This is a genomic window from Chryseobacterium sp. CP-77 (assembly GCF_036362765.1).
Lineage (GTDB): Bacteria > Bacteroidota > Bacteroidia > Flavobacteriales > Weeksellaceae > Chryseobacterium > Chryseobacterium cupriresistens.
On the sequence record NZ_CP143637.1, the window covers coordinates 4,383,358 to 4,441,028 of the forward strand.

Annotated in this window: 52 protein-coding genes and 1 pseudogene (2 of these 53 only partly in view); 38 read left to right on the plus strand and 15 right to left on the minus strand. The window is 36.1% G+C overall.

Going from position 1 to position 57,671, the window contains the following annotated elements:
* The 3 genes from V0410_RS19685 to V0410_RS19695 form a co-directional block, all read left to right on the plus strand.
* A protein-coding gene (locus V0410_RS19685; RefSeq protein WP_442879156.1) for a TerC/Alx family metal homeostasis membrane protein crosses the window boundary here: on the plus strand, positions 1 to 860 show its 3' portion. The gene continues 181 nt to the left of window position 1, outside the view; 860 of the gene's 1,041 nt are visible here — the last part of the coding sequence; its start codon lies beyond the left edge, outside the window; it ends in the stop codon at positions 858 to 860.
* 266 nt (positions 861 to 1,126) lie between these two features.
* The gene (locus V0410_RS19690) at positions 1,127 to 1,654 is read left to right on the plus strand and encodes a TetR/AcrR family transcriptional regulator (RefSeq protein ID WP_330745326.1); all 528 of its coding nucleotides are present in this window, start codon (positions 1,127 to 1,129) and stop codon (positions 1,652 to 1,654) included.
* 3 nt (positions 1,655 to 1,657) lie between these two features.
* Positions 1,658 to 2,071, plus strand: a complete 414-nt coding sequence (locus V0410_RS19695) for a nuclear transport factor 2 family protein (RefSeq protein WP_330745327.1) — start codon at positions 1,658 to 1,660, stop codon at positions 2,069 to 2,071.
* Positions 2,072 to 2,176: 105 nt separating this feature from the next.
* Here V0410_RS19695 and V0410_RS19700 read toward each other — a convergent pair whose 3' ends face one another.
* Positions 2,177 to 3,184 (minus strand): catalase, encoded by a 1,008-nt coding sequence (locus V0410_RS19700; RefSeq protein WP_330745328.1) that lies wholly within the window; start codon positions 3,182 to 3,184, stop codon positions 2,177 to 2,179.
* Positions 3,185 to 3,480: 296 nt separating this feature from the next.
* Between V0410_RS19700 and V0410_RS19705 the strand changes: the two genes are divergently transcribed.
* From V0410_RS19705 to V0410_RS19725, 5 genes are all read left to right on the plus strand, one after another.
* Positions 3,481 to 3,915: an FKBP-type peptidyl-prolyl cis-trans isomerase gene (locus V0410_RS19705; protein ID WP_126358771.1), complete on the plus strand. Its 435-nt coding sequence runs from the start codon at positions 3,481 to 3,483 to the stop codon at positions 3,913 to 3,915.
* A gap of 134 nt (positions 3,916 to 4,049) precedes the next feature.
* Positions 4,050 to 5,000 (plus strand): hypothetical protein, encoded by a 951-nt coding sequence (locus V0410_RS19710; protein ID WP_330745329.1) that lies wholly within the window; start codon positions 4,050 to 4,052, stop codon positions 4,998 to 5,000.
* Positions 5,001 to 5,065: 65 nt separating this feature from the next.
* Positions 5,066 to 5,476 (plus strand): Rrf2 family transcriptional regulator, encoded by a 411-nt coding sequence (locus V0410_RS19715; RefSeq protein ID WP_227942312.1) that lies wholly within the window; start codon positions 5,066 to 5,068, stop codon positions 5,474 to 5,476.
* Between the two features lie 59 nt (positions 5,477 to 5,535).
* Entirely contained in the window at positions 5,536 to 6,189 is a 654-nt protein-coding gene (locus tag V0410_RS19720) for an NAD(P)-dependent oxidoreductase (protein WP_227942311.1), read from the plus strand.
* 17 nt (positions 6,190 to 6,206) lie between these two features.
* A complete protein-coding gene (locus V0410_RS19725) occupies positions 6,207 to 7,379 on the plus strand; it encodes an MBL fold metallo-hydrolase (protein ID WP_330745330.1) in 1,173 nt (390 codons plus the stop codon).
* Positions 7,380 to 7,674: 295 nt separating this feature from the next.
* Here the strand turns inward: V0410_RS19725 and V0410_RS19730 are convergent, their stop codons facing one another.
* Positions 7,675 to 8,700, minus strand: a complete 1,026-nt coding sequence (locus tag V0410_RS19730) for a M23 family metallopeptidase (RefSeq protein ID WP_330745331.1) — start codon at positions 8,698 to 8,700, stop codon at positions 7,675 to 7,677.
* A gap of 225 nt (positions 8,701 to 8,925) precedes the next feature.
* Between V0410_RS19730 and V0410_RS19735 the strand changes: the two genes are divergently transcribed.
* The 11 genes and pseudogenes from V0410_RS19735 (at position 8,926) to V0410_RS19785 (ending at position 20,662) form a co-directional block, all read left to right on the plus strand.
* The gene (locus V0410_RS19735; protein ID WP_110009564.1) at positions 8,926 to 9,966 is read left to right on the plus strand and encodes an NAD(P)H-dependent glycerol-3-phosphate dehydrogenase; all 1,041 of its coding nucleotides are present in this window, start codon (positions 8,926 to 8,928) and stop codon (positions 9,964 to 9,966) included.
* A gap of 257 nt (positions 9,967 to 10,223) precedes the next feature.
* Complete coding sequence (gene mqo, locus V0410_RS19740) at positions 10,224 to 11,729, plus strand: malate dehydrogenase (quinone) (protein ID WP_330745332.1); 1,506 nt, start codon at positions 10,224 to 10,226, stop codon at positions 11,727 to 11,729.
* Between the two features lie 63 nt (positions 11,730 to 11,792).
* Positions 11,793 to 12,194 (plus strand): hypothetical protein, encoded by a 402-nt coding sequence (locus V0410_RS19745; RefSeq protein ID WP_114820683.1) that lies wholly within the window; start codon positions 11,793 to 11,795, stop codon positions 12,192 to 12,194.
* Between the two features lies 1 nt (position 12,195).
* A pseudogene (locus V0410_RS19750) lies at positions 12,196 to 12,327 on the plus strand (aminoglycoside 6-adenylyltransferase); the annotation flags it as partial.
* Between the two features lie 256 nt (positions 12,328 to 12,583).
* Positions 12,584 to 13,144, plus strand: coding sequence for a recombinase family protein (locus V0410_RS19755; protein WP_330745333.1), 561 nt, complete (start codon positions 12,584 to 12,586; stop codon positions 13,142 to 13,144).
* A gap of 3 nt (positions 13,145 to 13,147) precedes the next feature.
* Complete coding sequence (locus tag V0410_RS19760) at positions 13,148 to 13,381, plus strand: hypothetical protein (protein WP_330745334.1); 234 nt, start codon at positions 13,148 to 13,150, stop codon at positions 13,379 to 13,381.
* A 19-nt stretch (positions 13,382 to 13,400) separates the two neighbouring features.
* The gene (locus V0410_RS19765; protein WP_330745335.1) at positions 13,401 to 13,715 is read left to right on the plus strand and encodes a hypothetical protein; all 315 of its coding nucleotides are present in this window, start codon (positions 13,401 to 13,403) and stop codon (positions 13,713 to 13,715) included.
* Between the two features lie 12 nt (positions 13,716 to 13,727).
* Positions 13,728 to 15,623 carry an SIR2 family protein gene (locus tag V0410_RS19770; RefSeq protein WP_330745336.1) on the plus strand — a complete coding sequence of 632 codons (1,896 nt, stop codon included), beginning with the start codon at positions 13,728 to 13,730 and terminating at the stop codon, positions 15,621 to 15,623.
* 158 nt (positions 15,624 to 15,781) lie between these two features.
* Positions 15,782 to 17,062 carry a hypothetical protein gene (locus tag V0410_RS19775; RefSeq protein WP_330745337.1) on the plus strand — a complete coding sequence of 427 codons (1,281 nt, stop codon included), beginning with the start codon at positions 15,782 to 15,784 and terminating at the stop codon, positions 17,060 to 17,062.
* Between the two features lie 87 nt (positions 17,063 to 17,149).
* Positions 17,150 to 17,881, plus strand: a complete 732-nt coding sequence (locus V0410_RS19780) for an SDR family oxidoreductase (RefSeq protein ID WP_330745338.1) — start codon at positions 17,150 to 17,152, stop codon at positions 17,879 to 17,881.
* Between the two features lie 120 nt (positions 17,882 to 18,001).
* Positions 18,002 to 20,662: an MGH1-like glycoside hydrolase domain-containing protein gene (locus V0410_RS19785; RefSeq protein WP_330745339.1), complete on the plus strand. Its 2,661-nt coding sequence runs from the start codon at positions 18,002 to 18,004 to the stop codon at positions 20,660 to 20,662.
* Positions 20,663 to 20,668: 6 nt separating this feature from the next.
* On the opposite strand, the gene recO is transcribed toward V0410_RS19785, so the two are convergent.
* The 4 genes from recO to V0410_RS19805 are packed head-to-tail and all read right to left on the minus strand — an operon-like array spanning position 20,669 to position 25,329.
* The gene (gene recO / locus V0410_RS19790) at positions 20,669 to 21,355 is read right to left on the minus strand and encodes a DNA repair protein RecO (protein WP_330745340.1); all 687 of its coding nucleotides are present in this window, start codon (positions 21,353 to 21,355) and stop codon (positions 20,669 to 20,671) included.
* A complete protein-coding gene (gene porZ, locus V0410_RS19795) occupies positions 21,355 to 23,619 on the minus strand; it encodes a type IX secretion system anionic LPS delivery protein PorZ (protein WP_330745341.1) in 2,265 nt (754 codons plus the stop codon). Before porZ ends, recO begins: the two co-directional genes overlap by 1 nt.
* Position 23,620: 1 nt before the next feature.
* On the minus strand, positions 23,621 to 24,571 hold the full coding sequence (locus V0410_RS19800; RefSeq protein WP_330745342.1) for a bifunctional metallophosphatase/5'-nucleotidase: 951 nt from the start codon (positions 24,569 to 24,571) through the stop codon (positions 23,621 to 23,623).
* A gap of 2 nt (positions 24,572 to 24,573) precedes the next feature.
* Complete coding sequence (locus tag V0410_RS19805; RefSeq protein WP_330745343.1) at positions 24,574 to 25,329, minus strand: 5'-nucleotidase C-terminal domain-containing protein; 756 nt, start codon at positions 25,327 to 25,329, stop codon at positions 24,574 to 24,576.
* Positions 25,330 to 25,436: 107 nt separating this feature from the next.
* Here V0410_RS19805 and dapA point away from each other — a divergent pair, with 107 nt between their 5' ends.
* From dapA to V0410_RS19825, 4 genes are all read left to right on the plus strand, one after another.
* Positions 25,437 to 26,309 carry a 4-hydroxy-tetrahydrodipicolinate synthase gene (gene dapA / locus V0410_RS19810; RefSeq protein WP_227942296.1) on the plus strand — a complete coding sequence of 291 codons (873 nt, stop codon included), beginning with the start codon at positions 25,437 to 25,439 and terminating at the stop codon, positions 26,307 to 26,309.
* A gap of 188 nt (positions 26,310 to 26,497) precedes the next feature.
* On the plus strand, positions 26,498 to 27,001 hold the full coding sequence (locus V0410_RS19815) for a GNAT family N-acetyltransferase (protein WP_330745344.1): 504 nt from the start codon (positions 26,498 to 26,500) through the stop codon (positions 26,999 to 27,001).
* Positions 27,002 to 27,293: 292 nt separating this feature from the next.
* A complete protein-coding gene (locus V0410_RS19820; RefSeq protein WP_110009546.1) occupies positions 27,294 to 27,875 on the plus strand; it encodes a helix-turn-helix domain-containing protein in 582 nt (193 codons plus the stop codon).
* Positions 27,868 to 28,314, plus strand: a complete 447-nt coding sequence (locus V0410_RS19825; protein ID WP_330745345.1) for a response regulator — start codon at positions 27,868 to 27,870, stop codon at positions 28,312 to 28,314. The genes V0410_RS19820 and V0410_RS19825 overlap by 8 nt, the downstream gene beginning before the upstream one ends.
* A 612-nt stretch (positions 28,315 to 28,926) precedes the next feature.
* Here the strand turns inward: V0410_RS19825 and recG are convergent.
* The 6 genes from recG to V0410_RS19855 all read right to left on the minus strand — a co-directional run bounded on the left by recG (position 28,927) and on the right by V0410_RS19855 (position 37,884).
* Positions 28,927 to 31,014: an ATP-dependent DNA helicase RecG gene (recG, locus tag V0410_RS19830; protein WP_330745346.1), complete on the minus strand. Its 2,088-nt coding sequence runs from the start codon at positions 31,012 to 31,014 to the stop codon at positions 28,927 to 28,929.
* A gap of 165 nt (positions 31,015 to 31,179) precedes the next feature.
* Positions 31,180 to 31,713, minus strand: coding sequence for a thioredoxin family protein (locus tag V0410_RS19835; protein ID WP_330745347.1), 534 nt, complete (start codon positions 31,711 to 31,713; stop codon positions 31,180 to 31,182).
* Between the two features lie 41 nt (positions 31,714 to 31,754).
* Positions 31,755 to 33,266, minus strand: coding sequence for a peptide MFS transporter (locus tag V0410_RS19840; RefSeq protein ID WP_330745348.1), 1,512 nt, complete (start codon positions 33,264 to 33,266; stop codon positions 31,755 to 31,757).
* Between the two features lie 23 nt (positions 33,267 to 33,289).
* On the minus strand, positions 33,290 to 34,282 hold the full coding sequence (locus V0410_RS19845; protein ID WP_330745349.1) for a PDDEXK nuclease domain-containing protein: 993 nt from the start codon (positions 34,280 to 34,282) through the stop codon (positions 33,290 to 33,292).
* Between the two features lie 57 nt (positions 34,283 to 34,339).
* The gene (locus tag V0410_RS19850; RefSeq protein ID WP_227942289.1) at positions 34,340 to 36,094 is read right to left on the minus strand and encodes a peptide MFS transporter; all 1,755 of its coding nucleotides are present in this window, start codon (positions 36,092 to 36,094) and stop codon (positions 34,340 to 34,342) included.
* Positions 36,095 to 36,228: 134 nt separating this feature from the next.
* Positions 36,229 to 37,884: a peptide MFS transporter gene (locus V0410_RS19855; RefSeq protein WP_110009539.1), complete on the minus strand. Its 1,656-nt coding sequence runs from the start codon at positions 37,882 to 37,884 to the stop codon at positions 36,229 to 36,231.
* Positions 37,885 to 38,149: 265 nt separating this feature from the next.
* Between V0410_RS19855 and V0410_RS19860 the strand changes: the two genes are divergently transcribed.
* The 3 genes from V0410_RS19860 to V0410_RS19870 all read left to right on the plus strand — a co-directional run bounded on the left by V0410_RS19860 (position 38,150) and on the right by V0410_RS19870 (position 40,245).
* Complete coding sequence (locus V0410_RS19860) at positions 38,150 to 38,323, plus strand: bacteriocin-like protein (RefSeq protein WP_330745350.1); 174 nt, start codon at positions 38,150 to 38,152, stop codon at positions 38,321 to 38,323.
* Between the two features lie 171 nt (positions 38,324 to 38,494).
* Positions 38,495 to 39,292 carry a GLPGLI family protein gene (locus tag V0410_RS19865; RefSeq protein ID WP_330745351.1) on the plus strand — a complete coding sequence of 266 codons (798 nt, stop codon included), beginning with the start codon at positions 38,495 to 38,497 and terminating at the stop codon, positions 39,290 to 39,292.
* Positions 39,293 to 39,417: 125 nt separating this feature from the next.
* Positions 39,418 to 40,245 (plus strand): GLPGLI family protein, encoded by an 828-nt coding sequence (locus tag V0410_RS19870; RefSeq protein WP_330745352.1) that lies wholly within the window; start codon positions 39,418 to 39,420, stop codon positions 40,243 to 40,245.
* A gap of 55 nt (positions 40,246 to 40,300) precedes the next feature.
* On the opposite strand, the gene V0410_RS19875 is transcribed toward V0410_RS19870, so the two are convergent.
* Positions 40,301 to 42,430, minus strand: a complete 2,130-nt coding sequence (locus V0410_RS19875) for a S9 family peptidase (RefSeq protein ID WP_330745353.1) — start codon at positions 42,428 to 42,430, stop codon at positions 40,301 to 40,303.
* Between the two features lie 120 nt (positions 42,431 to 42,550).
* Between V0410_RS19875 and V0410_RS19880 the strand changes: the two genes are divergently transcribed.
* The 6 genes from V0410_RS19880 to V0410_RS19905 all read left to right on the plus strand — a co-directional run bounded on the left by V0410_RS19880 (position 42,551) and on the right by V0410_RS19905 (position 48,000).
* On the plus strand, positions 42,551 to 43,024 hold the full coding sequence (locus V0410_RS19880; RefSeq protein WP_062675487.1) for a hypothetical protein: 474 nt from the start codon (positions 42,551 to 42,553) through the stop codon (positions 43,022 to 43,024).
* A gap of 12 nt (positions 43,025 to 43,036) precedes the next feature.
* Positions 43,037 to 43,222: a DUF6496 domain-containing protein gene (locus V0410_RS19885; RefSeq protein ID WP_330745354.1), complete on the plus strand. Its 186-nt coding sequence runs from the start codon at positions 43,037 to 43,039 to the stop codon at positions 43,220 to 43,222.
* A 428-nt stretch (positions 43,223 to 43,650) separates the two neighbouring features.
* Positions 43,651 to 44,244, plus strand: a complete 594-nt coding sequence (locus tag V0410_RS19890) for a sulfatase-like hydrolase/transferase (protein WP_330745355.1) — start codon at positions 43,651 to 43,653, stop codon at positions 44,242 to 44,244.
* A gap of 26 nt (positions 44,245 to 44,270) precedes the next feature.
* Positions 44,271 to 45,239, plus strand: a complete 969-nt coding sequence (locus tag V0410_RS19895) for a sulfatase (RefSeq protein WP_330745356.1) — start codon at positions 44,271 to 44,273, stop codon at positions 45,237 to 45,239.
* An 18-nt stretch (positions 45,240 to 45,257) separates the two neighbouring features.
* Complete coding sequence (locus V0410_RS19900) at positions 45,258 to 46,859, plus strand: sulfatase (RefSeq protein ID WP_330745357.1); 1,602 nt, start codon at positions 45,258 to 45,260, stop codon at positions 46,857 to 46,859.
* Positions 46,860 to 46,902: 43 nt separating this feature from the next.
* Entirely contained in the window at positions 46,903 to 48,000 is a 1,098-nt protein-coding gene (locus V0410_RS19905) for a formylglycine-generating enzyme family protein (protein WP_330745358.1), read from the plus strand.
* A 2-nt stretch (positions 48,001 to 48,002) separates the two neighbouring features.
* On the opposite strand, the gene glgP is transcribed toward V0410_RS19905, so the two are convergent.
* Complete coding sequence (gene glgP, locus V0410_RS19910; protein WP_330745359.1) at positions 48,003 to 49,667, minus strand: alpha-glucan family phosphorylase; 1,665 nt, start codon at positions 49,665 to 49,667, stop codon at positions 48,003 to 48,005.
* Between the two features lie 203 nt (positions 49,668 to 49,870).
* On the opposite strand from glgP, the gene V0410_RS19915 reads away from it, so the two are divergent.
* The 5 genes from V0410_RS19915 to V0410_RS19935 all read left to right on the plus strand — a co-directional run bounded on the left by V0410_RS19915 (position 49,871) and on the right by V0410_RS19935 (position 56,624).
* Positions 49,871 to 50,668 carry a hypothetical protein gene (locus V0410_RS19915; RefSeq protein ID WP_330745360.1) on the plus strand — a complete coding sequence of 266 codons (798 nt, stop codon included), beginning with the start codon at positions 49,871 to 49,873 and terminating at the stop codon, positions 50,666 to 50,668.
* Between the two features lie 193 nt (positions 50,669 to 50,861).
* Positions 50,862 to 52,964: a T9SS type B sorting domain-containing protein gene (locus tag V0410_RS19920; RefSeq protein WP_330745361.1), complete on the plus strand. Its 2,103-nt coding sequence runs from the start codon at positions 50,862 to 50,864 to the stop codon at positions 52,962 to 52,964.
* Between the two features lie 84 nt (positions 52,965 to 53,048).
* Positions 53,049 to 53,639 carry a DUF1572 family protein gene (locus V0410_RS19925; protein ID WP_330745362.1) on the plus strand — a complete coding sequence of 197 codons (591 nt, stop codon included), beginning with the start codon at positions 53,049 to 53,051 and terminating at the stop codon, positions 53,637 to 53,639.
* A gap of 66 nt (positions 53,640 to 53,705) precedes the next feature.
* Entirely contained in the window at positions 53,706 to 55,052 is a 1,347-nt protein-coding gene (gene mtaB / locus V0410_RS19930) for a tRNA (N(6)-L-threonylcarbamoyladenosine(37)-C(2))-methylthiotransferase MtaB (protein ID WP_110009519.1), read from the plus strand.
* 54 nt (positions 55,053 to 55,106) lie between these two features.
* Entirely contained in the window at positions 55,107 to 56,624 is a 1,518-nt protein-coding gene (locus tag V0410_RS19935; protein ID WP_330745363.1) for an FMN-binding glutamate synthase family protein, read from the plus strand.
* 67 nt (positions 56,625 to 56,691) lie between these two features.
* On the opposite strand, the gene V0410_RS19940 is transcribed toward V0410_RS19935, so the two are convergent.
* Positions 56,692 to 57,462 (minus strand): hypothetical protein, encoded by a 771-nt coding sequence (locus V0410_RS19940; RefSeq protein WP_330745364.1) that lies wholly within the window; start codon positions 57,460 to 57,462, stop codon positions 56,692 to 56,694.
* 55 nt (positions 57,463 to 57,517) lie between these two features.
* On the opposite strand from V0410_RS19940, the gene V0410_RS19945 reads away from it, so the two are divergent.
* Positions 57,518 to 57,671, plus strand: the 5' end (the start) of a protein-coding gene (locus tag V0410_RS19945; protein ID WP_202843448.1) for an RNA-binding S4 domain-containing protein. 284 nt of this gene lie beyond the right edge of the window; the window shows 154 of its 438 coding nt (coding positions 1-154); its start codon is at positions 57,518 to 57,520; the stop codon falls past the right edge of the window.

The following is a 57,671-nucleotide window of genomic DNA, read 5'->3' on the forward strand; positions in this document are numbered from 1 at the left end:
TGGTATATTGGGTATTCAATACCGACGGAAGCCCTGAAAGCCATGCTTTGGCAGTAGAGAAATTTACACAGTATCAGGCTGCCTATTGGATTGAAAAAGCCTTGTCTGTGGATAATTTATTTGTATTTATCCTCGTTTTCGGGTTCTTTAAAGTTCCGAAATATCTTCATCACAAAGTCCTTTTCTGGGGGATTATCGGAGCGCTGATCTTCAGAGCTATATTCATCTTTGCAGGAGTAGGACTGATTAATCTTACCTATCTTCCTGAAATGAATATCTTCGGTGAAGCAGTGAAAATCAACGTAGTCATGACCTTATTCGGATTATTCCTTGTCTATGCAGGAATCAAATCCTGGGGTGACGGTGACGATGATGACGATGAAGATTACAGCAATACGGCAGGAGCAAAGCTGATCAAAAGTTTCTGGAAAGTTTCAGACAATTACGATGGAGATAAGTTCTTCACCATCCAGAACGGAATCAAAATGGCAACTCCTCTTTTAGTGGTAGTAGGAGTTATTGAATTTACGGACGTTCTTTTCGCTGTAGATTCCATCCCGGCGATCTTTGCAATCTCAAATGACCCTTTTATCCTTTATACATCAAATATCTTTGCAATTTTAGGATTAAGATCATTATACTTCCTGCTGGCAAACTTTATTCATATGTTCAGCAAACTTCCATACGGATTGGCGATTATCCTGTCCTTCATTGGAGTTAAGATGCTTATTGCGCCATGGATTCATATTCCGTCTCCGGTTTCATTAGGAATCGTAGGAGGTGTATTGGTGATCTCTGTTCTTTTATCCGTTATCTTCCCTGAAAAAGAAGAAGAGAAGAAAGAAGAACTGGAAGAGTAATCCTATTTAAAATATACTATCAAGCCTCTGGAATCTATTTCTGGAGGCTTTTTCTATTCATATTCTTAGTTGGACAACGCAAAGGCGTAAAGAAGATAAAAATTATGCTGCTTTTTAAGACGCAAGAAAATCAAGGATTTTCAGCAAGATTACTTCGCAATTACGCTTTCCAAAATTCTCAAGGAAAAATTTTTAAAAATAAAACAGACAGACCGGTCTGTTTTATTTGTTTTTTTTCATACATTTGTTCCAGAAAAGAAAAACATATGAAATCTCCGAGAGAAAGAATCATAGAGACTACATTTCAATTGTTTGCCAGACAGGGTTATAACTCAACCGGAATCAATCAGATTATTTCCGAAGCTGAAGTTGCCAAGGCAAGCTTTTATCAGCATTTTAAATCCAAAGAAGATTTGTGTGTAGCGTTTCTGAAGGTAAGACATGAATATTGGTTTGGTGAGCTCAATCACTTTATAGCAAAAGAAAAAAGCTTAAAATCCAAGATCATCAATGCTTTCGATTTCCTCGTGTATATGAATGAAAAGGAAAATTTCAGAGGATGTAGTTTTTTGAATATTTTATCTGAGATACCAATGGATAATACTAAAATTCTGAGTGTTATTCAGTCTCATAAAGCCGATCTCAGAAACTTCTTTTCTGAATTGCTGAATAATGATGAGCTTTCCGATCATGTCTACATGCTTTTTGAAAGTAGCATCATAGAAAGCCAGCTTTTCAAATCCAATGAACTCATTGAAAAATCAAAAAAGATAGTCACCAATTTAATACAATAAGTTATGGAACAAAAACATCCGCTTCCGCCTTTCACTCTTGAAATGGCCCTGGAAAAAATTCAACTCGCAGAAGATGCCTGGAACAGTCAGGATCCCGAAAAGGTTTCAAAAGCATATACCATCAACAGTGAGTGGAGAAACAGAGATATCTTCGTGAATGGAAGAGAAGAAATTGTAGCTTTTCTGCAGAAAAAATGGGAAAAAGAGCTTCATTATAAGCTTAAAAAAGAATATTGGGCACACACCGACAATCGTATTGCCGTTCGTTTTGAATATGAGTATCAGACCAAAGAGGGAAACTGGTTCAGGGCATACGGAAACGAAAACTGGGAGTTTGATGAGAACGGACTGATGGCGAAAAGATATGCAAGTATCAATGATCTGGCTATCCGGGAAGAAGACCGAAAGTTTAAATAAAATGTAAAGACTGTTATGACAACAGTCTTTTATTTTCAGTTGGACCAATCTTTTTCACATCACATGCAAAAATTCATCATTTAAAACTCATAATTCATCATTAATCTAGCTGTTTTTCCCATGCAGCAGTTTGTTAATCTTCCTTCGGGTCTGCACAGAAATTTTATAGGCTTCATCACGCAGCTTCTGTATTTTTCCCACAGGCTGAAAAAATATTTTGCTCTCAAAAGGATTGAATGATAACAGCTCATTTGTACAGTCCCGCTCATCCAGCAAAGAGCCTTTATTTATTGCAACCTCACCGATTTTGATAAAAGGAGAGTTTTTCCACTCCACATTCAGTTTGTTGACAGGCTGGTCTTTCAGGTCATAACATATCTGTATCAGGACATCTGCAGTAAAGTCATTCGTTTGCAGATAATTTTTTAAAGAATCCTTGACCTTTTGTTTTTTTCCAATGTTCTTATCCACAGATTGAGGAGACAGTTTTATTTTGATGATATGATCTCCAAGCCGGTAAGCTCCTATAGAATGATAGTCGAATGAAAGAATAAAATCATTTCTTTTACGAAGGAGTTTAATCATATTACGAACCATATCAGCTGTTAGCAGGGAAGGAGTTATTTTAATCATCTGAAGCAGCAGTGTAAACAAACTGCTCCATTTTTTGGTGTAAAATCTGTTGACCGCAGTAAACAGTTTCAAAAAATTTGAAACAGAATTCATAGGAAACAGGGGAAAATTCACCAATGGATAATTGGCAAGAAGCCCACCATTTTCATCCTTGATCTGCACAGCAAAGCCGTAGGCAGGAATATCCTTTCTTGTATTCTTAATTTTCAGCTGAGCATTGGAAAACCGTATAGTAAGATCAAATTTTTCCTTATCAAAAAAAGGCTGCAGTGATTCCGGAATATCAGGTTCTATGTGGAATGTACCTTTTGCTGCCGCATACGTTTTGGCATGGGCATTTCTGGTAGCATAGTTGACATCGCTGATGGAAGAGGATTGTTCAACAAAATCAGCTATTGTTTTTTTATTGATTTCCAGAAGCTTTTTTTCCTCTTCATTCAGTTCATCAAACTTCTTATTATATTTTAGTGGATTTGGCATTTAGTTTTTAAAATCCAATTATAACGCCAAGTTTCGAAATCTGTGTTAAATAAGTATTACAATTATTTGAATTTTGTGGAAAAGCTCTTTGAAAATCAAAAATGTATGACTATATGATTAATGAATATTGAAAAATAATCTTTTTAACTTGTTGATTATTAGTGTTTATTTATTTTTAACGAGAATGAATTAAAGTCATTTTCTTTGAGAGGATTTTACTTCCGGCTTTTAAACTTCCCTCATCGTGCTCCCATTTTCCAAACCCAAAAAGCCTTATCTTTGTAAAAAATTATAATATGGGAGTAGCAGATATGTTATTTAAACGTAAAAAGGAATTAGCAGAAAAGAACCTGAAAGATGGTAAAGAATATATGGAAGAGTATGGTAAAAGAGAAAGCGTTGTGCAGTTACCAAGCGGCTTGCAGTATGAAATCATTACAGAAGGCGACGGCCCGAAACCAGGACCCAAATCTACTGTAAAATGCCACTACCACGGAACTACTATTTCCGGGAAAGTATTCGACAGTTCTGTAAAAAGAGGTACACCTGCATCATTCCCTTTGAACAGAGTGATTTCAGGATGGACGGAAGCACTTCAGTTAATGTCTGTTGGCAGCAAATGGAGATTAATCATTCCTCCACACTTAGCGTATGGCGATCAGGAGATCAGCAAAGAAATCGGGCCTAACAGTACGCTTGTTTTTGAAGTTGAACTGCTGGATATTAAATAATCCTTCTTAAAAATAGATTAAAAATTTACCTGATTTCGGGTAAATTTTTTTATTTGTATTATATTCGTATAGGAGAATTGGGAAAATGGAGAAATTTATTTTGCAATATACCTGATAACACAAAAAATCACTGAATGAAAAAACTTTTTTACCTATTGATTGTTTTCGGGCTTCTTACTTCCTGTGTTTCCAGGAAGAATCAGGCTATTCAGCAGAATATTCTCACCCTGAAAGACAGCTACTGTAAAGCGCCGTTCAAATATAACTACAGCAACAAACTTCCGTCTTATAATTCAGATTCTATACTGGCAGCCAATAAAGAATTAAAAGAGGTCTTTTCTGACCAGAGTATTCTTATCTTAAACGCACTGGATAATCTGGATGAAGTTCATCAGATTATTGATCTTAAAAAAGATTCATCCCTTGCTTCCCAGGTTAAGGTTTTACAGTTGAAGACAAAAATAAACAGCAAAATAACGATTGCTCTTACGGAACTGGATGCAGTAGCCGCAGAGTTCGACTGTGAAGGAGAAAGAGTAGCCCAGATTGGAAATTATGTGGATAACTTAAATTCATCAAGAAATAATAAGCTTATTTTATATTCAATTGTTGCAGGAGCGGCAGCTTCAATAGCAGGAGGAATTGTGCATGATCAAGGCTGGAGTAATGCCATCGATATAGGCGGAGGGGTTCTGGGAGCAGGTTTTGGTTTAGCTACCCTTAATCCTAAAGGTAAAAAAGTAGAATTTATCCACCAGAGAAATCTTTTGAGAGATATCTGGAGAGAAAAACTGGAGTCGCCCAATTTTCCCCCTTTTATCTGGTATATGTATACAGAGAAAAAGTTTTCCAATAAAGAAGAGCATTCCATTATCGGGAATATGAAACAGAGATGGCTGCATTATCAGTTTGATGATAGTAGGGAAGCAGCGGATAAATCTGTGATTTTCAGTGATGGCGGGTTTTACAGGGCTGATGATCTTCATAACCGTGCAGCCATGCTGAATCAGATGCAGTCGGCAACCCGTACCATTAATCAGAATATCAATTATCTGTTACTGGATCTGGATAAACTGATCCTTTAAGAAAAATTTAACTGTAATAAATTTTGTTACATTTAAAAAATGTGTATCTTTGCCCTGTAATTACAATGAACAATACAAGATTTGCTACGGCAGTACATATTATGACATTATTGGCGAAATGTCCTCAGGAGTGGCTTACTTCTGACTGGATGGCCGGTAGTATCAATGTGAATCCGGTGATTATCCGAAAGGAGATCAGCGTATTGAGAGAAGCAGGCCTGATTATCAGCAGACAGGGAAAAGAGGGAGGAAGCCAGCTTGCAAAGAATGCTGAAACGATCACTATTTCCGAGATCTATAAAGCAGTAAAAAATACGGAAGTATTAGGTAAAAAAAATCAGAATCCCAATCCGGCATGCAGTGTTGGAAAGGAGATCAACAATCATTTAAATACATTATTTGAAGAAACAGATCAATTGGTGGTAAACTTTTTAGGAGACAAGTCATTACAGGAATTCACTGACCAGTTTGAATAAAAATTTTTTAGCCTTAAATGTAACAAAATTTATTACAATTTAATTAAAAATAAAACATTATGAAAAAAGTAGCAGTAATCGGTGCAACAGGATTTGTAGGAGCACACGTAGTATCAGAATTAGCAGACAGAGGATATGCGGTGGAAGCATTGGTAAGAGATGCATCAAAAGTGAAAACACAGGAAAATGTAACTGCAAAAAGTGTGGATGTAAACAATGTAAACGAACTGGCTGAGGCATTGAAAGGAAGCGATGCCGTAATCAGTACATTCAATGCAGGATGGACCAACCCTAACCTTTACAACGATTTTTTAAATGGTTCCGAGAACATTGAAAAAGCTGTAGAACAGTCGGGAGTAAAAAGACTGATTGTAGTAGGTGGAGCAGGAAGCCTTTACACACCGGATAACGTACAGATTGTAGATACTCCTGATTTCCCTGAAGCTTATAAACCAGGGGCAACAGCGGCAAGAGATTATTTAAACAAGATCAAAGAGAATAATACGCTGGATTGGACATTCTTCAGTCCTGCTATCGAAATGAATCAGGCTAATGTAGGAGAAAGAACAGGAAAATACAGAACTTCACTGGAAACTCCGGTATTTGATGAAAACGGAAGAAGCCGTCTTTCTGTAGAAGATGTAGCGGTAGTGCTGGTAGATGAATTGGAACAGAATAACCACATCCGTGAACGTTTCACAGCAGCTTACTAATTGATAAAAGAACAGAAATGATACAAAAAAAATTATGGTCGGTATTGGCATTGTTGGGATTCATCAGCATATTTGCAGGGAATCTCAAAGTGAAAGTTTATAATCCGGGAACCAAAGCTATTTTTCCCATTACGTCTACCATTATTTATGGAGATAAAGATGCGATACTTGTAGATGCTCAGTTTCAGAAACAATATGCAGAACAGCTCGTTAAAGAAATTAAAGCAACGGGAAAAAATCTGAAAACCGTTTTTATTTCTCACAGTGATCCGGATTTTTATTTTGGATTGGATGTGATTAAAAAAGCTTTTCCCAATGCTAAAATTATCTCAACGGCACAGACTGCTTATCTTATATCAGCTTCAAAAGATGATAAAATGGGAGTCTGGAAACCACAATTGAAGGCAGATGCACCATCGGAAATTATAATTCCAGAAGCAGTTACTTCAATTCCTGATCTTGAAGGAAACAAAATTGAAATCAGACAAAATCCTGAAGATCCTGCACATAGCTTTCTTTGGATTCCGTCCATCAAAACCATTGTAGGCGGGATTTCAGTTTCTGTTGGCTCACATCTCTGGATGGCAGACACTCAGAATGTAAAAGCCATTGATCAATGGATAGGGCAGATTGATGCTATGAAAGGTTTGAAACCTGAAAAAGTTATCCCTTCTCATTTTGCAGAGCTTTCCACATCACCACAATCTCTTGATTTTGTGAAAAACTATCTGGAAAATTATAAACAGGCAGTTACTGAAAACAAAACTACATCTGCAATTGTAGATTTCATGGTAAAAAAATACCCTGATCTGCCAGGAAAAGAAGAATTGGAAATGGGGGTAAAGGTTTATCTTAAAGAAATGGACTGGGATCTGAAATCACCTTATCCGGCAATCGGACATAAAGTGGAAGTGGACTTTGGAGAAGTTAAATTCGTTCTTGATTTTAAAGATAATAAAACCATGACATTCACAGGAACAGCCGGAAGTTCAAAAAACAGTACAGATACTGTAGAATATACTGCCGTAGAAGTAGCAAAAAATGTTTTTATGGTCTACTGGCATGAGCCGCACCTTGGTTTCAATGTAACCCATATTCAGGATTATAATAAAAATATCGTGTATTCAAATATTGCAGGTCCGGACGGTACATTCACCCATCCGAAAGGAACGCTTAAAATCTTAAAGTAAAAAAACAGCTGCCAGTGCAGCTGTTTTTTATATCATAAGAATTAACAATGAATATCCTCAACGCTTCGTTAAATCAGCTTGCTGATTCCAACTTTGCCTCCTTAGACTCAAAAGAAAGCAAATTAAAAACTTTTCGTTAAAATAACCTCTCACAGATTTTCAGATTATGCAGATCGATGATCATGAGAATTATAATCGTGAAACTATTCGTGTTCTTCGTGTTTAAAAAAGACCTCTAAATGAATACTTTAATTTTTAAAACCAAAAAACTGCCTCACATGAGACAGTTTTCTTTTTATAGATTCATAAACAATTTCGGGTTAATCGGAGTATTGTTTTTGTGTACTTCATAATGAAGATGAGGTCCTGTAGAACGCCCTGAGTTTCCGGATTTGGCAATGACCTGGCCTACTTTTACTTTATCGTTCACCTTAGCAACAAGTTCAGATAAATGTCCGTATAGTGTGGCCAGTCCGTTTCCATGAGAAACAATCACACAGTTTCCATAGCCTCCTTTCTGTCCGGAGAAAATGACTGTTCCGGCAGCGGCAGCTCTTACATCAGAACCATAGGCAACAGCAATATCCAGTCCTTTATGGAACTGCATCTGATTAGCCTCAGCTGGTGGGTTGTTTTTTTCAACAACAGCAGTTCTTGTAGCAGTACCCGCAACAGTTTTCGTGGTTGAAGGAGCTGGAGCAGCAACCACAGGAGTTGCTTTCGGGGTCACCATTACTTTTACTTCTCTTTTATTTCCATAGCTGTCAGTAAGCTCTACAATTTTCTCAACGGGTTCGGCTTTTAGTTCTGGTTTTGCAGCTGCAACGGCAGCTGGCTTTGTCTCAGTCGCTGCACCAGATTTTACCGAAGCAAAAACAGTTTTGAACGGGATAGGATTTTTTCTTATCCCGAAATTGGACGAAATATAGCCGTCAGTAGGCATTCCTAGAGGAACCTGCATCAGTTTTTTCTGAAGATCCATCAGATACTGGCTGTATCGGTTAGCCTGCTTGGAAAGATAAATAGAATTGGAAATACTGTCCTGACTGAGCATCATCAGCTTTTCGTTGGTAATGTCTTTGGACTTCAGGAAGGAGTTGAGCTGGGCAACAGTCTGATCTACAAGAGTAAGATCAGTTTTCATTTTTAGATAATCTACACTGTCTTTTTCAGTGTTTATTTTTACAAGGTTCACTTCGTAGGTTTTGTCATCTCTTTCAGAAAAGAGCTTGGCAATGAAGACACCCTGTGCAAAAACTACTAGTAAAAGTCCTCCCAGGAGAATGTTTACGTTCTTCTTGCTGCTTAGAAATTTTTTCATATTTCTTCTCTTAGTCAATTTAAAACGGTTTTGAAGCTGCAAATTTAAATAAAAATAAGTTTTGTGAGTTATTTTTATTTAAAATTCAGTTTTTTCTGTATTTAACGGCTAATTAACTATTTAATTGTGTTGAAGTGTTAATTTTTTCAGAAAATGGCTTTTATCATAGTTTCAAAGCCCGCGTTACGTCTTTGTTTTAATATCTTTGCAGTTCACATTCCAATTATGGCTAAAAAGAAAATTATTTCAGAATCTTCGAATCCAAAAAAGAATAAAAAGGATATTTCTGTAGGAGTTGTAGGAAGCGGAAGTTTTGCAACCGCTATCGTAAAAATGCTTGTTGAAAACTGCAAAGTTGTACACTGGTGCGTAAGAAATGAATTTGTAAAAGGAGCTATCGAGCTGCGCGGGCATAACCCAACCTATCTTACGGCGGCACATTTTAATCTTAAAAGTTTAAAACTGACAACAGATATTAACGAGCTGGTATCTGCCTGTGATGTTATTGTGCTGGCAACGCCGTCTATTTACCTGTCCGATACTCTGGATAAGATGACATGTGATTATTCAGATAAAATCTTTATCTCTGCAATTAAAGGAATTATCCCAAAAGTAAATGATGTGGTGGCGCATTATCTGCGTGATGAATTTAAAATTGGTTTCAGAAACCAGGCTGTTATTGCAGGACCTTGTCATGCCGAAGAGGTAGCCATGGAAAGACTTTCTTATCTTACGATTGCAGCAGTAGAAGATGAAACTGCTGAAAAACTTGAAGGAATATTCAGTTCAGATTTTATCAAAGTGCATACAAGCAAAGATATTTTAGGAAATGAGTACAGTGCGATCCTTAAAAACATTTTTGCCATCGGAGCAGGAATTGCCAGTGGATTAGGATATGGAGACAACTTTACAGCCGTATTTGTTTCCAACGCAATCCGTGAAATGGAAACTTTCCTGGAAGCGATTTATGAAGCACCAAGAGATGTGAACGAAAGTGCCTATCTGGGTGACCTTTTGGTAACGGCGTATTCACTTTTCTCAAGAAACAGAAACCTTGGAAACCTGATCGGAAAAGGATATACCGTGAAGTCTGCCATTCAGTCCATGAACATGGTAGCAGAAGGATATTACGCAGCAGATTCCATTTATAAAACAGCGAAACAGAAAAACCTTAAACTCCCGATTATTGATACGGTATATGCTATTTTGTATGAAGGTAAAAATGCTGAAAAGCAGTTTAAAAAACTGACCGCAAAATTGAATTAAAATGGAGCTGGAATAAAAAGCCCGTTAAACATACATAGAAAAACTTAGGCAGTAAATGCTTAAGTTTTTTTATTGACTAATCCTGGCAGAGAACCGTACTGCTATTTTATATTATCAATCATTTCAATGGTACTTTATTGAAATTTTCCATGGTTTTTTGTTGTGTACTCAAGAAGTCCTCTGAGCAAAAAAATAACGGATTAAATCGTGCTGATTTTTAAAACTTTTCCCGAAATTTGAAGTAAAATTTTAAAATTATGTCACAATCGCTTACAAGCAGAACACCGAAACCTAAATACGACGTTGTACTGATAGGCGGCGGAATCATGAGCGCCACTTTAGCAACGCTGCTTCATGAATTTGATCCAAGTCTTGAAATCGCTATCTTCGAAAGACTCGGAAGGTTTGCCAAAGAAAGTACAGCTGCATGGAACAACGCCGGAACAGGCCACTCCGCTTTTTGTGAGCTCAACTATACCCCTGAAAAACCGGACGGATCTATTGATATTACCAAAGCCGAAAGCATTGCAGAGCAGTTTGAAATTTCAAAACAATTCTGGTCTTATCTGATTACCAAAGGATATATCCGTGAACCTAAAGAATTTATCAATTCCTGTGCTCATATGAGTCTGGTATTCGGAGAAAAAGATGCTGAATACCTTAAAAAACGCCACGATAAAATGGCAGAGTCTGTTCTTTTTTCAGGAATGGAATTTTCTACAGATCACGAAAAACTGAAAGAATGGATTCCTCTGGTAATGAGTAAAAGAAACCAGTCTGAAGTAATGGCTGCAACGAAGATGGATATGGGAACAGATGTAAACTTCGGAACATTGACGAGAAAAATGGGAAGACATCTTCTGGAAGATTCTAATGTTGAGGTTTTCTTATACCACGAGGTGAAAGATATCAGCCCCAGAGAAAACGGTACTTGGGAAATGAAAGTGAAAGACAGAATCCATAGCCATAAACAGGAAGTAGTGGCAGATTTTGTATTTATCGGTGCAGGAGGATACGCGCTTCCGTTACTGGACAGCTCAGATATTAAAGAAAGTGAAGGATACGGAGGCTTCCCGGTTTCAGGGCAGTGGCTGGTAAGTCATAATCAGGAACTGGTAGAAAAGCACCATGCTAAAGTATATACTCAGGCTACGGTAGATGCTCCGCCAATGTCTGTTCCACACCTTGATCTTAGGATTATAGATGGGAAAAAAGCGCTTCTTTTCGGACCTTTTGCAGGATTCTCAACCAAATTTTTAAGAGAAGGAAGTTATCTTGACCTTCCTGAAAGTGTAAATACGAAGAATTTAAGATCACTTTTTGGAGCATGGTGGCATAATATTCCGCTTACAAAATATCTGATTCAGCAGGTTGCCATGACAAAGTCTCAGAGAATGCAGCATTTGAGAGAATTTATCAAAGATGCTAAAGAAGAAGACTGGGAACTGAAAGTAGCAGGACAGAGAGTTCAGATCATCAAAAAAGATGAAAAAGAAGGTGGTAAACTGGAATTCGGAACTGAGGTGGTCGTAAACAAGAGCGGAACGATTGCTTCTCTGCTGGGCGCTTCACCGGGTGCATCCACAGCCGTATATGCCATGCTGAATGTGCTGGAAAAATGCTTCCCTGAAAAACTGCATGGAGAATGGAAAGGAAAGCTGCTTGAAATGGTTCCTTCCTATGGTCAAAAACTGGCTGATAACCCTGAACTGACCCAGGAAGTAAGAAATTACACCAAAGAAAAATTAGAATTAGAATATTAACATCCATAATGAGCAATAAGTAATCCTATTATTTATTGCTCATTACTTATTACTTATAAAAAGGTGGAAGAAGTAATTGTAAAACCAGTCATTGCCAAGGAACTCCTTGAATCTCTTCAGGCGAAAACAGAAGAGGAGAGGCAGGTTATTGTACACTGTTGCTTTCCGGCATCTCCATTCTTAGGAAACCTGATCAGAATCTGGCATTCAACCTATCTTTTTGACAATCAGTCTGAGCATAGAAGCAAAATGATTCATGCGGAAAATATTTCAATTTCTCCGTACTGGACACCGGTTCCCTTTATGAAAGACTTTTGGTTTACCCTGATCTTTTCCGGGCTGCCAAAAGACTGCAAAAGTTTTGATCTGAAAGAAGTTATTCCTGAGGAAGGAGGATTCTTTGTAGAATCAATCAAGAGAAATTCTTCCGACGTATATCGCGTGAAAATATCAGAATCTTATTAATATGAAAGGAAGGGAAGAAAAGCTGGAACAGATTATTCACTGGGCTGAAAATAATCCTGATATCCGTACTGTTCTCCTGACCAGCTCATTGGTAAATCCTTATGCACCCGTAGACGATTTCAGTGATTTTGATTAGCCTCTTTTCCATGATTGAAGAAGACGATTATAAAGAACTCCTTAATTGGAGTTCTTTTCATTTCTACGGTTTTCCGTAAACTGATTACTTATAGAATATTTATTTTTATTACGTAATTATCCTTAAGCGGTCGGTATCCTGTACTTATTCGATTTTTCTTAATAATTTTTTTTTTCACTTTTTTTTCAGTCCATTTTAGTTGTACATAAAATCAAATTACATTATATTTATTGCAAATGGGTAAAGTGTACATATGTTAATTGGTTATGCAAGAGTAAGCAAGTTTGAACAAAATCTCGATTTACAAACTGATGCTTTAAAAAGTTTAAGAATTGATAAAATTTATGTTGACAAAGTTAGCGGCATAAAGTCAGAGAAGCCACAGCTTAACGAATTATTAAATTATCTACGTAAAGATGACACTTTAGTCGTATGGAGATTAGATCGAATTGGAAGAACTACTGTTGGTCTGATTCAATTTGTAACAGAACTAAATGAAAGAGGAATCCAATTTAAATCTATTACTGAAAATATTGACACATCATCAACTAGTGGAAAATTGATCTTTCAAATATTCTGTGTGTTGGCAGAGCATGAAAGAAACGTATTGATCGAAAGAACTAATGCCGGGTTAAAGTCTGCAAGAGCGAGAGGCAGAAAAGGTGGGAGACCAAAAGGATTAACTGAAAAGTATAAGAAAATTGCTCCCGTAGTTAAAGCTTCTTACCAAGCGAAGGAACTACCAGTAGAAGAAATAATGAAAGCTTTCAATATTGGCAGTAAAACAACATTTTATAAAATAATTAAATCTTAGATAATGGGAAACAAAAATTTAGAAAATACAGAAGAAAATAATATTCAGCTTTGTAAAGATTGTAAAGATCTTATTGGGGAGCAAAGGCATACTCCGCCTCATAAAAATCTAGTGCAGACAGATTTTAAAGAAGTAAAATCACAGTTTGGAAATGTTGATGAATATTATTACAAATGTAACTCTTGTTCTAAAACATGGCTTCGCGAAACAGGTAGTTATGGCGAGGGTTGGATATAAAATTATACATAACAGCAATATGAAAAATATAAGATTCAATTTGACCAAAATTCTTAACAATGTAAATAGCAAAATCAACAGTTACGAAAAAGTTGAATTATTACTTGATCATGATTCTATTTGTTTTAGAACTGGTGGAATAGTTTACTTCTGTGACCATAAAAAATTTTTAGATGTATTAGAAGTTAATGAATTTAGTTATGATAATTCTGATGCTGAAGATTTAGATATCGATTTATTAGGTAAGCATATCGTTAACCAATTAACGGCTGCTATAGGTAGAAAATTTTATCCCGAAATTAAGACCCTTTCCTCAGATTTAAATCAAAATTAACCTCATATATAGATGGAAAAAGAAAATTTATTTGAACTTATCAGAAGAGAGGAAGTGATAATTTGGGCAGGTGCGGGAATGTCTCTTAATTCAGGATATCCTTCAGGAAGAGAACTTTGTAATTTATTATATGAAAACTTAACAGTTTCAGAAAAAAAATTGTTTGAAAATAATTATAATCTATTAGATATTTCAGAGCAAATATTTAGAGTAAGAGGGCACAATAAAAACTATATCATTAAAACATTAAAAGATGTATTTGATAAAGAGCCGGAAAATATCAAAACTCACAAAATAATTTCGGAAATACCTCATTTTAAAACTATTATAACAACCAATTATGATAGACTATTTGAAATTGCTTATAAATCCACAGCGGATCTTATATTATCAAGTTCTAATTTGGGATACATTAGCAAAAATAAAACTCAAATATTCAAAATCCACGGTGATTTGAACGATCCTGACAGTATAATTATTACACAGTCTGATTATAATAACTTTTTTAAATCAAATAGTGAATATAGTACATATTGGTCTGTTTTAAAAGAACGACTTTCAACAAATTCAGTTCTCTTTTTAGGGTATAACTTAGAAGATCCAAATGTGTCAGTTATATTTGAAAGAATAACAGATAATTTGAAATCTAATCGAAAAGAATGCTTTTTAGTGGCTCCTAATTTACCTATTCATAAAATAAATGATCTCACACTAAAAGGCATTAAATACATTGATTCTACCGCAGAAAAATTACTAGAAGAATTAGTTAAAGTTTTAAAAGATAATATAGTAAAGGATTTAGAAAATAATAAAGTTTCTGCAAATTCATTTAAGCAATTTGTACAAAATTTTAATATTCTCCCAAAGTTAGATTCTTCAAGAGATAATTTCAAAGTGGAAGGTTTCAAAAGTCTAAATGGAACGCCTGCAGAAGGTATGCTAAGTTTAACATTATCAAATGAGAATGATTTTTTGATTGAGTTTAGAGATTTTATGCAAGGAAAAAGTTTTGGCGAATTTGAAATTTCTGAAAATATTATAAAAAATGCTGAAATATCATTCGAAGGTATTAGGTTATCTAATTATACGGAGGGAGTGAAATTTAATTTTAAATCTCATGCCATATATGATGATACTGTAAATATTCGATTTGCGAATGGAGAAGAATTTTTTGAATTTCCAGTAAAACTTTACGGAAACGAATCTTTGATAGAGGTACATTCTAAGTTGAAATCATGTAAAATGATTTTTAAAATTAATTTTAAAAATTTTCCTAGTTGTGACTTTAATTTTAAATATACTCGAGAAGAAATCTGTTTAAATACTCGTAATGCACTTGAAATGTATAATTTTCTGAGAAATTTCGCAGAGGGTTATGAATTCACTATATTTTTGAAAAGCGGACAAAAAATTTCAAAATCTTTACAAAAGTTCCCAGAGCTTATAGATCACTCTTTATTTTATATTCAGTATTTTCAAAAATTACAGATAATTGAGAAGAAGTATAACGTTCAATTTTCAAATTTTAGTTTTAGCCAAATTAATCAAGATTCTCTTAAACTTGTTGATGAGTTAATTGATCTTATTCAACATGGATTCATACTTTATGATTACAATGATGGATTACAGATGGAACTAATACCTAATTGTTCTCAAGAAACAATTGAAGCGTTAAAAGAAATTGGAGGAGAAGGCTCTCCAATTGTTGGTGCTGAAAATAATTTTTCCACTGAAATTTTACATGGACAAAAAATTAATTTAGGATATAAAAAAGTTGAGATTTTAGATCCAATAATCATAAATATTAATGATATCATTAATAGGACTACAAATATTGCATTAGCTGAAAGTAAATCTAAAACTATGCGTATGACATATGAAGACTCCCCCTTTACAAGCGAATTGTAAAAACCTTTTAGTTGTATTACTAACATCAGAAAACGATTTAAAAAAATGAGCAATATTCGAGATAAAATTTTGCGTGTAAAATACATTGAAGATAGAAGATCCTAATTATCAAAAAATGATTAAAATGATATTTTTAAAAATAGATAAAATGTTAATTTATGTTTGAAACAAATTCCATAGGGATTTTACTTTTCTTATTCTTTATAGTACTATTTATTATTAGTTTTATTTATCAAATTAGTGGGGAGATCTTCAATCGATTCTTCACTAATGAGGATAATGATTATAAGACCAATCTGTCACAGAAAGTTATTTTTTTAGTGTTGATAGCTATTATCTTTTTAACTTGTTCTATAATAGCAGTGCCATTATTTACTAGACCTGGATTTATGGCTTTTTTTGATCCCAAGGAAACTGGCTATATAGGTGATACAATAGGAGGAATAACAAATCCATTTATTAATTCAGCAGCTGTAATTGTTACTGGATTAGCTTTTTATATGCAGTATAAAGCTAATAAATTGCAAGTTTCGATTTTTAAAAAACAAATTGACGAAGCAAGAGACCAATTCGATAAAAGTTTGAAAGAGGACAGACTAAAAGATATAAGAAATGAAAAGTTAGATTCTTATCACAAGTTAGAGTTACTCTCTGTCAATCTAAATTCTATTTTAGAAGATCTTAATGAAAAAGGTGAAAAAATCTTTAAGTATGGACAAGATCTGAATAACGAACCATTTAAGTCTCATATCCTCAGAAGAACACCTTCACGAGATTATTTAAGAATTTTAGAAATTGATAGGCTGGCTGTTTATAAAGGTTTTCGTTTTTTTAACGTTAATGATCAAAGCAAAAATTTTAGCAGACTTTATAATATTTTGGATTTTTTACCTGAATTTTTTCAAGATTTCTATTCTAAAGTTCAAAACTATATCAAAGAGTCTTTTGAAGAAAAAATGAATATAAGAAATAAGATACTTCAGTTTTTAGATTTTAATGCTAAAATTATAATTGATTATGAAGATAACCAATCTCACCCTGTAGCAATCATAGCTAATGAAGCTATTAGGGTTAATTATGAAATAATAGAATCTAGTTATGATGAATTTGGTAATCCTGTTTCCGAAACTGATTGGCAAGAAATCGATGAGAAATTACTAAAGAATTTTATTGAAGAAGCATTGAAATTACGAGGTAGCATATATTTTGATCCCGCTATAATTCCAATTATTGAATTTGCTAGTAACATAAGAAAAGATATTATTTTGTTAAAACAGAGAGCTAAAGAATTTTCTTTTGAAGTTAACAGTCAATATAATAATCTATTGGTTGATGGTGAACAAGAAAGTGTTGGAAAATTACTAGCAGACTTACAGACTGAAATTAATGATAGGCTTTCAATAGCTAAACGTGAAATAGAGATGTTTTATGACGTTTAATTAAATCATCAACTTTGTATTTGGAACAAGCGTTTGTTATATAGCTGGTGAGCTTCCAGTGGAATCGGTTCAGGAATTGCAAAATCATTGGCTGCAGCAGGAGCAACAGTCATTGTCAATCATTCTTCAGAAAGATCTACGGATGAAGCCAAAGCTGTTTTAAAAGAAATAACGGATGCCGGAGGGAAAGGAATGACCTACCAATGTGATGTTTCCAAAGAAGATCAGGTCATCAGAATGTTTCAGGATGTCATTGCTGAGTACCAGACTGTAGATATTCTGATCAATAATGCAGGGATTCAGAAAGACGCGAAATTTACTGAAATGACTCTTGACCAATGGAATGCTGTCATAGGAGTTAATCTGACGGGACAATTTCTATGCGCCAGAGAAGCCATTAAAGAATTTTTGCGAAGGGGAATAGATCTTTCACGGTCTGTTGCCTGTGGAAAAATCATTCATATCAGTTCAGTCCATGAAATTATTCCGTGGGCGGGTCATGCTAATTACGCTTCCAGTAAAGGGGCCGTCAGAATGCTGATGCAAACGCTTGCTCAGGAATATGGTGCGGATAAAATCCGTGTCAATTCCATTTGTCCGGGAGCGATTCAGACGCCGATTAACCGGAATGCATGGGATACGCCGGAAACCCTAAACTCTCTCCTCACGCTTATTCCCTATAATAGGATCGGACAGCCGCAGGATATCGGCAACCTAGCAGCATTTCTTGCGAGTGATCTTGCAGATTATATTACCGGAACAAGCATTTTCGTAGATGGCGGGATGACTACCTTTGAGAGCTTTTCTACGGGAGGATAGGGGAGTTCAAAGTTTAATGTTCAAGGTTTAAAGTTTAATGATTTGAGGTTGTTCTTATAGTTTGAAACGGAATTAAAATATTACTCATTGCTTATTACTCATTACTCATAATTATCGCTTATGTCGGAAAAACAGAGAATTTCAGATGTTTCATGGAAAAAATGGGGCCCTTATGTAAGCAACCGCGAATGGGGGCTCGTTCGGGAAGACTACAGTGAAGACGGGGATGCCTGGAATTACACAGGCCACGATACCGCAGAAGCCAAAACATACCGTTGGGGTGAAGAAGGGATATGCGGAATCTGTGACGATCTTCAGAAACTTGTATTCTCTGTAGGTTTCTGGAATAAAAAGGACAAAATGGTGAAAGAGCGGTTCTTTGGACTCACCAACGGACAAGGGAATCATGGTGAAGATGTAAAGGAATATTTCTATTATCTTGATTCTACTCCTACCCATTCTTATATGAAGATGCTGTATAAGTATCCTCAGAATGCTTTTCCTTATGAAGACCTGGTAAAAACCAATGCGCAGAGAGGAAAAGAGGATCCGGAATATGAGCTGATTGACACAGGAATTTTTGATCAGAATGACTATTTTGATATTTTTATAGAATATGCAAAGGAAAGTCAGAATAATATTCTCGTAAGATTAACAATTATCAATAAATCTGAAAAAGAAGCATCTCTGGTCATCTTGCCGACAGTTTGGTTCAGAAATACCTGGAACTGGGGATATGATGATTATAAACCCCAATTGTCTGCGGAAGATGCTGACCATATTAAAGTCAATCATCAGGATATTGAGATTAAAAATGTGTACGCAAAACAGTCCTTAAAGACCTTGTTTTGTAATAATGAAACCAATAATGAAAAGCTTTATCAATGTTCTAATGAATCAAAATACTGTAAAGACGGGATCAATAATTTTGTGATGACAGGAAATTCCCAGTCTGTAAATCCACAAAATGCAGGAACCAAAGCTTCTTTCTTTATTGATGAGGACTTTCAGGATGGAGAAGCGAAGATATTTGAATTCAGACTTTCAGATAAGGATATTCGAGAGCCTTTTAAAGATTTTGATATCCTTTTTGAACAAAGACAGAAAGAGGCAGATGAGTTTTATTCAGAAATCCAGAAAGGAATTGCTTCGGAAGATGAAAAACTGGTTCAAAGGCAGGCTTTTGCCGTCATGTTGTGGAATAAAATGTTTTACCATTACAATGTGGAAAAATGGCTGAAAGGTGACCCTTCTGAAATGCCGCCGCCAAAGTCCCGGGAAACAATAAGAAATTACGACTGGAAGCATCTCAACAACGAACATATTATTTCTATGCCGGATAAATGGGAATATCCGTGGTATGCAACGTGGGATCTTGCATTTCACACCATCAGCTTTTCACTGATAGATCCGGATTTTGCCAAACATCAGTTAAAGCTTTTCCTGTTTGAATGGTATATGCATCCCAACGGACAGCTTCCTGCCTACGAATGGAACCTGAGTGATGTGAATCCTCCTGTACATGCCTGGGCGGTTTTCAGGGTCTTTAAAATTGATGAATATTTAAAAGACAAACCAGACCTGGAATTTCTCGAAAGTGCTTTCCAAAAACTGCTCATGAATTTTACCTGGTGGGTTAACAAAAAAGACCTTAACGGTAATAATATCTTTGAAGGTGGATTCCTGGGACTTGATAATATCGGTGTTTTTGACAGGAATTCTGTTTTACCCAACGGAGAACAGCTGGAACAGTCGGATGGAACAAGCTGGATGGCTATGTTTGCCCTCAATATGATGAGAATTGCCCTGGAACTGGCCCTCTACAATAAGGTGTATGAAGAAATGGCTATGAAATTCTTTGAACATTTCCTGTCGATTGCCCATTCATTGGATAATATGGGTGATGAGAATTTCAGTCTTTGGGATGAGCAGGATGAATTTTTCTATGATGCAATTACTTCCAGTGACGGAACTCATATGTATCTGAAATTAAGAACCATCGTTGGGTTGATCCCGATGTTTGCTGTTGAGGTTATTGATGATGAAATGATTGAAAACCTTCCCAATTTCAAAAAAAGAATGAAATGGGTACTGGATAATAAACCTGAACTCGCTTCTCTGGTATCAAGATGGGAAGTGAAGGGACAGGATTCAAAACATCTTTTATCCCTGCTTCGGGGACATCGTCTGAAAAGGCTGTTAAACCGGATGTTGAATCCGGATGAATTTCTGAGTGATTACGGAGTAAGAGCCTTATCCAAAGAGTATGAAAGAAATCCTTATACTTTAACTCTGAATGAAACGGATTTTACTGTTAAATATACCCCTGCGGAAAGTGACAGCGGCTTGTTTGGTGGAAACAGCAACTGGCGTGGCCCCGTGTGGTTTCCGATCAATTTTCTTATTATTGACAGTCTTCAGCGTTTTTTCTTCTATTACAGTCCGGATTTTTTGGTAGAATATCCTACGGGCAGCGGTAATTATTCAGACCTTGATCAGATTGCAGATGCCTTAAATAAGAGACTTGCGAAAATATTTTTAAAGGATGAAAATGGTAAACGCCCCGTTCATGGGCAGTATGAAAGATTTCAGACCGATCCGGATTTTAAAGATTATATCCTTTTCTATGAATATTTCCATGGAGACAACGGCCGTGGAGTAGGGGCTTCCCATCAGACAGGCTGGACGGGACTTATTGCTAAGATTCTTCAGCCCAGATTTTCCAAAAAAGAAATGGCAGAATCCGAAACTGAAATGCCGGATAATGCAGAAAAACAATAAGCTGGTTTATTCAAATATCTGTTGAATAATTTCAAGTGAGGCCGGAGTTTTGAAGTCCGTGATATGATAATGATAGTACACCAAAAGACTGTCAAGAAAATCTTTTCTTAATGAAGAATGGATTTTTGTGGCATAAAAATCTTCTGCACAAAGAGCTTCTTTCCATACCATTGAAATTTCTTCATTGAAAAGCTGATGGCTTATTCCTGAAGAAAAAGTTCCGGTTTCCGGATCTAAAAAATTTCCTTCGCTCAATAATGGAGCTACACCCTGAATTTTTAAAAAAGCCAGCAAAAATAGAAGATGTGCCTGATAATTTCTATTGGTCAGCTCACTGATAAGATGATCAATACCGGAATAGACCGGAATATTTTTATTCTCATGCTTAAGGATATGACTCAGAAAATCCGAGATAAAGAAAATGACAGTATTGACCTTTATATCTGTATAAATATCATTGTTTTTTACCAGTTCAAACTTTGAAACAGTCGGGATTCCGTTACCCCGTGCTGGATTTACGGAAAAATTGAGCTGGCTCAGCGGCTGAAGCAGGGCTTTCTTTTTGTTCTTTTTGGAATAAATTCCTTTCAGAAAATAGCTTTGAAAGCCCTCTTCTTCTGTAAAACAATGCAATACCGCATCATTTTCCCCGTATTTGATAAATGAAAGTAAAAAACCGTTTTGTGAATTCATTAATTAACCACTCCTATTTTGGCGGTAGCTTTATCGGATCCGTCTTCATTCGTCATCAGGACAAAATAAATCCCTGAAGCTACTCTTGTTCCTTTCTGATTATTGAGATCCCATTCATAATAACCTCCTCTTGCAACGGCAGAGTGTACTACATTTCCTGCAGCATCCACGATTCTTATATTGGTTTTTTCTGCAAGACCTTTTATCGTTACTTTTCCTTTGAAGTTAGAATACACAACAGGATTAGGATAGACCATAACGTCGCCAAAATTAGAAGTCACGTCTGCTACATCTCCCTGGTAAGTCACAATACCATTATATGTTACAAAATATACCTTACCTGTTTTTTTATCAACTTTTATATCGGTAACACTATTGGTAGGTAGCGGTGAATTTTCCTTTGTAAAATGTTTTATGGTTCTCTGACCGTCTGAAGAGAGGTAGTAAACACCACCACCGTCAACAGATACCCATTTATGATCACCTGCATCTACTGCAATCTGAAGAATTGCTGATTCTCTGAAAAGCTCTTCACCCAAACCATTCTGCTCTATCACTATAGGTTCCACTTTAGGCTGGGCACTTTTTATTTCTGATGCTGCGTTTGACATGATCCTCAGACCTCCGTCCGTACCAATCCATGCATCACCAGCCTTATCAAATGCTACGGATAAAATTCCTCCTGAACTGTTAAATCCATTAGATGTTCCCAGGATATAATCTGAATCATCGGAAAGGTTAAGGGCATTTTTATAATCATACACCCAGAAGTTATTGGATCTCGGTAGCGGAGTCCACAACATATTTTCGTGGAAAACCGGTTTTTGAATACCATCACTGGCCAGAACTAATTTTTTGATAACAAAATCATCAGCCGCTTTATCATAAATTCCCATAGATGGGTTTCCATCATTAAAACCAAATGATACAAAAAGATTGCTCTGAGCGTCTGTAGCAAAACCTACTGGGCGTCTGTAATAAGGCTGTGCTCCCAGATTATAATATTTTACCAGTTCAAAATCTTTGCTGGTAGCATTGTACTTCATTTTGTAAACTCCATTATCCAACATTGTATAATTGGTAAAGAGTACTTCATTATTGTTATAAGGACTTATAATAGCATCCAGTACATTGATAAAGGTTGGGCGGTTTGGATTGTTTTTATTGAAAAAAGAAGGATAAATCCATTCCGTACCATTAAAATAATAAAATCCAGGTTCTTGTGGCTGAATAAACGGATGATTATAATTATTAGCTCTGGCACCAGAGGAAACCAGGAGCTGACCGTTATCAAAAAGATTGATATTATAAGCAAAATTGAAATAAGGACCGGAAGGTTTAAAAGTATTGTTACCTTCATCCTTAATTCCCGATAATACCGTTCCTCCTAAAATCTTTCCGCCAGCTGTTAATGCAGTATTGCATTCTTCACCAAGACTTACCGCATTTTGTGATACTCCATTGATTCCATAGGTGTATACTCTGTTATCTGTAACCACAATACTATTGGAAGTAATAACAACATCCCTGATTTTTTCGAAAGTAGTAGGAAGTTGTGTCGGGGTACCGTTATTATAGATATAAGCTGCCGTAGCCGTTGAGAAAACCAGTTCTGATTCTGAATCTATATGTTTGAAAGCTCCGGGAGCTTCCGTTGTCCAGGTAGAAAATACAGGAAATGTAGTATTCATTTGATGGCTTTTCAAACCTGTATCTGTTACAGAATATACTTTATTACCGAATATGGTGGCTTCATTACTTGCCTGATAAACCCCGCCGGTCAGGAAAAATGCAGAATCACCAAATTCTTTATTCTGAAGATTAAAGATTGAAACTCCATATCCAACAGAAATGACAGCCTGATCTCCGGTTATGGAAATGTGGTTGATCTTTTTGTCTCCATTATATCCTGTAGCAATGGGAATATCAACAATATATTTGATTTCCTGAGGTGTAATAACATCCATAGATCCGTTTTCATAACCGATAAGTCCGGTTTTAGTCTGTGGATTATAGTCGAAAGCTGTAATTCCGATATTATGAAGCCCGTTGGCTTTGGATAACTTCGTAATTTCTCCTGTTGCTATTGTATAATAGAATATTCCGTTTTGGGTGGCTGCAATGATTTTTCCATTGTCTTCTTTCATGGCTAAGACATTATTATAGGAAAACAGGTCTGCCCACTTTTTGGATGAAATAACCTGTGCTTTTGTCAGCTGCAGGGATGCTAAAATACCAAGAGAAATTATAGAGAGTTTTTTCATATTATGCGGTTATGCTGCTATCTATCACCTGATTGTTCCAGGAAATATGCTGTACGTTTTTGTTTGTATCAAAATAAAAATCGATCCTACCTAAAAGAAGACCAGCCCATCCTACTTGATTGACAAGGACATTTTTGCCCAGTCTGTTGGTAAAGGATTGTGGTTCCGGTAAGAATGTATGAGTATGGCCTCCTAAGATAATATCAATATTTTCTGTATTGGCCGCTAAAATTTTATCACTTATTTTATCCGGTTCGTCTCTGTAGTCGTAGCCGATGTGCGAAAGACAAATCACCAGATCACATTTCTGATCTTTTTTCAGGAAATTGGAATAATGCTGTGCAACATCAACCGGGTTGGAATAAACGGTTTCCCCGTACTGTTTTTTACCTACAAGACCATCCAGCTGGATCCCCACCCCGAAAATCCCTACTTTAATTCCATTTTTGTTGAATATCTGGTAGGGAGAAGTTTTCCCGTCAAGAACCGTATTTTTAAAATCATAATTGGAACAGATAAATGGAAACTTCGCATTAGGAAGCACCTTTAAAAATCCATCAAGTCCATTGTCGAAATCATGATTTCCCATGGTAGAGGCATCATATTTCATCATAGACATTAATTTGAACTCCAGTTCTCCTCCGAAGAAATTAAAATAAGGAGTTCCCTGGAAAATATCTCCGGAATCAAGAAGAAGAACATTACTTTCCTGGCTTCTGATCTGTTGGATTAAGCTTGCCCTTCTTGCAAAACCTCCCTGATTGGGATTTTTGGTATAGCTCGCGTCAAAAGGCTCTATTCTGCTATGTTGATCATTGGTATGAAGAATAGTCAGTTTATTTGCAGATTTTAAATTAAGAATTTTTAATTCCTCTGCCATCATAATATTGGGAGCTAAAGCCATTGCTAAAGATCCGCCTCCTATTGCTTTTAAAAAACTTTTTCTATCCATTATTACTTTCCGATAAAATTTAAACGAACATCCGAATTAACCACGACTTCAGGTGATTTTTTAAAATAATCGATAAACATATCTCTCATTTTAATCCCTGTTGCAATGGATTCTCCTTTAGCAAAGAATTTCATATTGTCTCCGCCCAGCGCAAGATAATCTGAAGTGGCAATATAATAATATTTAGCCGGATCTACTGTGTTGCCGTTGATTAAGGATTTGGTTACCTGTCCGTTTTTTGTTTCAATATATAAATGTGAAACAGGATTGTTGACCTGCGTTTTTGCATAATACTCAAAAAGACCCTGTAAATCTGCTCCCTTCATTTTCACAATCACCACTTCATTTTCGAAAGGCATTACTTCAAATACATTTTTAAGTAAAATATCTCCCTTTCCGATAGTGGTACGGATCCCTCCGATATTGATCAGTGCAGCGTCTACATTTTGCTTAAGATGAGTTTTGATCCACTCATTACCTCCTTCAAACGTATAGTCAGCTAAAAGATTACCCAGATTGCTGTTATCGCCCTGTTTGGTAAGATCCACATTGGTATGTGAAATCTTCTGGTTCATTTCTTGATCCAGTTTCTGTTTATAAGGTTCGATCAATTTTACAAACTCCTCATCATTCTTTAGCTCATTATTAATAGAAATATTTTTCTGGGTCTTTACATTCACAAGCTGCGGCGCAGAAGCCGTTTTGCATGCAGTAAGTGACACCAGGGCAATTCCTAATAACAAGAATTTATTTTTCATAATCTCTTTTAGTATATGCAAATATAACTATATGTATAATAAAACATTATTATTTATTACAAATTCTTACCGTAAATGATTAAATTTGGCAAAAATAATTCTAACAGATGAGCATTTTAAAAGGAGTAGGTGTTGCATTGGTAACGCCCTTTAATGAAGATTTATCCGTAGACTTCGACAGTTTAACAAAACTGGTGGAGTACAATATCGAAAACGGAACCAATTATTTGGTAGTATTGGGAACAACGGCAGAAGCCGCAACGCTTTCTGCAGAGGAGAAGAAACAGGTAATTGAGCACATCATTAAGGTGAATAATAAACGTCTTCCTTTGGTTTTGGGAATTGGCGGCAACAATACTCTTGAAGTCAAGAAACAGATTGAAGAAGCAGATCTTTCTGCATTTGAAGCAGTACTTTCAGTGTCTCCATATTATAATAAACCGAACCAGGAAGGGCTTTATCAGCATTATAAGGCATTAGCTTCCACAGGAAAAAATATTATTATTTATAATGTTCCGTCAAGAACAGGGCAAAATGTAGAAGCTGATACTACACTTCGTCTTGCAAAGGAATTTCCTAACTTATTCCTGATTAAGGAAGCTTCTCCTAATATTCTTCAGTATTTTGATATTCTGAGAAAGAAACCTGAAGGATTTTCTTTAGTTTCAGGAGATGATGAATATACATTGCCGGTAACTCTTGCAGGAGGAGATGGAGTAATTTCCGTAATCGGACAGGCGTATCCCAAAGAATTCTCTACTATGGTACAGCTGGCTTTCGAAGGTAAAGTAAAAGAAGCTTATGAAATTCACAACAAACTGGTAGATATTACCCGTCTGATTTTTGCTGAAGGTAACCCTTGCGGTATTAAGGTAATATTGGCTGAAAAAGGAATCATTAAAAATTATCTTAGACTTCCTTTGGTAAAAGCTTCAGAAGGTCTTCATGCAAAAATTAAAGCTGAAATGACCAAAATTTAAATAATGAATATCGTTATGGGAAACGAAAGATGATTTTCCGGTAACATTTTAACATTATAATAAACATATTAAGGTGAAAGTGATCTACTTTCACCTTTTTTATTTCCATCTTTGATGTATAAAAATATGGAGTGGAAATTTTTGTCAACTTTGCATTTGAAAGTGAGAATAAAAACAAAATTTAGAATATGAAATTAATAGAAGCGAAAGAAAAGGATATTCCTTTAATCCAGGAATTGGCAAGAAGATCGTGGGAGAGTGCATATGCGGGAATTATTTCAGATGACCAGATCAACTATATGCTGGGAGAGATGTATTCTCAGGATGAAATCTTAAAACATCTCGATAACCCCAATTATCATTATTATTTAATTTTTGATGACAATAATGGTTCTTTCGAAGGCTTTATTGGTTATGAACATAGCTATGAACCCGATACTACAAAACTGCACAGAATTTATCTGGTCCCGGAAAGTAAAGGTAAAGGCTTCGGAAAAGGAGCCATTGATTTCCTGAAAAAGAAACTTTCTGAAAGCAATGACACAAGAATTATCCTGAATGTCAACAAAGAAAACAATGCCAGAAAATTCTACGAATCCCAGGATTTCAAAGTATATAATGAGATGGTTTTAGATATTGGAAACGGTTTTGTAATGGATGATTATCAAATGGAATATCTAATTCACAGATAAATGACTTAAAATTTTGTAACTTTATCCTGTAATTCTATAACAGGTGATTTCTTTTTTTGATTCATCTTTGCTTCAGAACCAAATCACTTATACAATACATTCATATGCTTGGTTTTGAGCTGAAAAGCTTTTTATCAGTATATTTTTTTCATCCTTAGTGTTTAAATTCCTGTATTCTAAAATACAGGAGTTTTTTCGTATTTATAGTAAAATATTAAAAATATACATCTATTTCACATTTACTTGAAATAAATTATTATATTTACTCCATAAATGGCTTATATATACTAGGATGAAAATGTATGTTAAATTTGATTTCAATGCTCTTTGTAAAAAGGTATTGGACGAGAAACTTAAAGAACACGGGCTGAAGTACAGGTTACTGAACTTCGGTGAGGTGGAATTCTATGAGCCCCTTACGCAAGAACAGCACAATCTTTTTAAGAAAAATCTTGAAGATTATGGGATCGAGATCATAGAAAGCCAAAAAAACGCGCTGGTACAGAAAATCAAAGATGCTATTGTAGAGCTCGTCTTTTCTGATGAAATTATACCCGTAAAAGCATCTATCTATATTTCTGAAAAACTCAATCATAGCTATGGATACCTTTCCAATCTGTTTTCAGAAGTTGCTTTTACCTCTATTGAGAATTTTATTATTCTGCAGAAGATAGAGCATGCGAAGGCTCTTATCATAAGAAACAAACAAAGCCTTACAGAAATTGCCCATAAGCTGAACTATTCCAGTGTGGCGCATTTAAGTACCCAGTTTAAAAATACAACAGGAATTACTCCATCCCAGTTTCAAAAAATTATTGGCAGGCGAAGAAGAGTACAAAGCACGGTAATAAACCCTAAAATGCAGTATGAATAAAGAATTTCTGAACGTAATAGTAGCAGATAACGATGAAAACACCTTGATTTTTTTTAAAAAAATTCTGAAAGAGTTGAAAATCTCTATAAAAGTTCAATGTTTCAGTAACGGGAACAGCCTGATGGAATACCTGAATAATGACGATGCCGTAGTTCCGGAACTTGTTTTTATAAATTATATGATTCCCGGAAAAGAGAGCATGGAATGCCTGGAAGATATCAGTTCGAATTCAAAATTCAACAATATGGTGACTGCTATTTTTTCTGATCCGATTCCGGAACATGAAGTAGAAGAAATTTTTGTGAAAGGGGCTCATATTTTTATGAAAAAACCGGATTGTTTTGAGAAGCTCAGAAAGGTACTTACGGAAGTTATTACCATCAACTGGCAGTATCATACTTCGGGTTTGAATAAAGATAATTTAATCCTGAAAGTATGATGAATAAAGGATTTATTAATTTAATGTTAATAATTTTAAAATCGTATTTATTGCATACTATTCACAAATAGGTGAAAATTTTATAACTAATCATTAAAATAATATAAAAGGCATCTGAATTAATATACGGACATTTGTAAAAGTAAACTGAGACACAAATTTGATTATATAGTAGAAGATACAGGTGAATGAAAAGTAATTGTTTCTAAAGAACAAAATTATATAAATCACGATGTTAGTTAAACAAAATGGATTATACTAATTTTCCAATTATAAAGCACAGAAGATCTTTAAACAAAACGGTACAATCATGAAAACTCAATAAGTAGTTGGAGATATTTTTATTCGTTTCATTCCCTCATCTCCACCGAAACACAGTTAGTTTTTATAATAAGCAAGTTGGAAAAAATAATTCATTTTGTTTTTTTATAATTTATTTTAATAGTAATGGTTTTAGCTCATTATTATATTGTTATATAAATATTTTCACACCACATCACAAAATATTAAACCTGAACTATTAAAATAAATTTTTTTTGGACACACCAAAAGTAATTTCTTCTAAATAACAGTTTTATAAGGGGGCCGCAGGAAATTTTTTCTGCGGTTTTTTTATGATATTTTACTCCACTTATTTTTTCCTTTGTAGTATCTGATATAATAATTTTTGATGATCAGATTGTCAGGTCTTGAAAGCATAGGATCTGCTTCAAGTATTCTTTCTACCGTATTTTTTGTTGTTTTGATGATTGCAGAGTCATTGATAAGATCCAGTCTTTTAAAATCTACCACACCACTTTGCTGGGTGCCCAGTATATCTCCGGGCCCGCGAAGCTGCATATCCACTTCAGAAATTTTAAAACCATCATTGGTTTCAGTCATTGTTTTGATACGTGTTCTGCTTTCTTTTGATAATTTATCGGAAGTCATCAGGATACAGTAACTCTGTTCTGCTCCTCTTCCTACACGCCCTCTGAGCTGGTGAAGCTGTGACAGTCCGAATCTTTCAGAACTCTCAATCACCATTACCGAAGCATTCGGAACGTTTACTCCGACTTCGATTACCGTTGTTGCAACCATTATTTCAGCTTTTCCCGATGCAAAATAAGCCATCGCAGCATCTTTTTCATCCGGTTTCATTTTCCCGTGAAGCATAGTGACATTATACTCTGAAAAATAATCCATCACATGCTCCAAACCTTCCATCAGATTTTTATAATCCAGGGTTTCAGATTCTTCAATCAAAGGATATACAAAATAAATCTGCCTGCCCTTTTTAATTTCATCTTTACAGAAGTTATAGACATACAATCTGTCTTTTTCCCGGCGGTGAGCGGTAATAATAGGCTTTCTTCCCACCGGCATTTCATCAATCACCGAAACATCCAGATCAGAATAAAAACTCATAGCGAGAGTTCGCGGAATAGGTGTGGCTGTCATCACCAGAATATGAGGCGGAATCTTATTTTTAGCCCATAGTTTAGCCCTTTGAGCCACTCCGAATCTATGCTGCTCATCAATGATTGCCAATCCGAGATTTTTAAATTTAACTTTATCTTCCAAAACAGCATGGGTTCCCACTAAAATAGAAAGTGTACCATTTTCCAGTTCTTCATGGATAATTCTTCTTTCTGCCGCTTTGGTAGAACCTGTGAGGAGACGGATATTGATCCCTGTTTTTTCCAACAGCTCTTTGATGCCATTGTAATGCTGCTGGGCAAGAATCTCCGTTGGAGCCATCAGGCAGCTTTGAAATCCATTGTCCATGGCGATTAGCATGGTAAGAAGAGCAACCATTGTTTTTCCAGATCCTACATCTCCCTGTAAAAGCCTGTTCATTTGGATCGGCCTTTTCATATCCATACGAATTTCCTTTAAAACTCTTTTTTGTGCATTGGTAAGCTCAAAAGGAAGATGGTTTTCATAAAAATCATTGAAGTGATCTCCAATAATCGGGAAAGGATTACCGTGGGATTGTGTTTTATGATGAAGTTTCTTTAAACCATATCCTAACTGAAAGAAAAATGATTCTTCAAATTTCAGCCGGTAATCCGCTTTATCGAAATGTTCCTGATCTTTGGGAAAGTGAACATTCAGAAAAGCATGTTGCCTGGACATGAATTTAAAGGTTTTCATCAGATATTCCGGGAAATTTTCTTCAATAAGACTTGGAATTTCTTTGCAGATATTTCTTAACGCATTCTGGAAAAATCGTTGATTTAATCCTCTTTTGGTTAGTTTTTCAGAACTTGGATAAATAGGTTTAAGGCGGGTGTCGCCTTCTTTTTTCTCTTCCGCTTCAATTTCCGGATGCGGCATAGAAAACTGACGGTTGAAAACATTGATCTTTCCAAAAATATAAACTTCCTTGTTGATGGGAAGCTGTTCTTTCAGCCACTTGGAATACTGAAACCAAACGAGATCCATACTGCCGGTTTCATCATTGAATTTTGCAGATAATCTTTTGGTTTTCCCGGTCTGAATTTCCTGTACCTGAGTAATTCTTCCCTTCAGCTGTATTTCCTGACTGGTCTCTTCTCTAAGCTGAGAAACAGTATAGATTTTACTTTTGTCCAGATAGCGGATAGGGTAGAAATTCAACATATCTTCTACAGTAGATAAGCCCAACACACTTTTGATGAGTTTGGCTCTTTCCGGACCTATTCCTTTTACATATTCTATGGAGGTTTCGAGATTCATTGTCAGGTTTCAGGATACTGTTTTTCGAACTTTTTGATTCTTATTTCGGATCATAAAAATAAAGGTCCGAATTTCGGTAAAATAAAAAAGACTTCCAAAAATTGGAAGCCTCTATAATGAATTTTTTAGCATTGAAACAGAAAATCGGTGTTTCAAAGTTCTGAATTAATCTTTGATTTTAGATTTGAATTTTTTCTGGTAATCCTCCCATTGCTCTCTGGTCTTAATTTTTTTAAACAAATCTTTGGAAATCAGTTCCAGATAAGGTTCCAGTTCCTTGGCAGACAATTCTCCCTGAAGAATGGTGATGGGATCGCCATGCTCATCCAGAAATACTGTACTTGGAACGGCTCCTACATTCATATATTGGGTAAACTCATGCAGAGAATTTTTTCCCTTTCTATGTTCAGTATTGGGATTGGAAAATGTTCTTCCGAAAATTTCAATACTCTTTTTTTCTTCCGCATTAAACTTTACAGGATAATAATTCTCATTTAAAACCTGAGCCAGTACAGGGTGGCCGTATGTTTTTTTATCCATGATTTTGCATGGACCACACCAGTCTGCATAGAAATCAATCAATATTTTTTTTGGACTTTCTTTTTGAGCTTTTAAAGCTTCTTCGATGGTCATCCATTTTACCTGTGCAAAAGTAAAATTTAATAAAAGTAAGAGAACTATGCTTAAAATTTTCTTCATATTGTGATATTTATGTAAAAATAAGCATAATTACTTATTTTTTATTTTACATCCTGCATTAATTTTTTCACGTACGGAGATATCAAAATTAATACCACTCCGGCAATTACTGCATACAAACCCAATTGTTTATATCCATCAGTATAAGTGATCAAAGCATCATAGTTGGTGGAACCTTCTTTTGAAGTAGCAAGACTTGCCCCGATAATCCCGGCAACGTACTGTCCATAGGCTGATGCAAGGAACCACATTCCCATCATCATCCCCTGGAGATTCTTGGTAGAAAGCTTCGTCATAATGGATAATCCGATAGGAGAGAGGCATAATTCCCCGAGTGTAATGATAAGCAGTGCCAGGGTAAAGAAATTCAGTGAAGTGATTCCCTGAAGGTCTGCGAACAGGCGCGTTGCAAATAAAACATAATATCCTAATCCTAAGAAAATAAATCCTAATCCGAATTTGATAATCGTGTTGGGTTCAATTTTTCTTTTGTTCAGCCAGATCCATAGAAGTCCGATCAATGGAGCAAGGAAAATAATGAAGAAAGCGCCTCCTGAGTTATTCACCCCATTTGGGTCTAATCCAAAAAGATCTTTATTCAGGTTTTTAGCTGCGAAAATGCTCAAAGAACCTCCGCTTTGCTCATAGATTCCCCAGAATATGATTGAAAATATAATGAAAACCAAAGCTGCCCAAAGTTTTTTGCGCTCTGAAGCCGTTACTTTAGACATTTCATAGAATAAATAGATCAAAGTTAAAGGCCCGATGGTCCACATAAAATAATCTGTATACTCAGTCTTGGCTACCATGGTCATGATGATGGGTACAAAAACCAATGACAAAACATATACTCCGTATTCTTTCCATTTTGGAATTGGAGCTGCTTTTACCTCTGCTAAAGGATGTCCTGGCTGTAAACCGATAGTTCCTAGTGTTCTCTGTGTAAATACAAAATTAATTAAGCTTACAACCATTACTATTGCGGCAAGACCAAAAGCAATATGCCACCTCATTTCTTCTGCAATAATGTTGCTTAAGAATTCTCCTTTACCAATGGCAATACATAAATAACCCCCTAGCAATGCTCCGAGATTAATTCCTGCATAAAAAAGTGAGAATCCGGCATCTGCTCTTGAATCATTAGGTTTGTAAAGCTGTCCTACCATAGATGAAATATTAGGTTTGAAGAAACCTGTTCCTACTACGGTAAAAGCTATTCCTAAGAAAAAGAATTTATGGGGATCGGTAGCCAAGATTAAACTTCCTACGATCATCAGGAGACCGCCCCAGAAAAGAGACTTTCGGAATCCTAAAATTTTATCAGCAAAAAGACCTCCTACAAAGGTAAAGGCATATACAAAGGCCTGAGTGGCACCGTATTGAAGGTTGGCTTCTTTTTCATGGAAATTAAGCTGTGAGATCATGAAGAAGACCAGCATTCCGCGCATTCCGTAGAAACAGAAACGTTCCCACATTTCAGAGAAAAACAGGCTCCAGATTTGTCTGGGATACTTTCCTTTGAAATTTTGTATTTCATCTAAAGTTAAGCTCATAATGATATATGATTAAGTTCTAATTAAGGGTTTTTATCTTTCTGATCCAGTTCAAAACGGATTTTGTCCTGGTCAATAATTTGTTTTAATTCTTCTTCTTTTGGGAGGTACAGCAGGTATTTGCTGGCAAATAAATTGTTTTTATCATTCAAAACGGAATATTTTACAATGGTCTCATCCTTTTCTGAACATAATAAAATTCCGATGGTTGGATTATCACCTTCACCGCGTTTCAGATCATCATACATTCTTACATACATATCAATCTGTCCGATATCCTGATGAGAAAGTTCTCCTGTTTTTAAATCAATAATGACAAAGCATTTTAAGATGTAATTATAGAAGACAAGGTCGATATAAAAATCCGATGTATCTGTTGAAATATGTTGTTGTCTGGCTACAAAAGCGAATCCTTTCCCAAATTCAAGCAAAAACTTTTGAATATGGTCAATAATGGCTGTTTCAATTTCTTTTTCAGAAAATTGTTCATCAGCTTTTAATCCAAGGAATTCAAAAATATAAGGATCTTTTAAAACACTGTGAATAGTTTCCGGAGAAGATTTTTTATGTTCCAAGACCCTTTCGTAAGCAAGCGAATTGATTTGTCTTTTAAGATCTCTGTAATTCCAGTTATTTTGAACGGATTCATTGAGATAGTAATTCATTTTATCAGCATTGTCAAGCCTTATCAGTAATCTGTAATGGGTCCAGCTCAATTCGTGACGCAATGCGTCACATATTGGAAATGCATGATAAAAAGAGCGCATGTTTCTTAAGTTACTTTCATCAAATCCTTTTCCAAATTCTAAGGTAAGTTTCTGAGAAAGTTTTTTCAGCGTATATTTTCCGTATTCTGCGCGTTCTTTTCCTTGTTGTTCATCTTCAACAATCAATTTTCCAATCTGCCAGTAAGTGAGCAGTAGAGTAGAATTCGCTATACGAAACACTTTTTCGCGCGACTGCCTAATGATTTCCTTTACGGATTGGAATAAAGAATCTTCGGAAATTTCCATCATACGAAAATAAAAAAAACCTCTGACTTGGCAGAGGTTTTATGATATTTTGTTGATACATTAGTTTACCCCATGCATCATTTTCTTTAAGATAGGTGAAATTAATCCTAAAATTACAGAAGCAATCCCACAAAGTACTACGAATACCATGAAGAATTCGAATAGATTGTGAATTTCAAATCCTACAAAAGTAGGGTTGTGTAGTGGTAACTGAGCTTTATCAAAAGCGGCAACCTGATCAGCTGTCAGGGTTACTTTTTTATCCAAAACATCCTGTAAATTAACACCCATTTCTTGAGCTTTTTTGAATTTATCACCTGTTGCAGGGATAAGTGCTCCTAATGAACCTGCCAATGCATAACCGGCAGCGTTAGAAATGAAGAAAACACCATATAGTAATGAAGCAAATCTTTTCGGAGCCAGCTTACCAACCAATGATAAACCAATCGGAGAAAGACAAAGCTCACCACATGTCTGGATGAAGTATAGTAACATTAACCATTTGATGGCTAATAAACCTGAGTTTCCAAGATCTTTTACATTATGTGCAATGATGAAATAAGAAAGAGCAATCAAAGCTAATCCCATTGCCTGTTTGAACGGAGATACCGGTTCTTTGCCTTTAGCTCTTAATTTATCCCAGATTAAACTGAAAGGAACTGCCAGAATAACAACGAAGATTCCGTTGAAGATCTGAACCATTGAAGGCGGCATATTCCATCCTAAAATGTTTCTGTCTGTTTGGTTATCTGCAATAAATGTTAATGAAGATCCTGCCTGTTCGAACGCAGCCCAGAAGAAAATAATAAAGAATGATACGATATAAATTACCCAGATTCTCTGTCTTTCCACCTTATTTTCTGCAGAAGACATAATTAAGAAGGCAAGAGAAATACCAGCTGAATAGATGAATGGATAAATAATTCCTTTAATCAATTGCCCCATTTCTACAGAATTGAATCCAAACTCACCTACAAGAAGATATCTGAAAAGGAAGAATAAAACTACAAATATTCCACCAGTGATTCCTAAAGCCTGGCCAGAGAATTTAGCAGTCTGCGTCTCTCCTTCTTCAAAGTCAGCACTTGTATTGTTTTTCGGTAATCCTCCGATAGGTCTTCCTTCCGGAGTTACTACATATTTGTTTTTAAGGATAAAGAATGTTACCGTTCCGATAACCATTGCGATAGAAGCTGCCAGGAATCCCCATTTGAAAGCGAAAATATCTCTTACTCCTGTTGCTGCATCTTTTACGTCTCCTACGTATGGACAGATGAACTGACCAAGGAAAGCCCCGATGTTGATCCCCATGTAGAAAATCGTGAAGGCAGAATCCAGTTTAGATTTTTCCTGCTTTGGATAAAGGCTTCCCACCATTGAAGAAATATTCGGTTTGAAGAATCCGTTACCGAAAATGATCACGAATAATGCCAGCCACATGATAAGTTTGGCACTACCAATATCCGCTGAAAAAGTTGAGGCACTGATGAATAATAAGAACTGGCCGATAGCCATTAACGATCCACCAATGATGATTGCATATCTGTTTCCGATATATTTATCAGCAATAAATCCTCCCAAAAGAGGGGTTAAATAACATAAAGCTAGAAATCCACCATAGATGATCGCTGCATCAGCTTCTTTTATCAATAAGGAATTTACCATGAAGAGCGTCAAAAGAGCTCTCATTCCATAAAAGTTGAAACGCTCCCACATTTCTGTTCCGAAAAGAACCCATAATCCTTTAGGATGCCTGGAATTCTTATTCTCTACAAATTCATCCGGTTTCGGACTCAATGCTTCAATATTATCCATTTCTATTGTTAATTTTTGTTAAGACTGACAAATATAGTTTATTTTGGGTTTTTGGCAAGGTTTTAATTTTATTTTTAAATAAAAAAGCTGCGGGACTATTCCGCAGCTTAGTTATCTTTATCATATTGAGCATTTTAATGCCCTTTTTCTGTCATAATCTTATTCAGTCTTTTTAACATAGAAAGACCTAAAAGTGTAGCAAATATTAACAAAGCGAAGTTAACAAGGAAATAATTCGTTTTGTTTTCATAATTGTACCATGTACTTGCAAGAATTCCTGAAAGCTTATTTCCAACTGAGTTAGCCAGGAAAAATCCACCCATCATCAATGCTGTAATCCTTGCAGGCGAAAGTTTAGATACAAAAGAAAGTCCCATTGGAGAAAGGCATAGCTCCCCGATAGTAATGACTCCGTAGCTGGCAACCAGCCATAGAGGAGATACTTTTACAGCGCCATTGTCTCCGGCCATTACGGCTAAAACCATGACAAGGCAGGAAAGTCCTGAAATAAATAAACCTAAAACAATCTTGGTAGGCGTTAATGGTTCTTTTCCTTTTCTTCTCAACAATGCCCAGAATCCTACAATAACAGGAGTTAACGCAATAACCCAGAACGGATTGATAGACTGAAACAGTTCTGTATTGTATAGATAAACTTTGTTTTCAGGGTTTTTCTCAAGAGCAGCACGCTGCTCTGGGGATATGTTTTTAAAGTATACATCTTTTCCCATTTCCTTTTTAGTCTCCCCATTATCATCTTTCTGAGAACGGAACTGGTTATCATAAACAGGAGTTTCTTTGTCTTCATAACTCTTACCATCCACCATATAGATACCTTCCAGAGGCTTTTCAAGAGAAGCCGGAACACTTCTGTCCGTGTAATAATTAGCCCATCTTGTCAATGCTGTACCGTTTTGTTTGAAGACCGCCCAGAAGAACATACTGATCAGGAATACAGAAAGTAATGCTCCGATAGAGGCTTTTTCATCAGGTTTAGCCTTAAAATAAAGGGATGCATAGAAATAAATAACGGGTACACAGGCGAAAATAAAGGCATCCGTACTGTCACTTCCGAAAATATTTCCAGGAATAAACCAACCTATTGCTCCGGCAACGATAGCAGGAACAAATACTTTGATCAGAATTTCTGAAAGCTTGGTATCTCCTTCCTGTACAGGTTTCATCTGTGCAGCATGAATGTAATGCTTTCTTCCGATGGTAAAAATAACCATTCCGATAAGCATTCCTACACCCGCAGTGATGAAAGCTTCACCCCAACCGAATTTATTACGCATGAAAGCAGCAATAATGTTACAGATAAATGCCCCGATATTGATTCCCATATAGAAAATATTATATCCGGAGTCTTTATTAGCTTTATAAGGTTCTTCTGAATAAAGATTTCCTAATAATGTGGAAATAGTAGGCTTAAAGAAACCGTTTCCGATAATAATTAATGCCAGAGAGGTATAAAACAGGGGTAGATCTTTAAAAACTCCCATTCCTATATATCCTGCAGCCATTAAAAAACCTCCAAGATAAATAGATTTAATATATCCTAACACTCTGTCTGCCAGGAATCCTCCAATAAAGGGTGTCAGATAAGTTAAAGCAATATAAGTTCCGAAAATGTCATCAGCAGTTTTATCCGGAAGTCCAAGTCCGCCTTTCATGCCTGTAGGCTCAATAACATAGAGAACAAAGATTCCAAGAATCAGGTAATACCCGAAACGCTCCCACATTTCTGTAAAAAAGAGATAGGGCAGCCCTTTAGGATGTTTAGTCTTCATATAATCAATTTTCAAATTTCCCAAAAATAGCTTTTTAATTTTAATTGATAAAATAAATAATACCCACGTAAATGATTAATGAAATAAATATAAAATTTTAAGTGTAAAGGGAGATTTATATTGCTGGATTTAACTTGTACACAGACTGTAAATAATGTAAATAGAGGTTGTACACATAATATACAAAATTATTTCTCTATAAAGTGATATTTGTTTTCTAGTTTCGAACTGTCAATAGTGACACGTAATTAAAAAAACATTTATTATGAAAAAATTAAAAAAAATTTCGAGAGAAGAATTAAAAAGTGTCCAAGGAGGTTTCAAAGATTTTTGTCAGCCGGGAGCTAATGATGTATGTGCACAATATGGATTAGAGTGTGGCTTTTGGTATACGGTACAGAATGGCGAGGTGGTTGAATCTCATAATGCTTGTATGTAATGATGTTAACTTGAATGACAGGTCATTAAAGAGGCTGTCTCAAAAGTACCCCCTTTCTCGGACTCCTGCCTGACAACTTTTGTCATTTAGGAAATTCTCAGAGCGTTAATTTACCTTTTGAGACAGCCTCTTTTTCTTTATTTTTTAATACTGAATACGGTTTATATCCTCATGAAATCATCACTTTTTATCTTATTACTCATATCGAATATTTTAGCTGGACAGAATATTACTTTTATATATGAGCTCACCTTCAGAACTCAAAAAAAAGATGTAAAACAAGAATATTACTATCTGGATGTTTTGGGTAAGCAATCTGTTTTCAGATCAGGAAAAGCACGTGAAGCAGACTCATTAATGCAAAAAAATGGGTATTGGAATAGTCGTAAGCCTATTTTTGAAGATATATATTCATTCAAAAACTTAATCAATAATAAAGTTTACAAAAGTGTCACACACCCTGCTATGTATGATTTATATTATATTAATATTAATGATCAGTTAAACTGGAAAGTTCTATCTGATACAATGAAAGTTGATGCTGTGGAATGCCAGAAAGCCACAACACAGTATGGTGGGCGAAATTGGATTGCCTGGTTTGATCCTAAAAGTCCAATACAAGAGGGACCCTATATATTTTATGGGCTTCCGGGATTAATTATTAAACTTTCAGATGAACAAAAGGATTTTGATTTTAATCTTATTAAAATTAAAAAGTCTGGTAAAAATAATATGTTCTATTTAAGAAAGGGAAAAGAAATAAGCTGGGATGCATATAAGAAATTACAAATAGATTATTATAATGATCCATTGGCGGAAATAAAAATCAGAAATATTAAAACAAAAATTGGCGACGCTAATGGAAATCCTGTTCATATAAGTTTTAAAGAAATTACAGAAAGTATTCAGAATCAGATAAAAGGAGGGAGTAATCCTATAGAATTGGATAGAGCGGTAAAATATCCTTAACCAATTAACGATGACTTATCCTTTTAATTAATATCTTTATCAATGACACGGAATACCCGGTTCAGTATGAAAGAGCAGATCTGGAGTTCTTTATCCCGGAATTATTATCCGAAAATTAAATTGTTATGAAAAGCTTATTATTTATATTGCTGGGAACATGCATGATGTTTGCTCAGAACAACAGGTTCATCTATGAGGTGAAATACAAGAAAGATTCAACCTCAAAAGATATCACCAGGGAAAATTATTATCTGGATATAACAAAAGAGGATATAGCCTATTATAACAGACTGAATTATATTAATGATTCAATATTTAATGCTACCGGGCACTATGGGTTTAAAGGTAATAGACTGACTTCATTTTTAATAAAAAAGAAGGATGATAATATATACCAAAACTATGAATATATCGGAGATGTGAATTTTTATAAACTATCTGAGGAAACGAAGCAACACTGGAATATTACAGACAGTATAAAGGTTTCCAGTAATTTCCAGCTTCAAAAAGCTACTACACAGTTCGGAGGAAGAAACTGGATCGCATGGTTTACTAAAGATATCCCAATGCCCTACGGACCTTATAAGTTTAACGGATTACCGGGATTGATTATGGAATTGTATGATACAAAAAAGAATTATTATTTTAATGTAATTAAGAGTGAAAAGATTCCGGATGATTATCAACGTAATTCATTAAATAATTATATCTCCAGAGCGATTCCCGTTACACAGAAGGATTTAAATAAACTAAGGTTGGACCTCTATTCCAATCCCTTTAAATACGCTTTTAATGGAAGTCTTACAATCCCTGAAGGAAAAAAGTTACTGCTGGATGATGGAACAGTTCTCTCCAAAGAACAGCTGAAACCCGCAGAAGCCAACGAAAGAAAAAAATTAAAAGCATTTAATAACCCTATAGAACTGGATAAAGCGGTGAAATATCCTCAATAAAAAAATACCTTTCAGAATTTCTGAAAGGTATTTTTTATGAGTTATAAATTGAATATTATAGATTATTCAGGATGAAATCCGTCATTTTCTGGTATAGCTGAGGTCTTGTCTGTCCACCGTAAATTCCGTGGTTTTTATCAGGATAAGCCATGAAATCAAACTGTTTTTTGTTTTGAATCAAAGCTTCTGAAAATTCCATAGAATTCTGGAAATGAACGTTATCATCAGCCGTTCCGTGGATTAATAAGAATTTGCCCTTTAATAAGTTAGCGTATTCCGTAGGAGAATTTTTATCATATCCATCAGGGTTTTCCTGAGGTGTTCTCATAAATCTTTCTGTATACACAGAGTCATAATATCTCCAGTTGGTTACCGGTGCTACAGCAATTCCTACTTTGAAGACATCAGCTCCTTTCGTCATGGCTAAACTGGTCATATAACCACCAAAGCTCCATCCGAACATTCCGATTCTGCTTTTATCAATATAAGATTGGTTTCCAAACCACTTAGCTGCTGTGATCTGATCTTCAATCTCATATTTTCCTAAATTCATATAAGTTACTTTCTTATATTTTGCTCCTTTATAACCCGTTCCACGGCCGTCTACACAAGCAACAATATATCCTTTTTGTACAAGGTGATTGAACCAAATAGCATTTCCGTTATCCCATGAGTTGGCTACCTGCTGAGATCCCGGGCCCGAATACTGGAACATAAACAGAGGATATTTCTTATTTGGATCGAAATTTTTAGGCTTCATAATCCAGGCATTCATCTGGTCACCTACTGCATTTGGAATGGTAATGAATTCTTTTTCAACAAAATTATCAGCTTTTAGTTTCTGCAACTGGTCATTGTTGTTCTGAAGCTCTTTTACTGCTTTCCCGTTACCGTCTTTTAAAACATAGGTATGAGGTTTAGCTGCTGTAGAAGATGTTTCAATGAAATAATTATAGTTTTTGCTGAAGTTTGCAGAGTTGTTTCCTTCTGCATTGGAGATCAGCTGGGTTTTTCCGTTTTCAATATTGACTTTGGAAATAACTTTATTGATACTTCCTTTTTCGGTAGTCTGAACATAAATTTCTTTGGACTTTGGATTAAACCCATAGTAATCGGTTACCTCCCAGTTTCCTTTAGTAATTTGTTTTTTTAGTTTTCCGTCTTTGTCATACCAGTAAAGGTGTCGGTTTCCATCTCTCTCAGAAGCCCAAAGGAATGAATCATCCTCAAGGAATTCAAGAGTAGGGCTGTCTGTATCCACCCATTTTTCATCTGTTTCTGTAAACAACTTCTGAACTGCGCCGGTTTTTGTGTTCACTTTTAAAATATCAGAAGCATTTTGTATCCTTTCAGAAGTGATCAGAACCATTTCGTCCGGCTTTGCGGTCTGAAATACATTCGGGATGTAATAATTTTTGAAGGAACCCAGGTTCAGCTGCATTGTTTTCCCGTTATCAAGACGGTATAGCTGTGCTGAAACTAAAGAGTTTTTCTCACCTGCTTTTGGATATTTATAACGCATTTCTGTAGGATAAAGCGTTTTTCCATAGATAGGAATATAGATTTCCGGAACCTGGCTTTCATCAGACTTTACAAATACGATAGCATCAGAATTTTTTGTCCATTCATATTGTTTTGCATGCCCGAATTCTTCCTCATATACCCAGTCTGCCAAACCGTTCAGGATTGAATTCTTTTTACCATCCGTTGTAATCTGTGTGATTTTTCCTGAATTGAGATCCTGATAGAAAAGATTATTGTCAGAAATAAAAGCCACTTTCGTAGCGTCCGGTGAAAATGAAGGCTCCTGAACAGGTTTTCCTTCATTCAGGCTGATTACTTTCCCGGATTTTAAATCTTTAACATCAAATTTCCCCAGAAAAGAATGTCTGTAAATAGGCTGGCTTCCTGTCTGTAAAAGAATTTTAGATTCATCATCAGAAAAGATATAACTTTCAAATTTTCCATCTACAAGATTCCCTTCTTTTTGTGAAGTTTTGTAAGAATATTTGGCAATGCCTGACGGTTCAATGACCAGGTAATTTTCTCCGTTTTTCATGGAAGTGATCCCTGCGATCCCCTTTCCACGGTAATATCCTGAATATATTTTATCTAAAGTGATTTCCTGTGCTGACACATTTTGGAATACCGCCGCAACAGTAAGAGTTAAGAGTAATTTTTTCATTTCTAATAGTAATGGATTTCAAAGATAATAATTTTATTAAATGTATAAAAAAGCTTTTCAAATAAGCTTTTTGGCAAAAAAATTGAATATCATACCTTATAATCAAATCAAATAATAATTATGGAAACGAATGCATACAACCAGAAACTGAACCGTTATGTATTAAACGATCAGATTGTTTATACAGGTTTTTCCAGTTTTAAAGACGCTGAAGAATGTGCTCATAAAAAAGGAGGAACATTGGTGGAAGTAGTTTTTAGAGACGGAAATGATAATCCCGAAATTACTGATGAGGCGGGGTTGATAGAGAAAAAAATTCATTACTATGTGTATGCAGGCGATGAGTATAAATTTATCCATTCCTCAGATCCGGGATTTAGAAAATATGCAGATGAGCTGCAGAAAATAAAAGCAAAACTGCAACAATCTCCACCGGATGAAAGATATTTAGCCAATTTTGAGATTGAAAATGCGGAAGACCCGATTATTGTGATCAAAAATGATCATTTTGAATCGGTAACATCGAGAGAGCGTTCAAAATATTTGAAACATGCCTGTGTTTATGAATTAGGGGTATCCCTGCCAAAATCTTAAAAAAATCTGATCATGAGCAAGACTAAATATTCAGAAAAAGCTCAGGACAAAGTAGGAAAAGTAATGCACGAATTCAAGGAAGGGAAATTAAAGTCTTCTTCCGGAAAGAAAGTGACAAGCAGAAAACAAGCCGTAGCCATCGGTATTTCTGAAGCGCGGGAAAAAGGTATGAAAGTACCATCGAAAAAGAAAAAATAAGTAATTCATCATCCGGAAAGATCAACTTTCCGGATTTTTTTTATCTGATTCGGAATTTCGAGATGAAGTGAGATAAATGGAGTCTATGAAAATCAAGTGATTTGCTTTTCTAAACCGTAATTTTTTTATGTCTTGATTCTGTTGTTTGTAAAATGCTGTAAATGTGTGATTTGTATATTTGGTGTATTTGTGATGTAGCTTACTTTGCAAGAGTTTGTGCTTTTTTGTTGCAAATTCGCATCACATTCATAACTTATTAGATCTTATTTCAAACAAAACACGAATGATGAAAAAGAATTCTTAATGTTTCGTGGATGTTTAAAGTTTTTCTTTTTTCAATATTAATCAATAACAGCCTTGGGGATCTTTTCTTTAATGTTGTAATGCAACTCACATTCTTACAAGGCTGATTTTAAAAACCAATTGATATGGTCAGAGTTTCAACTTTAAAATCAGTTTATATTTTGATTTTATCATTTACTGTAATTGCAGGACAATCCCCAAAAAAATCCAAACTCAATGTAATTTTTATTGTCGTTGATGACCTGAGACCGGAACTGGGAGTTTATGGTAATTCAATTATTAAAACACCTAATATTGATAAGCTGGCACAAAGAGGTACAACATTCACCAATGCCTATTGTCAGGTGGCTGTTTGTGCTCCTTCAAGAGCAAGTGCCTTAACAGGTTTAAGGCCGGATTCCACCAAAGTGTGGGTGCTGGGAGAAGAATTTCGTAAAATACATCCTGATGTCGTCACAATTCCACAGCAGTTTGAAAAATTCAATTATCATACAGTATCTATCGGAAAGATTTTTCATAATCATATGCCTGATTCCATCTCTTTCCGGGAACCGGATCTCCGTCCTGACGGATATGCTGTTAAAAATATGATAGACAGGGATCCCGAATCTTTTTATTTCAGTGGTGAACTTAAAACTGAGCTTGCTGCCAAAAGATTGGAAAGATTGGCCAAAGATCCTAAAAGATATGTAACGGCTGGGCATATGGACGTTCTGTAGAAGCCGCAAACTGCCCAGATGATTCATTGTATGACGGAGCTCAGACATCGCTTGCCATTGAGACGATCAATCGTATTAAAAATAAAAGGAAACCTTTCTTCCTGGCATTGGGGTACTTCAGGCCGCATTTACCCTTTGTAGCTCCCAAAAAATACTGGGATCTTTATAATCCTATGGAAATACCAATAGCGGATAACAGCTTTATTCCGTTCAACGCACCAAGTATGGCCATGTATAACCAAAGAGAGATGACTGCTTGCTATGACCTGGAATACGTAAAACATCCTGCCTACTTCAGGATGCCTGAAAAAGAAGCCAGAATGCTCAAACATGGGTATTATGCTTCTGTAAGCTACGTGGATGCCTGTATCGGAAGACTTGTAGATGAGCTTGAAAAACAAAAATTAATGGACAATACCATTATTGTATTATGGGGCGATCATGGCTGGAAACTGGGGGAGCATAACGCCTGGGGAAAGCAGACTAATTATTTAAATGATACCCGTGTTCCTCTTATTGTATATGCACCTGGAATGAAAAATCCGGGAAGTAAAAGCAATGAACTGGTAGAGATGGTAGATCTTTATCCTACCCTCTGTGATCTTGCAGGAATAGAAACTCCTGCTTATCTGCAAGGAACGAGCTTTAAAAAACTTCTGAATGAAAATAGCGTGGAATGGAAAGGAGCCGTATTCAGCCAGTTTCTGCGTCCGGAAGGAGAAGGGATAGACCTTAACAAAAAAAATTACATGGGATATTCAATGGTGACTAAAAATTATCACCTGATAGAGTGGTACTACTGGGATAAAGTAACCCAAAAGCCGGGAGAACTTGTGGCACGGGAACTTTATAATCTTACCTCAGATCCGAAAGAAAATTTCAATATTGCAGTGTATCCCGAAAATAAAGATATCCTTGACAAGCTTTCTGAACAGCGTAAAAAAGGATGGAAGGAAGTGAGAAATAAGCTGATAACAACTAAGTCTTATCAATAAAAAGAAAATGTATATCTCATGAAGAATTTCAATTTTTTAAAAATACTATTCATTATATTGATTTGTAACTGCATAGCGGTAAGAGGTGAAAATTTCAATAAAGCCAATCCTAAACCAAAAAGGACCACTATCAGGCAAACAAGACCCAATATCCTGTTTATTCCTATTGATGATTTAAGACCTGAAATGGGCTGCTATGGAAACACAGTTATAAAAACGCCTAATATGGACAAGCTTGCAGCAAAAGGAGTCGTTTTTAATAGAGCATACTGCCAGCAGGCTGTATGCAACCCTTCGAGGGCAAGCCTTCTGACTGGTTTGAGACCTGATTCTGTTCGTGTATGGGATCTTCAGACAGATTTCAGGAAAAACCTGCCGGATGTGATCACTCTTCCGCAGGTATTCAAAAATAACGGGTATTATACCGTAGGAATCGGAAAAACCTTTCATAACACTTTACCTGATGGTAAATCCTGGAATGAAGAACTTCATGTAAACGGATATCCCTTCGATCCTGATGCTGTGTATCAACTGGAGAAAAACAAGCAGATTCAGAAAGAAAAGGAACTTGCCCTTCAGAAAATAGGAAAAGGAAAACCGGATGTTTATGGATTTATCTATACAAAGGCGAATTCTGTTGAAATGGCCGACGTTGATGATGATGCCTATTATGATGGAGCGCAAACAACCATGGCCATTCAAAAGCTGAAAGAATTAAAAGGAAAAGATAAGCCTTTCTTTTTTTCAGTAGGTTATTACCGTCCACATTTGCCATTTAACGCTCCTAAAAAATACTGGGATTTGTATAACAGAAACGATATACCGCTTGCGAAAAATCAATTCATGCCTGAAAATGCTCCGGAATTTGCCGTACATGGTGACAGTGAACTGAGAGCTTATACAGACAGATCAGACCTGCCTTTACCATCGGAAAAACCTTATGATGTGGAAAAGCAAAGAGAACTTCTCCATGCATATTATGCGTCTGTCTCTTATACAGATGCCCAGATAGGAAGGTTGTTAAAAGCTCTTGATGAATCAGGACTGAGTGAAAATACAATTATTGTATTGTGGGGAGACCATGGCTGGAAACTGGGAGAGCATAACAGCTGGTGCAAACAGAGCAACTACGAGATTGATACCAGAGTGCCGCTTATTATCAGCGGGGCAGGAGTAAAAGCAAAAGGAAAATCCAGCAATGCTCTAACGGAGTTTGTTGATATTTACCCTACTTTATGTGATATGAGCGGAATAAAAATTCCCGATTATCTCCAGGGAACCAGTATGAAACCTTTGCTTTCGGATCCTGAACGTAAGTGGAAAGCAGCAGTCTACAGCCAGTTTTTATTAGGAAGATTCGGAGTAAAAACGAGAGGTGTGCAAAATGTAGAAAGAATGGGATATGCTATCCGTACCGACCGGTACCGGTATGTAGAATGGTTCGAATGGAATAAAGATACTGAAAAGCCCGGAGATTATCTGGCCAGAGAACTTTACGACCATAAAAATGATCCTGATGAAAATGTAAATATTGCTGAAGAAGTGTCATCCAAAAAATTAGTCGGTCAACTTTCCTTACAGTTGAAAAAAGGATGGAGATACAGTAAACCGAAATCATAAAACTGTAAATATTCAGACAAAAATGATGTTTACCCTCATAAAGATGATGATTTGTACAGGAATATTAAGTTTTGTAAGTTCCTGTCATAAAAATAAAATTGTGGAACCTGTGGGAAATAAGCCAGGACACACTTGCATGAATGTACCAAAACGATGGAATACTTTGGATTCTTCTCATGTCAGTTTTAATGGGAAAATTTCTCTGGAAGGAATGGTATTAATTCCTGGAGGAGAATTTGATATGGGAGGTGATAACAGCCAGGCTGATCCAGACGAATACCCTAAACACAGAGTAAAGGTTTCTCCATTTTATATGGATATAACGGAAGTAACGAATGCCCAGTTCTGTAAATTTGTAAATGCTACAGGCTATATCACAACAGCAGAACGGAAACCAGATTGGAACGAATTAAAAAAGAATCTGCCCAAGGGTACTCCAAAACCTCCGGATAGTTTATTGGTAGCTGCTTCATTGGTGTTTAAACCGACAACCAAGCCTGTGAATCTGAATGATTTCAGCCAATGGTGGATATGGGTAAAAGGTGCGAGCTGGAAACACCCGCAGGGGCCGGCAAGCAATATTGAAGGAAAAGACAATTATCCGGTAGTGCATATAAGCTGGGATGATGCGCAGGCCTATTGTAAATGGTCAGGTAAACGTTTGCCCACAGAAGCAGAATGGGAATTTGCAGCCCGGGGCGGATTAAAAAATAATATCTATCCGTGGGGCAATGAACCCATCAATAAAGGGATTCCTAAAGCAAACAGCTGGGAAGGAAAGTTTCCGTATTTTAATGAAAAGAAAGACGGCTATGGTACCCTTGCCCCTGTACAATCATTTAAAGCCAATGGATATGGATTGTATGATATGGCTGGAAATGTTTGGGAATGGTGCAGCGATTTATACAATTATGATTACTATCAAAAACAGGAAGGCAGGCTGGTTCTGAATCCTCAGGGTGCTGACAGATCTTATGACCCTCAGGAACCTTATAGTGTTAAACGCAGTCTTCGTGGAGGGAGTTTTTTATGCAATGATAGCTACTGCAGTGGATACAGGGTGGCCCGGCGTATGAAAAGCAGTCCTGATACAAGTCTTGAACATACCGGATTCAGGTGTGTTCAAGACATTGCTCATTAATTCTATTTTTGATTATTATAGAGGATTCTGTAGTATTCATCCGCCATTCTGTCACTGTTGAAATGATCTTTTACATCATCCATTGCATTGTGCTGGATTTTTCTCCATTCATCAGGACGGTCGTAATAGGTGGGAAGAATTTCATTTTCAAGAATTTCATACAACTTATTTAAATCATAATTATCCTGTTCGTAAATACTCATATTCAGATAATCTGCTTTGGGCACTACGAAGGAGTTTTCTCCATGTTTGGCAAATTCCGGGATCCAGCCGTCATCTGTAGATAAATTGACAGATCCGTTCATGGCAGCCGTCATACCGGAAGTTCCTGAAGCTTCCCTTGGAACCCTTGGGTTATTAAGCCATACATCAGAGCCCTGTTTTAAAGACTTGCTTAAAGAAAGTTCATAACCCGTAAGAACAGCCATATTTTTATGATTTTTACTTTCTTCTACCAGCGTGTTGAACGTAGAAATAGCAGAGTAGTCCATTGGGTAAGGTTTTCCTGCCCAGATAATCTGTACCGGATATTTTGGGTTGTTCAGAAGTCTGTAGAATCTTTCTTTGTCATGTAGAAGAAGTTCTGCCCTCTTGTAGCCGGCAAATCTTCTGGCCCATACCATGGTAAAGACATTAGGATTAAATAAATTTCCTGTCTGATCTGCAACAATGCTGAACAGTTTTTTCTTCAGATATTTCTTACGGAAATCAAAAACGGTTGCGTCGTTTTCATCTTTTGCATTGTATAAAGGTTTATCATACCAGTATTTAAATTCCTGAGCATTGGTGATAGACGTGATTTCACAGATTCCCGGATATTTATTCCACATGGCTCTGGAAACAACCCCATGAAGCTGGGAAACCCCATTGGCCATTCTTGCCATTCTCAATGCACATAGAGAATGATTGAAACGGTCATCATCAGATCCTTCAATCTTTTTCACTTCTTCCATGCTGTATCCTGAAAAATAGGACATGTCGTAACATAATCTGAAGCTGTGCTTTTCATTACCTGCTTCTTCAGGAGTGTGAGTGGTGAAAACCAGTTTTTCTTTAACTTTATTCAGATCTCCGTTATATTTTCTCAGGAGATAAAAAGCTGCCGGAAGCCCATGGGCTTCGTTAAGATGGTAAACTTCTCTCTCAATGTTCATTTCATCCAGTAGCTTGGCTCCTCCTTTCCCCAATAAAATATATTGAGCAAGTTTTGTAGATTCATTCGCATCATACAATTTGTGACAGATTGTTTTGGAAACATGATCATTTTCCGGAACATCTGTAGAAAGGAAAAACATGGGTGCCGTATTGAAGATTTCGGGATCAAGGTACCATACTTTTACCCAAACCGGAGCACTGTGGATTTCGATTTGAAATTTTATTCCTGTATCCTCAAGAAAACTGTACATCTTTCTCGTCCATACAGGTTGTAAAGTCTGATCGTGGTTTCTTGCCTGGTCATAATAACCAAATTTCCATAGGATACCGATTCCAATAAGATCCTGCTTAAAGTTATAGGCACTTCTCATATGAGATCCTGCCAGAAAGCCAAGTCCTCCAGAATATATTTTAAGTACCTGCTCAAGAGCAAATTCCATTGAGAAATAAACGGCTTTTTTTGAATATTGAGGATTAATCGTGTAAGGTATTCTGAAATTCCTGAAATCCATAAATGTGGGTTTGTGTTTAAAAAGGCAAAGGTATTAATTATGAAAATAAACTTTACATTAATTAATCGATAAATTAATTAAAAACTAAGTGTTGAATTATTTTTTTGCTTATCTTTAAGAGTGTAAATTTTTGATTATCAAAAACTTTTAATGATGAAAGCCAATGGCTGCATGTGTTCTTTAATTAAATAAAAAAATCACACATGAAAAAGACATTTTCTGATGAAGATCTGATCAAGAATCTGAGTTTATATTACCTGAACAGGCATTTGAAAAAAAAGCCCATAGAGAAGTATCACCGTACCATAGACGAATCTCCGCTGCACGACCGTGAAAAATACAGAAAGAAATCCGAGATTCTTCTTCTCAACTCTTTTATGCATCATTTTCCCGAAGTGAAATTTGAAAACCTTACCTGCGAGAGTCCGGACTTTATCGCCAAACTGAACGACAAAAAAATCGGAATAGAACTGACCGAAGTAATCAACCATCTGGAAATGAAAAAAGTGGAAAGCACTTTAAACAAGATGTTCCGTCAGGCAGAAATAGTATTAGAACAGGAAGACACTACGAAATATCGTGGTGTTTATTTTTTGGAATTCCACCCGGCAACCAAATTTGATAATCTGGAAGTACAACAGGAAAACGTTATCAGTATTTATAAAAGCATTAAAAAAAATAAGCCTGTAGGCTGTGTAAAAAGTCTGAGGAAATCTTTTCACCGCAGAAATGTCTTTATCACCCATGAGTACAGCATGAATTTATTTGATGAACTGTGCTCCGAAAAGATTCTGGAACTTATTGAAAAGAAGAACGAAAAATTCCCTTATTATGACACCTCAGTAGATGAATGCTGGCTGGTGATTGTTTCCGATATGAATTCTATTGCCTCAAGATATACCTTCATTCAGGATAAGGAACATCTGAAAGAAGTAAAAAGCCCTTTCCATAAAATATTTCACCTGGAAAATCTTTGTGGAAATATTACAAGTATAAAATAAATAGGATGTATATTTGATTATTTGCTGTATAATTTGATATAATGTGGATTATTTTAAATTATTCTATGTTTTAATTTGTAATAGTTTAAAATTGTTTAGATTTTATTGTTTTTAATTAAAATAAGGTTATATTTGATGTGTATTGATTATCAATGCAATGTGTAACTGATATAACCATAAAAACATTAAATCTATGAGGAAACTTTTACTTTTCATACTTCTATGTCTCTCTCATACTTTCTATGCCCAGGCTGACTGTGCTACTGCACTTTCCGTTTGCGGAAACTCAAATATCACATATAGCCCTACCGGATATGGTAATATTAAGGAATTGGTCAACTCCGGAAGCTGTATAGATTTTACGGGAGAACACAACTCAATCTGGTATAAAATTACAATCGCTACAGGAGGTACACTTACCTTCGACCTTGTCCCGAATAATCCTGATGCCGATTATGACTGGGCGATTTTTGGTCCTAATGTAAACTGTGGAAATTTAGGATCACCAATCCGTTGTAATGCTGCAACAGTTATCGGACCCGGGCCTGCTACAGGATTGAATATGACAAGCACGCTTCTAAGCGCTGCAGGAGGTTCCCTGACTCCTTATTGCAGATATCTTGATGTTTTACCGGGACAGACTTATTATTTGTTTATCGACAACTGGGTAAGCAGTACCAGCTCTACAACCGCTCCGTTTTCTTTGACATGGGGAGGAACTGCCACACTGGCTTCACCATTTACAGATCCGGCTATTCAGACCCAGCCATTTATTCCTCCGGGCATTCCTGCAGCGAATCCTGCAGACCCACGGGAAGTGGTAATATGCTCTGTTACAGCTTTATTTGATTTTTCTACATTATCCTCCGGAATTCTTAATGGAAATCAAAACTTTGGAGTAAGTTATCATCTGAGTCAGAATGATGCCTTAACGGGGAATAACCCTATTACAGCTCCTATTACAGTCAATACAACAACGGTCTATTATTACAGTATCAATTATACCGATCCGGCTAATGCATCTAATCCGCTCAACAAATGTAAGCAGGTTGGAACATTTAAATTTAAAAATGGTTCCATCACAGCTACAAACGCAACGTTGACCCAGTGTAACAATAATAATGCAGGGACAGCTTTATTTGATTTAACCACGGCAAATGTTATTGCAAACCCTAATGTTACTAAGAAATATTATCCTACAATGGCGGATCTCAATGCCGGAACCAACGAGATTACCAACCCAATGGCATTTGTGTCTGCAGAAGGGATTATTTACGTAAAAGTAGTATCGGAATTTGGCTGTACTGCAGTGGCACAGATTACGTTGAAATTTTATCCCGTTGTAGTCGTGAATGAAACAACTTTGAGATCGTGCTTCATCGAATCCAGCCCAGCCACCGCTTCTTTCAATCTTGTCAATGCTTCAGTAACCGGGCAGACCAATCCGACAAAAAAATATTATCCTTCATTGACAGATGCTGTTAATCAGACCAATGAAATCCTGAATCCTAATAATTACATTGCACCCAATGGTTTTGTGTACATAAGGGTTTCTAATGCTCAGGGTTGTTATAATGTGGCTAAAGTTACTTTGATCGTTATTCCGCCTGTCTATTCTGATAAACTTAAAGATGTGACTATTTGTGCAGAAGACCAGACTACGCTGGATGCAGGACCCGGATTTAAAAGTTATGAGTGGAGTACAGGAGCTACTACACAAACCATTAAGGCAGGAATAGGAGTATATTGGGTAAAACTTAAAACAGGAGAATGTGTGACAACACAAACGGTAAAAGTGCTTCCTTCCGAGCAGCCGGTTGTTTCCGGGATTGATATTTCGAACAACACAATCACAGTATCCGTAATAGGTGGAACTCCTGCTTATAAATATTCAATTGATAATATCATCTGGCAGGATTCCAATGTTTTCAGTAACCTTTCCAGAGGAGATCATAAAGTATATGTAAAAGATGCTTATGACTGTGATCCGATAGAAATTGGAATTGTTGTCCCTAATTTGATCAACGTGATAACTCCTAATGCAGATGGAATCAATGATATGATTGATTATTCAGCCCTGGCCGGGAAACAAAATCTGATCATGAATATTTTTGACCGTTATGGAAATAAAATCTTCCAGGCAGACCGATCCAACGGCTACAAATGGGATGGAACCCAAGGTGGAAGAAGAGTACCTACAGGTACATACTGGTATTCTATCACATGGAATGAAAATGATAAAAAGAATACGGCCATTAAATATACAGGCTGGGTTCTGGTGAAAAACAGAGAATAATAATAAAACAGATAGAAAAAACCACTTCAATTGAGGTGGTTTTTAGTTTTAAAAGTTATTAAATTAGGAAATAAAATAGAAAGAATGAAAGACCTGTTTGTAAAACGCTTTGAGTATTATAAATCGCTTGGTGATAAAACCTTTGAACAGTTAACAGATGAGCAGATGTTCTGGCAGTATAATGAAGAAAGTAATTCTATTGCTGTGATTGTGAAACATCTTGCAGGAAATATGCTTTCACGATGGACTAATTTCCTTACCGAAGATGGTGAGAAATCCTGGCGTAACCGTGACGGAGAATTTGTCAATACTTTTACAACTAAACAACAGGTTCTTGATTTTTGGGAACAGGGTTGGGAATGCTTTTTTGATGCTATTGATAAAATAAATGAGGAAAATCTCTACTCAACAACATATATCAGGGGAGAAGCACATCCGGTTATTGATGCAGTTCTCCGTCAATTGGCTCATTATCCTTACCACATCGGGCAAATTGTTTATATCGCTAAAATGATAAAGAATGAAAATTGGAATACACTTTCTATTGCCAGAAACCGGTCTCAGGAATTTAATACAGAAATGAAAACCAAATTTTCAGGTCAGGATCCGGCACCCAATTCGTCGCCCGTCTGCTTTCAAAACAGCCCCGAAGTTAGAGACGAATATAAACAATAGATTGAATCAATCTTGAGTTCTTATTAAAATTACTATCTTTGCACCCATAAAATTCAGGAGTAACAAATGTCTACTTTTCACAGAACTGCCGCGTTTCATACACTGGGCTGCAAATTAAATTTTGCAGAAACATCTACTATTGCCCGTCAATTAACAGATGCAGGTTATGAGAAGGTAAGTTTTGATGAAAAAGCCAATGTCTATGTTATCAATACCTGTTCGGTGACAGAAAATGCTGACCGTGAATGTAAACTTCACGTGAAAAGAGCAATGAAAGCCAATCCGGAAGGACTGGTGGTAATTGTTGGATGTTATGCACAGTTAAAACCTGAAGAAATTTCACAGATTGAAGGAGTTGACCTGGTTTTAGGAGCAAAAGAAAAATTCAATATTCTGAGCTACCTTGACGATTTGGAGAAATCTGAAAGTGAAGGTGTAGTTCACTCATGTGAAATTGAAGAAACCGATTTCTTTATCGGAAGTTATTCTATAGGGGACAGAACCAGAGCTTTTCTGAAAGTACAGGATGGCTGTGATTACAAATGTACTTACTGTACCATTCCATTAGCCAGAGGAATTTCACGTTCTGATACGATCGAAAATGTTCTCAGAAACGCCACGGAAATCGCTGCAAAAGACATCAAAGAAATTGTTCTTACAGGAGTAAATATCGGTGATTACGGTAAAGGGGAATTTGGAAATAAAAAACACGAACATACCTTTCTTGATCTTATTTCAGAGCTTGATAAAGTAGAAGGAATAGAAAGAATCCGTATATCTTCCATCGAACCTAATCTTTTGAAAGATGAAAGTATTGAACTGGTTTCTAAAAGCAAAAGCTTTGTTCCGCATTTTCACATCCCGTTACAATCCGGAAGCGATGATCTCTTGAAAAAGATGAAACGTCGTTACCTAACCAAACTGTATAACGACAGAGTAAACAAAATCCGCGAGGTAATGCCTGATGCAGCTATCGGAGTAGATGTTATTGTAGGATTCCCGGGAGAAACAGAAGAAAGATTTATGGAAACCTATAATTTCCTTAATGAACTTCCTATCACTTACCTTCACGTATTTACCTATTCTGAAAGAGAAAATACGGAAGCTGCTGCTATGGACGGAGTAGTTCCCGTAGCGGAAAGAAAAAAACGTAATAAAATGCTGAGAATTCTTTCTGAAAAGAAGAAAATGGCATTTTATCAGACCCAATTGGGAAAAACGCTGCCTGTTCTTTGGGAGCACGAAAATAAAGACGGGAAAATGTTCGGCTTCACAGAAAACTATGTGAGAGTTCAGAAAGACTTTGATCCTGCATCCGTAAATCAAATTGAATTTCTAAATTTAGAAAAAATCCTGTCAGATGGCACGGTTTCTGTGCAATCTTCTTACCAAAATTTTTTAGCAAAAGCGTAGGCTCTTTGCTAAAATTCTACTAAATTTATTTTTAAACTTTTAAATACTACATTCATGAGAGATAAGTTTTTATCTTGGGGAATTGTATTAGTAGCTGCTACATGGATTATAGCAATACTGATCAGAGCGCATTATTGGATACCTACGCTGTTATCCGCAATTTATGCATTGGGTGTTTACAATGCTTACCAATCGAAACATGCTATTTTGAGGAACTTTCCTGTATTGGGATACTTCAGGTATTTTTTCGAAAGTATTTCACCCGAAATGCAGCAATACTTTATTGAAAGGGAAACAGATGGGAAGCCATTTCCAAGAAACCAGCGTTCTGCAGTATACAGACGTGCAAAAAATTTAAGCGATACGGTAGCTTTTGGTACGCAGCTGGAAGTAAATCACAGAAAGTATGAAGGGATCAAGCATTCTATTTATGCAAAATCACCATCAGAAGAACTTCCGAGAGTATGGGTTGGAGGAGAACAATGTACACAGCCTTATCATGCTTCTTTATTTAACATCTCAGCAATGAGTTTCGGGGCCTTGAGTGACAGAGCACAGATTTCACTGAATAGAGGCGCAAAAAAAGGAAACTTCTATCATAATACAGGGGAAGGAGGGATTTCACCTTATCACCTGGAAGGAGGAGATCTTTGCTGGCAGATCGGAACAGGGTATTTCGGATGTCGAGACGGCGAGGGAAAATTCAATCCTGAATTATTTACAAAATATTCCACTCTTCCTAATGTGAAAATGATTGAAATCAAATTATCACAGGGAGCAAAACCAGGACATGGGGGAGTGCTTCCGGGAGTAAAAAATACACCGGAAATTGCAGCGATTCGTCATGTCACACCGGGAATGACTGTTATTTCACCACCCTCACACAGCGCTTTTTCTGATGCAGCCGGATTGTTGAGGTTTGTACAGCAATTAAGAGACCTTTCCGGAGGAAAGCCGGTTGGTTTTAAACTTTGTATCGGTGATACCAAAGAATTTGAAGATATCTGTGTACAGATGAATGTTCTGAAAATTTATCCTGACTTTATTACTATAGACGGAGCAGAAGGAGGAACAGGAGCTGCACCACCGGAGTTTTCAGATGGAGTAGGGATGCCATTGGAGCCTGCTCTGATATTTGTGAACAGAACCCTTAATAATTATAACCTGAGAAGCAAATTAAGAGTGATTGCCAGCGGTAAAGTTCTTACCAGTCTTGATATTCTGAGAGCCATTGCTATGGGAGCAGATATGTGTAACAATGCCAGAGGGTTTATGTTCTCTTTAGGATGCATCCAGGCCTTGAGATGTAACTCCAACAATTGCCCTACAGGAGTTGCTACACAGGATAAAATGCTTATTAAAGGATTGGATGTAACAGATAAGGCAGAAAGAGTATATCACTTCCACAAAAATACACTCCATACCTGTAATGAATTAATTGCTGCTGCAGGAAGAAGCTCTTATGAAGAAGTAGATGCCACCATGTTTATGAGAGGCGATGAGTTTGATCACCTTGCAGACCTTTATTTCCCTGATATCTTAGGAAATGTAAAACAGAAAGCAAGACCGTAATTACAGTTTACATCATAAAAAAACACCGTTTGAATAACGGTGTTTTTTTATATAATTATTTTTTATTTTATTGCTGTTGTTCCTGTGTTTGTTTGTCATCACTTGGTCTGTCCTCTCGTCCATAAATCTGAAAGTTGAATACAAAAGATTTATTTCTGTAAGAGGTATTTAAATATGGATAATGGGGGTTTCTTGCAAAAGCAGCTCTGGAAGGAACAATGATTACTCCTTGTAAGTTATAAGGAGTCTCATTTTTCAGATTATTAAATGCTTTAAATTTCTGTAAAGCTTCTCTGAACCCAGGGATTTGATAATATTTTGCTTTTTTTGCAGCATCAGTAGTACCAGCTTCCAGTATTGATCTTTTTACATAATAATATGTAGGATCAATAACAGGAACACCTGTTCCGTCAATAGTATTTAAGAAAGCAGCTTTTGATGTAAATGAAGTGTTTCCGTCAGAATTAACTGCCAGGTAAGAGTATGCTCTTCCCATGATTTTAATAATATCAGTATCTCCGATGGTTTTTGCAGAATCAGCAGGTGTAGGCTGAGCTCCGCTTCTGACAATGTAAATGGTTCCTGAAGGTAGTGTTATGGGACTCAGTTCAGAAAGCTTCTTTTCAGTATCATCCGCAGTATCTGTAGAACTGAAAGCTTTTATATTACCCTGTGCATCCAGATAATTCTCATCCATGAATTTCTTAATGGCCTGATCATCATACGTATTTTGCGTAGCAACATCTTCCGGCTCTACATAGGTTGATACATCATCATCTTTCTTACAAGCAGAAAAACACAAAGATCCTGCAAGGATATATAAAAATATTTTTTTCATTTCAAAAAACTTTAATTACTTTACAAATAATATAACGGCAAAAGTATAAAAAAATATGAGAATAGATAAATTTTTATGGAGCATTCGTTTTTATAAGACGAGAAGTATTGCAGCAGAGGAGATTAAAAAGAACAGAGTTTCTATAGGAACGTCTGCCGTAAAGTCGTCTAAAGAGGTAAAAGAAGGAGATACGATCAAAATCCGTAAGA

What these genes read in the sequence shown, in the direction of transcription:
- V0410_RS19690 (WP_330745326.1), top strand. Translation starts at nt 1,127, where the DNA reads ATGAAATCTCCGAGAGAAAGAATCATAGAGACTACATTTCAATTGTTT.
- V0410_RS19695 (WP_330745327.1), top strand. Translation starts at nt 1,658, where the DNA reads ATGGAACAAAAACATCCGCTTCCGCCTTTCACTCTTGAAATGGCCCTG.
- V0410_RS19700 (WP_330745328.1), bottom strand. Translation starts at nt 3,184, where the DNA reads ATGCCAAATCCACTAAAATATAATAAGAAGTTTGATGAACTGAATGAA.
- V0410_RS19705 (WP_126358771.1), top strand. Translation starts at nt 3,481, where the DNA reads ATGGGAGTAGCAGATATGTTATTTAAACGTAAAAAGGAATTAGCAGAA.
- V0410_RS19710 (WP_330745329.1), top strand. Translation starts at nt 4,050, where the DNA reads ATGAAAAAACTTTTTTACCTATTGATTGTTTTCGGGCTTCTTACTTCC.
- V0410_RS19715 (WP_227942312.1), top strand. Translation starts at nt 5,066, where the DNA reads ATGAACAATACAAGATTTGCTACGGCAGTACATATTATGACATTATTG.
- V0410_RS19720 (WP_227942311.1), top strand. Translation starts at nt 5,536, where the DNA reads ATGAAAAAAGTAGCAGTAATCGGTGCAACAGGATTTGTAGGAGCACAC.
- V0410_RS19725 (WP_330745330.1), top strand. Translation starts at nt 6,207, where the DNA reads ATGATACAAAAAAAATTATGGTCGGTATTGGCATTGTTGGGATTCATC.
- V0410_RS19730 (WP_330745331.1), bottom strand. Translation starts at nt 8,700, where the DNA reads ATGAAAAAATTTCTAAGCAGCAAGAAGAACGTAAACATTCTCCTGGGA.
- V0410_RS19735 (WP_110009564.1), top strand. Translation starts at nt 8,926, where the DNA reads ATGGCTAAAAAGAAAATTATTTCAGAATCTTCGAATCCAAAAAAGAAT.
- mqo (WP_330745332.1), top strand. Translation starts at nt 10,224, where the DNA reads ATGTCACAATCGCTTACAAGCAGAACACCGAAACCTAAATACGACGTT.
- V0410_RS19755 (WP_330745333.1), top strand. Translation starts at nt 12,584, where the DNA reads ATGTTAATTGGTTATGCAAGAGTAAGCAAGTTTGAACAAAATCTCGAT.
- V0410_RS19760 (WP_330745334.1), top strand. Translation starts at nt 13,148, where the DNA reads ATGGGAAACAAAAATTTAGAAAATACAGAAGAAAATAATATTCAGCTT.
- V0410_RS19765 (WP_330745335.1), top strand. Translation starts at nt 13,401, where the DNA reads ATGAAAAATATAAGATTCAATTTGACCAAAATTCTTAACAATGTAAAT.
- V0410_RS19770 (WP_330745336.1), top strand. Translation starts at nt 13,728, where the DNA reads ATGGAAAAAGAAAATTTATTTGAACTTATCAGAAGAGAGGAAGTGATA.
- V0410_RS19775 (WP_330745337.1), top strand. Translation starts at nt 15,782, where the DNA reads ATGTTTGAAACAAATTCCATAGGGATTTTACTTTTCTTATTCTTTATA.
- V0410_RS19785 (WP_330745339.1), top strand. Translation starts at nt 18,002, where the DNA reads ATGTCGGAAAAACAGAGAATTTCAGATGTTTCATGGAAAAAATGGGGC.
- recO (WP_330745340.1), bottom strand. Translation starts at nt 21,355, where the DNA reads ATGAATTCACAAAACGGTTTTTTACTTTCATTTATCAAATACGGGGAA.
- porZ (WP_330745341.1), bottom strand. Translation starts at nt 23,619, where the DNA reads ATGAAAAAACTCTCTATAATTTCTCTTGGTATTTTAGCATCCCTGCAG.
- V0410_RS19800 (WP_330745342.1), bottom strand. Translation starts at nt 24,571, where the DNA reads ATGGATAGAAAAAGTTTTTTAAAAGCAATAGGAGGCGGATCTTTAGCA.
- V0410_RS19805 (WP_330745343.1), bottom strand. Translation starts at nt 25,329, where the DNA reads ATGAAAAATAAATTCTTGTTATTAGGAATTGCCCTGGTGTCACTTACT.
- dapA (WP_227942296.1), top strand. Translation starts at nt 25,437, where the DNA reads ATGAGCATTTTAAAAGGAGTAGGTGTTGCATTGGTAACGCCCTTTAAT.
- V0410_RS19815 (WP_330745344.1), top strand. Translation starts at nt 26,498, where the DNA reads ATGAAATTAATAGAAGCGAAAGAAAAGGATATTCCTTTAATCCAGGAA.
- V0410_RS19820 (WP_110009546.1), top strand. Translation starts at nt 27,294, where the DNA reads ATGAAAATGTATGTTAAATTTGATTTCAATGCTCTTTGTAAAAAGGTA.
- V0410_RS19825 (WP_330745345.1), top strand. Translation starts at nt 27,868, where the DNA reads ATGAATAAAGAATTTCTGAACGTAATAGTAGCAGATAACGATGAAAAC.
- recG (WP_330745346.1), bottom strand. Translation starts at nt 31,014, where the DNA reads ATGAATCTCGAAACCTCCATAGAATATGTAAAAGGAATAGGTCCGGAA.
- V0410_RS19835 (WP_330745347.1), bottom strand. Translation starts at nt 31,713, where the DNA reads ATGAAGAAAATTTTAAGCATAGTTCTCTTACTTTTATTAAATTTTACT.
- V0410_RS19840 (WP_330745348.1), bottom strand. Translation starts at nt 33,266, where the DNA reads ATGAGCTTAACTTTAGATGAAATACAAAATTTCAAAGGAAAGTATCCC.
- V0410_RS19845 (WP_330745349.1), bottom strand. Translation starts at nt 34,282, where the DNA reads ATGATGGAAATTTCCGAAGATTCTTTATTCCAATCCGTAAAGGAAATC.
- V0410_RS19850 (WP_227942289.1), bottom strand. Translation starts at nt 36,094, where the DNA reads ATGGATAATATTGAAGCATTGAGTCCGAAACCGGATGAATTTGTAGAG.
- V0410_RS19855 (WP_110009539.1), bottom strand. Translation starts at nt 37,884, where the DNA reads ATGAAGACTAAACATCCTAAAGGGCTGCCCTATCTCTTTTTTACAGAA.
- V0410_RS19860 (WP_330745350.1), top strand. Translation starts at nt 38,150, where the DNA reads ATGAAAAAATTAAAAAAAATTTCGAGAGAAGAATTAAAAAGTGTCCAA.
- V0410_RS19865 (WP_330745351.1), top strand. Translation starts at nt 38,495, where the DNA reads ATGAAATCATCACTTTTTATCTTATTACTCATATCGAATATTTTAGCT.
- V0410_RS19870 (WP_330745352.1), top strand. Translation starts at nt 39,418, where the DNA reads ATGAAAAGCTTATTATTTATATTGCTGGGAACATGCATGATGTTTGCT.
- V0410_RS19875 (WP_330745353.1), bottom strand. Translation starts at nt 42,430, where the DNA reads ATGAAAAAATTACTCTTAACTCTTACTGTTGCGGCGGTATTCCAAAAT.
- V0410_RS19880 (WP_062675487.1), top strand. Translation starts at nt 42,551, where the DNA reads ATGGAAACGAATGCATACAACCAGAAACTGAACCGTTATGTATTAAAC.
- V0410_RS19885 (WP_330745354.1), top strand. Translation starts at nt 43,037, where the DNA reads ATGAGCAAGACTAAATATTCAGAAAAAGCTCAGGACAAAGTAGGAAAA.
- V0410_RS19890 (WP_330745355.1), top strand. Translation starts at nt 43,651, where the DNA reads ATGGTCAGAGTTTCAACTTTAAAATCAGTTTATATTTTGATTTTATCA.
- V0410_RS19900 (WP_330745357.1), top strand. Translation starts at nt 45,258, where the DNA reads ATGAAGAATTTCAATTTTTTAAAAATACTATTCATTATATTGATTTGT.
- V0410_RS19905 (WP_330745358.1), top strand. Translation starts at nt 46,903, where the DNA reads ATGATGATTTGTACAGGAATATTAAGTTTTGTAAGTTCCTGTCATAAA.
- glgP (WP_330745359.1), bottom strand. Translation starts at nt 49,667, where the DNA reads ATGGATTTCAGGAATTTCAGAATACCTTACACGATTAATCCTCAATAT.
- V0410_RS19915 (WP_330745360.1), top strand. Translation starts at nt 49,871, where the DNA reads ATGAAAAAGACATTTTCTGATGAAGATCTGATCAAGAATCTGAGTTTA.
- V0410_RS19920 (WP_330745361.1), top strand. Translation starts at nt 50,862, where the DNA reads ATGAGGAAACTTTTACTTTTCATACTTCTATGTCTCTCTCATACTTTC.
- V0410_RS19925 (WP_330745362.1), top strand. Translation starts at nt 53,049, where the DNA reads ATGAAAGACCTGTTTGTAAAACGCTTTGAGTATTATAAATCGCTTGGT.
- mtaB (WP_110009519.1), top strand. Translation starts at nt 53,706, where the DNA reads ATGTCTACTTTTCACAGAACTGCCGCGTTTCATACACTGGGCTGCAAA.
- V0410_RS19935 (WP_330745363.1), top strand. Translation starts at nt 55,107, where the DNA reads ATGAGAGATAAGTTTTTATCTTGGGGAATTGTATTAGTAGCTGCTACA.
- V0410_RS19940 (WP_330745364.1), bottom strand. Translation starts at nt 57,462, where the DNA reads ATGAAAAAAATATTTTTATATATCCTTGCAGGATCTTTGTGTTTTTCT.